This window comes from Streptomyces iconiensis (assembly GCF_028657195.3).
Taxonomy (GTDB): domain Bacteria; phylum Actinomycetota; class Actinomycetes; order Streptomycetales; family Streptomycetaceae; genus Streptomyces; species Streptomyces iconiensis.
Window position 1 is genome coordinate 1 of the sequence record NZ_JANCPR020000015.1, and the last position, 57,671, is coordinate 57,671.

Sequence of the window (57,671 nt, forward strand, 5' to 3'; positions counted from 1 at the left end):
CCCCTCTAGGACTCCCCCCGCCCGTATCGGGTGGGGCGCTTGTGGAGTGGGGCCGGGATGATGGGGTTATGCGTTTTGAGGTGTGGGCGCCTGGGGTGCGGCGGGTTGGGTTGTGGCATGAGGGTGGGGTGTATGGCATGGACCGCTCGCCCACCCATGAGGGGTGGTGGCAGGCGGAGGTGCGTACGTGGGACGGGGCGCGTTACGGGTTCTCGCTCGACGGTGGGGGCGTGTTGCCTGATCCGCGGTCGCGGCGTCAGCCGGACGGGCCCGAGGGGCTCAGTGCGGTGGTTGACCATGACGGTGATGGGTGGCGGCACGCGTGGAGGGGGCGGCCGTTGCCGGGGGCTGTTCTCTACGAGGTGCACATCGGGACGTTCACTCGTGAGGGGACGTTCGACGGGGCGCGGGAGCGGTTGGCGCATGTGGCGGGGCTGGGGGTCACGCATGTCGAGTTGATGCCGGTGTGCCCGTTCCCCGGTACTCATGGCTGGGGGTACGACGGGGTGGCGCCGTGGGCCGTGCACGAGCCGTACGGGGGACCCGTCGGGTTGAAGCGGTTCGTGGACGCGGCGCATGGGCAGGGGCTCGGGGTCGTTCTGGATGTGGTGCACAACCATCTGGGGCCTTCCGGGAACCATCTGCCCGCGTTCGGGCCCTACTTCACGGAGCGGCATCGGACGCCGTGGGGTGCGGCCGTCAATCTGGACGGGCCAGGTTCTGACGAGGTGCGGGGGTATCTCATCGGCAGTGCCCTGGCGTTCCTGCGGGACTACCAGCTCGACGGGCTGCGCCTGGACGCCGTGCACGCGCTCGCCGACACACGCGCGGAGCACTTCCTCGCCGAGTTGTCGGAGGCTGTGGACACGATGGCGGCGCGTACGGGCAGGCCGCTCTTCCTGATCGCCGAGTCGGACCTCAACGATCCCCGTACGACGGCGCCGCGCACGGTCAACGGGCACGGTGTGCACGCCCAGTGGAACGACGACTTCCACCATGCGCTGCATGTGGCGGTGACCGGGGAGTCGGATGGCTATTACGCCGACTTCGCACGCTCGGAGGATGGGCCGCTCGGTGCGTTGGCCAAGACGCTGACCGGTGCGTTCTTCCACGACGGCGGGTATTCGAGTTTCCGTGGGCGGCGGCACGGGCGTGCGGTGCGGCCCGAGACGGCCACTCCGGCGCACCGTTTTCTCGCGTACGCGCAGACGCACGACCAGGTCGGCAACCGCGCGCTGGGCGAACGGCTGTCCGCGCTGGCCCCGACCGGGCTGCTCGCGTGTGCGGCGGCGCTCGTTCTGCTGTCGCCGGGTACGCCGCTGCTGTTCATGGGCGAGGAGTGGGGCGCGGGCACACCCTGGCAGTACTTCACCGATCACCAGGACGCGGAGCTGGCAGAGGCCGTACGGCAGGGCAGGCGGCGGGAGTTCGCGGCGCACGGGTGGCCGGCCGAGCGGGTTCCCGATCCGCAGGACCCGGCCACGCGCGAGCGTTCCTGTCTCGACTGGAACGAGCCTGAACGTGCCCCGCACGCCGAACTCCTGGAGTGGTACCGCGCTTTGGCTTCGCTGCGGCACTCGCATCCGCTTCTCGCGCACACGCCGCTCGGTGACGCGCGGGTCACCCGTTCTCCGGCGGACTCGGAGGACCGCTGGCTGCTGCTGCGCAACGGGCCGCTCCACGTCGCGGTGAACCTCGCGGGCGACCGTACGGCACAGATCCCGCTGCCCACCTCGCACGCGGTACTCCTCACGGCGTGGGACCCGGGCACGCGGCTGGACGAGGGTGTGCTGTCGCTGCCGCCCGAGTCGGCGGCCGTACTGCACTGAGTGCCCGGCAGGCTCACTCAGCGGCGGGCGGTGCGACCGGGGCCGGGGAAGAACTGCCGCTGACGGGCCGCGTCCCCTGGCCGTCCGGGAGCACCCGCCCCCGCACCGGGTGCGCACCGGCGGGTGGCGGTGTGCCGTGCCCCGTCGAGGACGGCAGGAAGGCCGCGATCACCAGCCCGAGCAGGGCCGCTCCCGCTGCGATCAGGAAGGCGGTACGGAACCCGTCCAGGTTGGGCACCTCGGTGTTCCCGAGCGGGCTGGACATCCTGGCGAGCACGACGCCGACGACGGCGCTGGAGGTCGAGGTGCCGATCGAACGCATCAGCGTGTTCAGCCCGTTGGCCGCGCCGGACTCGGAGGGGTCGACGGCCCCGAGTATCAGTGCGGGCATCGCGGAGTAGGCGATGCCGATCCCCACGCCGACGAGGACGGCCAGCACCACGGTCTGCCAGACGGCGCCCACCAGCTGGGTGCCCAGGAGGTAGCCGGCGGCGAGGATCACGAGCCCGGTCATCAGCGACACCTTCGGCCCGCGTGCGGCGGACAGCCGGGCCGACAGGGAGGAGACCAGCATCATCGCGACCCCCATGGGCGCCACGCACAGCCCCGCGACGACCATGGACTGCCCCAGCCCGTACCCCGTCGAGGTGGGGAGCTGGAGCAGCTGCGGGAGCACGAGCGTGGCGGCGTAGAAGGCGAGCCCGACCATGATCGAGGCGAGGTTGGTGAGCAGCACCTGACGGCGTGCAGTGGTACGCAGGTCGACCAGCGGGTCCTTGATACGCAGTTCCAGCGTGCCCCACAGCACGAAGATCACCGCGGCGGCGGCGAACAGCCCGAGCACGGCCGGGCTGCCCCAGCCCCAGTCCCCGCCCTTGGAAACCGGCAGCAGCAGCGCCACCAGGCCGGCCGAGAGCCCGAACGTGCCCAGCACATCGAAGCGCCCCGGGGTACGCAGCGGGGACTCGGGCACGAGCAGGCGCACCAGCACCATGGCCAGCACCCCGATACCGGCCGAGCCGAAGAAGAGGACGTGCCAGTCGGTGTACTGCGCCACGTAGGCGGCCAGCGGCATGCCGAGCGCGCCGCCCACGCCGAGCGACGAACTCATGAACGCCATCGCGGAGCCCAGCCGCTCGGGCGGCAGTTCGTCCCGCATGATGCTGATGCCCAGCGGGATCGCCCCCATCGCAAACCCCTGCACCGCGCGCCCCACCACCATCGGCACCAGCTCCGAGGTGAACGCGCAGACCAGCGATCCGAGCACCATCAGCCCGAGGCTGAGCAGCACGAGCCTGCGCTTGCCGTACAGGTCACCGAGCCTGCCCATGATCGGGGTGGCGACGGCGCCGGAGAGGAGGGTGGAGGTGATCACCCAGGAGGCGTTGGACGTCGTGGTGTCCAGCAGCGTGGGCAGTTGCGCGATGATCGGCACGATCAGCGTCTGCATCACGGCGACGGAGATCCCCCCGAACGCCAGCACCGGCACGATCCACCGCGCCCCACGCCCGCCGCCTGTCCGAACCTGTCCGTCCACGGACTCCCCCACGCTCGCTCCCGCCCCAGGTGAGACCCGCCGTCCGGGCCATCCGCATGCAGCGTACAAACGAACGTCCGGCGGGCGTTCGCTATTTCGCCATGGGAGACGACCCGACCGGAGCCCCCCTCGACCGGGCCTCGCCCGTCCCGTGGTTCCCGCCCGTTCCCCGCTCATTGACCACCTGTCAATCCCAGGTCAAAGATCGCAACCCCGTCAACGCCGCCAACCCTCGGCCGACCGCCTGTGATTGGCCTGATCCGTGCGGGGGCGGGCAAGCTGATGCGCGGTGGGAATCCGGAGCATGTGCAGCGGCCCGGCAGGCTGCGTACAGCTGCCGGGCCGCTACGACCACGCCTACGGAAAGGGCCGTGTGCGAGGGGGAGTTCGCTGCTGTCCTGAACTCAGCCCTTCGGAGCCAGCTTCAGCGAGATCGAGTTGATGCAGTACCGCTGGTCCGTGGGCGTCGCGTAGCCCTCGCCCTCGAAGACGTGGCCCAGGTGTGAGCCGCAGCGTGCGCAGCGGACCTCGGTGCGGACCATGCCCATCGAGCGGTCGGTGATGAGTTCGACCGCGTCGGAGTCGGCGGGGTCGTAGAAGCTGGGCCATCCGCAGTGGGAGGCGAACTTCGTGTCCGAGCGGAACAGCTCGGCGCCGCAGGCGCGGCACTCGTAGACGCCGGTCGTCTCGGTGTCGGTGTACTCGCCCTTGAAGGCGGGCTCGGTGCCCGCCTCCCGCAGGACGCGGTACTCCTCGGGCGACAGTTCCTGCCGCCACTGCTCTTCCGGCTTGTCGATCTCGTAAGCCATGTCCGCTCCTCCGCGCTTCTCGGGCCGTCCGTCGTCCCCGCGACACGGGGTTGTCCTCGCGACACGGGGGCCGTCCCCGTGGGCGGGGCCCCGCGACACGGGGTTCATCCCGCCAGTGCGGCGAGGATCTTCGGGCCCAGCTCTGTTACGTCCCCCGCTCCCATGGTGAGAACGAGATCACCGGGCCGTGCCATTCCCGCGATCGCCGCCACGGCCTCGTCCGGCGTGGCGACGGGGTGCACGGACGCGTCGGCCACGCGTGCGGCGTCGGTGATGAGTGTGCTGGTCACGCCCGGGATCGGGTCCTCGCGCGCGGGGTAGATCGGCAGCACGACCGAGCCGTCGGCGAGCGCCAGGGCCTCCCCCATCTCCTTGCCCAGCTCCTGGGTACGGCTGAAGAGGTGCGGCTGGAAGAGCACCAGCACCCGGCCCTCGCCTGCGCCGCCCCTGATGGCCTCCAGGTCGGCGGTCATCTCGGTCGGGTGGTGCGCGTAGGAGTCGATGACCTGTACGTCGCGGGCCTGCCCCTTGAGCTGGAGGCGCCGCTTGACCCCTGTGTACGTGCCCAGGGCCACCGCCAGTTCCCGCGCGGGCACGCCCAGCGCGGCACCGGCCGTGAGCGCGGCCACGGCGTTGAGCGCGTAGTGCCGGCCGGGGACCGAGACGCCGAAGGTCAGTTCCTCGCCGTCCAACTCGACGGTCACCTCGCTGGTGAGCCCGCGCTGCGCGATCTTGAGTACGCGCACGTCGGCGCCGTCAGCCTCGCCGTACGTACGGACGGTGGGTGTCGTGGGCCCTGTGTCCGCCGTGCCCGCTGCCCCCGCGCGGACCCTGCGCGCCAGTTCGCACGCGCCGTCCTGGTCGGCGGAGATGACCAGGGTGCCGCCCTCGGTGATACGGCCCGCGAAGATCTCGAAGGACTCGTAGATCTCTTCCATGGACGCGTAGTTGGCGTGGTGGTCCAGCTCGACGTTGAGGACGACGGCGACCTCGGGCGCGTACTTGTGGAAGCTGCGGTCGCTTTCATCCGCCTCCGCCACGAAGATCTCGCCCGCGCCCTGATGGGCGTTGGAGCCCGGCCCGTCCAGGTCGCCGCCGATCGCGTACGAGGGGTCGAGGCCCATCGAGGCGAGGCTGACCGCGAGCATCGAGGTCGTGGTGGTCTTGCCGTGCGTACCGGCGACGGCGAGCGGCCTGAGCCCGTCCATCAGCGCGGCCAGCGCGTCCGAACGGTGCACGACGGGCAGACCACGTGAGGTGGCCTCCGCGACCTCGGGGTTGTCTTCCCTGATGGCGCTGGAGACCACGACGGCGGTGGCGTCGGGCGCGAGGTGCGCGGCGTCGTGGCCGAGGTGCACGGTGACGCCGAGGTCGCGCAGCGCGGTCGCGGTGGCCGACTCCCTCGCGTCACTCCCCGCGACCCGGGCACCACGCCGGGCGAGGATCTTGGCGAGGCCCGACATGCCGGCGCCGCCGATCCCGATGAAGTGCGGTCGTTCCAGTACGGAGGGAGGGGCGGCAGCGGTCATACGGGCATCTCCAGAGGGGCGCTGACGGAATCGCTCCAACCCTAATCCGTGTGCGCCCGGCGACTCCCCGGGGGACAACCCCGAACCCCCGGCCAAACCCACGGACCATTCCTGGCCGAACCCCCGCGCCCCCGGCCCGCCGGCTAGTCGGTGTGCGCGAACAGCTTCAGCACCGGGACGCCGACCTTGTGCCGGGCGCGGGAGGCCCAGTCGCGGTGGAAGAACTCCTCGACCAGGTGCGGCGCCGTCAGCACGATGACCTCGTCGGCGTGGGTCTGCTCGGCGATCGAGGTGAGCAGATCGAGCGGGTGTTCCTCAATGATCTGGCCGACAGCCTCGGACCCGGCTTCTCTGAGACGTTTCAACGAGGCTTCCAGTGCCCGCTCCGCCAGGGACAGCGCCTCTTCCCCCTCCGGCTCCTCGGCCTCGCGCACGGCATCGTCGAGTTCGCCGAGCGCCACGTCGTCCAGTGCACGCAGCAGCCGGTCCTGGTCGCCGCGCGGCTGCATGAGGACGATGAAGGAGACGCTCTCCTCGCCATGGAGCGTCGTCACCAGCTCGACGTCGGCGGACACCAGCGGCTTCTCGATCATCAAGACGGTCGTGATCACGACGGGTGCCCCTTCTTCCTTTTCCGCGGGGCTCGGGGGCCCCGAAAGAAACCATCCTGCCCCGTGTTCGCAAGGGGCCTGCGCTTGTCAGTCTGCCCAGTCACGAATAAGCGGAACGTGTCATTCCGCTGATTGTCGAATGCGACGGTATCGCGTGAAGAGGAAGCCCTCCTCCTCCAGCACTCCCTCAAGAACGAAGCCCTCGGGCTCCGCGAGCAACGGGCCCTTCATGATCCGCGGCGCCTCACCGATGGTGATCCGGGGCGCCACGGACAGACACAGCTCGTCGAGTACCCCGGCCTCCGCGAAAGCACCCAGCAATGTCGGCCCGCCCTCCGTCAGCTGCCGCCGCAGCCCGCGCTCAGCCAGCACGCCCGGCACTCTGGCCGGATCCACGCCCGCACCCTCGCCCGCGAGCACCACCTCGGCGCCCGCCTCCCTCGCCAGCGCTATGCGCTCGGCCGGTGCGTCCTCGCCCGTGACGACCAGGGTCGGCACCAGCGGTTCGGTGAACAGCGGCAGCGAGAAGTCCAGTTCCATGCTGGCGGTGACCACGGCGATGGCGGGCACGGGCGCCTGACCGCTCGCCGCCCTCCGCTCGGCGAAGACCTCGCGCCGCCTGGCCGGGCGGTATCCCTCCTGGCGTACCGTCTCGGCGCCCACGACGACGACGTCGGCGAGCGCCCGCAGCACACCGAAGATCCGCATGTCCGCCTGGCACGACAGCGGCTGTGACCTGCCGCCGTGGTGGATGGCGCCGTCCAGCGAGGCCACCATGTTGCCCCGCAGCCACGCGCCCTCCGTACGACCGGACACGTCCTCGGTACGACCGGCCACACCCTCCGTATGACCGGCCACGCCCGCCGTCCCGCCCGCGCCGCTCTTCCCGGGTGCGCCGCTTTCCCCGCCTGCGCCGCTCTTCCCGCCCGCGGCGTGCGCGGCGTCCGGATACGCGTATTCGTCGGCGATCTCTTGCAGGTTCCACTGCGGAGAGGGTGACGTGGCGGAGCTGGATAGGAACAGGCGTCGCATACGCCGCAGTGTGGCACGGAGCACGCCCGCGGGCCCGCTCACCTGGGGCCCCCGTTCTTCCGGGCCGACTAGCATGACAAATGTGTCAACCACCGAAGCGCGCATATCCGAGACCGGCACTCCCGGCGAGGGCCACGGGTGCCCGGCCGCGCTCAGCGAGCGCAGGCCGCACGTCCCCGCCGACCAGCTCGTGGCCGAGATGGTGCCGCCCCCGCGCTTCGACGGGGTGCGCTTCTCCACCTACATACCGGACCCGGCGCAGCCGAGCCAGACCGAGGCGGTACGGGTCCTGAGCAGCTTCGCCGAAGGGCTGAGCGGCGGCGCGCACGGCGAAGGCGGCAGAAGGAACGACGGCGGTGCGAAGGGCACGGGGCGTAAGCGCTGGTTCCGGCGCGAGGCCAGGCCCGCCGCGCCCGCGGGGCCTCGCGGTGTCTACCTCGACGGCGGCTACGGCGTCGGCAAGACCCACCTGCTCGCCTCCCTGTGGCACGCGGCGCCCGCCGCGCCCGAACGCAAGGCGTTCGGCACCTTCGTGGAGCTGACCAACCTCGTCGGAGCGCTCGGCTTCCAGCAGACCGTCGCGACGCTCAGCGGCCACCAGCTGCTGTGCATCGACGAGTTCGAACTGGACGACCCCGGTGACACGGTGCTCGTCTCCAGCCTGCTGGCGCGGCTGGTCGAGAACGGGGTCGCGCTGGCCGCCACCTCCAACACCCTGCCGGGCAAGCTGGGCGAAGGGCGGTTCGCCGCGGCCGACTTCCTGCGTGAGATCCAGGGCCTCTCGGCGCACTTCCGTACCCTCCGCATCGACGGGGACGACTACCGCCACCGGGGCCTGCCCGAGGCGCCCCCGCCGTACACCGAGGACGAGGTGACCCGCGCCGCCTACCGCACGCCCGGCGCCTCCCTCGACGCCTTCCCCACGCTGCTCGACCACCTCTCCCAGGTCCACCCGAGCCGGTACGGGGCGCTGGTCGGCGACATCGCGGCCGTCTGCCTGACCGAGGTGGCACCGGTCCCCGACCAGTCGACGGCGCTGCGCCTGGTCGTGCTGGCCGACCGGCTGTACGACCGCGAGGTGCCGGTGCTGGCCTCCGGGGTGCCCTTCGACGAGCTGTTCAGCGAGGAGATGCTGAACGGCGGCTACCGCAAGAAGTACTTCCGCGCGATCTCCCGGCTGACGGCACTGGCCCGCGACGCGAAGGAACTGGGCGCCGCGTAGCGCCGCCGGACTCGCGCCGGGCTCGCGGACGCACCGGGAACGGGCACGGGGCACGGGCACGGGCGAGGGACGTACGGGCGAGGCGGCTCACGGCGGACGTACGGGGCCGGGGGTTCCGGCGGGCGCGCGGCGCAACTGCTCCGCGCGTAGAACGAGTTGACGCACAGGCGATGTGCGCCCGCGCATGCGCGTGGTACACACACGGGGTCATCACCTGTCCGCCAACAGGGGAGAGTGCCCGATGCCCACGACACGACGTCAAGCGCTGGCGAGAACCGGCGCCGTTGGGGCGGCAGTCGCCTTCAGCGGCGCGCTCTCTGAACTGTTCGCGGGGACCGCCGAGGCCCAGGCCACCGGCGGGAAGGCGGGCTACGGCCCGCTCGTCCCCGACCCCGAAGGGCTGCTCGATCTGCCCAAGGGCTTCCACTACAAGGTGCTGTCGCGCGAGGGCGACCCGATGCGCTCCGGAGAGGGCAAGGTCCCCAGCAACCACGACGGCATGGCCGCCTTCCCCGCCTCCCGCTCACACGGGCACGGCAACGGCAAGGGACACGGCAACGGCAGCGGGCACGGCAAGGGCGTCACCTGGCTCGTGCGCAACCACGAGAACCGGATGAGCGGCCGGATAGCCGTACCCACGGTCAAGGGCCTCACCTACGACCCGGAGGCCAAGGGCGGCTGCACCGTCCTGGAGCTGGACCGGCACAACAACGTCCTCGACGAGCGCGTCGGTATCGCCGGCACCTCCACCAACTGCGCGGGCGGGCCCAGCCTCTGGGACACCTGGCTGACCTGCGAGGAGACCGAGTTCAAGGCCGGCGAGGAGGGCCATACCAAGGACCACGGCTACATATTCGAGGTCGGCTTCGACCGCAGACGGCCCACCTCCGTCGAACCGCTCAAGGCGATGGGCCGCTTCCAGCACGAGGCCGTCGCCTTCGATCCCCGTACCGGCGCGGTCTACGAGACCGAGGACGCGTTCGACAAGCCGTTCGGCCTCTTCTACCGCTTCCTGCCCAGGAAGCCCAAGGGCGGCTACGGTTCGCTGCACGCGGGCGGCCGGCTGGAGGCCATGCGGGTGCCCGGCGTACCCGACCTGTCAGCGGTCACCGAGACCGGAAAGAGCTTCGGCGGCATCGAATGGGTCGAGGTCCCCGACCCCGAGGCCAAGGAAACCCCCATACGTTTCCAGGACTTCGGCAAGGGCGGCATCACCCACGCCCAGAAGCTGGAGGGCTGCTACTGGGGCGGCTCCAGCGTCTACTTCGTCTCCAGCTTCGCGCACAGTTCCGAGGGCTCACAGGGTGACCACCTCGGCCAGGTCTGGCGCTACGACCCGCGCCGCAACCGCCTCACCCTCGTCATCGTCTTCGGGCCCGAAACGGACATCCAGCTCCCCGGCTCCGAACCCGACAACATCTGCCTCGCCCCCAGCGGCGGCCTGATGGTGTGCGAGGACGGCGGCGGGGCGCAGCACGTCTTCGGTGTCACCAAGCGCGGCAAGGTCTACGCCATGGCGCGCGGAGCCCAGAACATCGGTACTCCCGACAAGCCCGAATGGGGCGAGTTCGCGGGCGCCGCCTTCTCCCCCGACCACCGCACGATGTACCTCAACTGCTATACGCCCGGCACCACTTTCGCCATCACCGGGCCCTGGGAGCACTGAACCCGGCAGGTACGCGGCAGCCCGGAAGCGGCATGGGCACACGGGCGGTGGGACGGGGCGAGGCGGACACCCCGCCCCGTCCCACCGCGCCCCCACCTCATACGCCTCAGTGGGGAGCGCGGCCAGAGCCCGTGGGTCTCACCTGTCGGCTTCCGGCTCAGGCTGCCGGCCGTACGCGCGGGGTGCTCGCTGACCGTACGCACGTGCCACGGTGGCCGGGCCGTCAGCAGGGCGCGCAGGGTTTCGGCGAACTCGCCGGCTCCCAGCCGCTCCAGCCACGCGCGGCCCTCGCGTTCGGCGGCACGGGTGCGCAGGCCCCGTACGCGGCCGAGGTGGGTGAGGTAGCCGAGTGCGGTCAGCGGCAGCGCCGGGGGAAAACGTTCGGGTACGTAACCGCGTACGGACGGCCGTCCGCTGACGCGGCCCGCGCTGGGCGCCTCGATACCGGCGAGCATCCGCAGCAGGGTGGACTTGCCGCCTCCGTTGGGCCCCTCGATCCGCACGGCGGTCCCCGCGTGCACCTCCAGATCCAGCCCCCGCAGCACCCAGGGGCCCGCTGTGCCGTAGCGGCGCCCCACGCCCTCCAGCCTCATGGTCCAGCTCATGGCCAGACGCTAGCCGCTGGCAGACTGGTCAGGTGACCGATTCCCCTTCCCCCTCCGGCCTCTCCGCCCCGTCCGCACCCTCAGCGGCCTCGCCCGATCCCGCGCAGACGTCCGGCCCCGGACCGGACACACCGCGGGTGCCGGAGGCCGAGCCCTCCGCCGAGGAGGGCAGGTTCGTGCTGCCGCTCGTCGTGCGTATCGAACGCGCGGTGCCGCCGACCCGTACCGACGCGATGGAGACGGCGGCCCGCGCCGTCCTCACCTTCCTCGCCGATCCGCGTACGGACGAGGAGACCGGCGAGTGGCACAAGCGGGTGCGGCTGTGGGAGGAACGCGGCATCCGCAAGGTCGTACGCCGTGCGCGCGGTTCCGAGTGGCGCCGCACCGAGCCCCTGGAGGGGATCACGCTCGCCGCCCGTACGGCCGAGGTCCGGGTCTTCCCGCCCGTACCGCTCGACGGCTGGCCCAGGGAACTCTCCCGCCTCCAGGTCTCCGGCACCGACCTGGAGGACCCGGAACCCCCGCCTCCGCCGGAGGCCGGAGAGCCCGTGCTGTGGCTGAGCCCCGTACTGGAGATGACGGCGGGCAAGGCCATGGCACAGGCAGCGCACGCAGCGCAGCTCGCCTGGTGGGACCTGTCCGAGCCTGCCCGCGTTTCCTGGCGCGACGCCGCCTTCCCGCTCGCCGTCCGCGTGGCACGCGACGCGCGCCACTGGGAGTCGCTCACCACGAGCGGCCTGCCCGTCGTACGGGACGCGGGCTTCACCGAGATCGCCCCCGGCTCCTGCACGGTCGTCGCCGAACACCCGGCCCTGCGCCCGCCGTCCACACCGCGCGACTCCGGGTGAACCGAGCGGGGTGAGGATTCGTCCTCTCCTGTGGAGGCGTCGGCGCGCAGGAGACACGGCGGCGGGAAGAGCAGCGCACGGGGAGCGGGGGAGGGACGCGCATGGAACCCATGGAGCGGCTGGGGGTCGGTATCGGCTGGCGGCCGGAGATCGCGGACGCCATCGGGGACCCGGCGGCCCTGCCCGGCCTGGACTGGGTGGAGGTCGTGGCCGAGAACATCCACCCCGACCGGCTGCCCGAAGCGCTGCTGCGGCTGCGCGAGCGCGGCACCACGGTCGTACCGCACGGTGTCGCGCTCGGTCTCGGCGGCGCCGAACGCCCTGACCCCGCGCGGCTGCGCGCCCTGGCCGAGCGCGCTGAGGCACTGGACGCGCCGCTGGTCAGCGAGCACATCGCGTTCGTACGCGCCGGAGGGCCCGGCACGGGCGTGGCAGGGATGGAGGCGGGCCATCTGCTGCCCGTTCCGCGTACGGGGGACGCGCTGGACGTGCTGTGCGAGAACGTCCGCATCGCGCAGGACGCGCTCCCCGTACCGCTGGCCGTCGAGAACATCGCCGCGCTCGTCAACTGGCCCGACGAGGACATGACCGAGGGCGCCTTCCTCGCCGAGCTGGTGGAACGCACGGGCGTACGGCTGCTCATCGACGTGGCCAACCTGCACACCAACCACGTCAACCGCGGCGAGGACCCCGCAACGGCGCTCGCCGAACTCCCCCTGGAGGCCCTCGCGTACGTCCATGTCGCGGGCGGTGTCGAACGGGACGGCGTCTGGCACGACAGCCACGCACACCCTGTGACCCGGCCCGTCCTGGACGTGCTCGCCGAACTGTGCGCGCGCACGACACCGCCGGGCGTCCTGCTCGAACGCGACGAGGACTTCCCGCACCCCGCCGAACTGGCCGCCGAACTGGACACGATCCGCGCGACCCTGCGCGAGACGGCCCACCATGCCTGACGCCCCGCACCCCGCCGAGCCCGCACGCATACCCGGCGCAGCGAGCGCGCCCGAAGACCCCGGTACGCCGGACACGGCAGGCACGCCCCACCCCGCGCCCACACCTGACGCCCCGCACGCGACCGACGCCGCGCGCGAACGCCTGGCGCGGGCGCAGGCCGGGTTGCTGGCCGCGCTGGTCGCGGGGGCGCCGGTGCCCGCCGGGTTCGACGGGGAGCGTCTCGCCGTGCAGAGCAGGGCCCTGCTCGCCAAACGGGCCGGCGTCGTCGCGAAGGTCGCCCCCGAACTCCCCCGGCTGCTCGGCACCGCGCGCTACCACGAGGAGTTCCTCGCCTACGCCACCGACCGCCCCATGACCGCCGGTTACCGCCATGACGCGCTGGCCTTCGCCGCCCATGTCCTCGACCACGCTGACCTGTCCCCCAGGGTCCGGCACGCCCTCGGTACCTGGCACGCCGACAGGGCGGCGCCCGTTCCTCCCACGCGGTGGCAGCGCCTCCTGCGTTCCCTGCCCCCGCGCACTGTTCGCCGGATCGGGTGACCCGGGACGACACGGGATGACGACGCTTTACATCAACTGATAAGCCGCTGAGCATCCGGAACATCGTGCACGCGTCATGCGGGCAGTGGTCCGAGGAACGGAGACTCAGTGCGCAGAGCGGCAGTTCACTCCACGGTCGGTGCCCTGGCCCTCACTATCAGCGTCGCGGGAACGGCGGCCACGGCTGGACCGGCGGCCACGGCGGCCACGGCTGGACCGGCGGCCACGCCAGGTACGGGGGGAGCTGAGCCCGCCGTCCCCGGCGTCCCCGCCATCTCCGCCGGTCTTCCGGACGGCCCGGTGGAGGCGATGGGAGTGCGGAGCGCGGCGCGCGCCGCCGCTGCCACGGGGATCGGCTGGAAGAAGTGCCCCGAGGCCGAGGAGATGCCCCGCACCGTGGAGTGCGGCACGGTCTCGGTGCCGGTCGACTACGCGGAGCCGGGCGGCAAGCAGATCGCGCTCACCGTGAGCAGATCCCGCGCCACGGGCCCCAAGGCGGAGCGGCTGGGCCCGCTGGTCTACAACCCGGGCGGCCCCGGCGGCAACGGCATGAACTTCGCGCTCCACGGCAAGCTCGCCGGCGTATGGAAGCACCTCAACGCGCGCTACGACTTCGTCGGCTACGCACCGCGCGGTGTCGGCAGGTCGGGGCCGCTCTCGTGCCAGGACCCCAAGCGCTTCCTGCAGGGGCCGAACACCTCGCCGCTGCGCCCGACGAACGCCTACAAGCGGAAGATGAACGCGCGGGCAGCGGCCTACGCCGAGGGCTGCGCGAAGGCGCAGCCCGACAGGCTGCCGCACTACACGACGGTGAACAACGCCAGGGACCTCGATGTGCTGCGTGCGGCCCTCGGCCGGCGGAAGCTGAACTTCTTCGGCGTCTCGTACGGCACCTACATCGGCTCCGTCTACGCGACGCTCTTCCCCGGCCACGTGCGCCGCCTGGTGCTCGACAGCGTCGTCGACCCGTCGCAGGACAGCATCTGGTACCGGTCGAACCTGGGCCAGAACCACGCGTTCGAGACGCGCTGGAGCGACTGGAAGAAGTGGACGGCCAAGCACCACGCCACCTACGGACTGGGCCGTACACCGCGACAGGTGCAGGCGGCCTTCGACCGCGTACGAGCCGCCGCCGACCGCGAGCCGGTGGGCCGGAAGGTGGGGTCGAAGGAGCTGGTGGCCGCGTTCCTGGACACCGGCTACTCGGACTCGTCCTGGCCGAAGCACGCGCACGCGCTCTCCCGGTACCGGAAGGGCGACCCGAAGCCGCTCCTCAAGGAGGCGACGCCTGACCTGGCTTCGGCGAAGAAGGAGGAGAACAGCAACGCCGTCTACAACGCCGTGGAGTGCAACGACGCGCCCTGGCCCCGCGACTGGGCCACCTGGGACCGCGACAACACCGCCTCGGCAGCCGTCGCCCCGTTCAACACCTGGGACAACGCGTGGATGAACCTGCCCTGCGCCTACTGGAAGACCGTCCCCACACGCCCCCTGGAGGTGGGTACCGGGCCGGGCCGCCTCCCTCCGGTGCTGCTGCTCGCGGCGACCCGGGACGCGGCCACCCCGTACCACGGAGCGCTGGAGACCCGGCGCAGGCTGTCCGGCTCCTCCCTGGTGACGGAGAAGGGCGCGGGCACCCACGGCGTGACGGGCGGCAACAAGTGCGCCGACGCACACCTGGAGCGCTACTTGCTGGAGGGCAAGACACCGGGCGACCACGCGGAGTGCGCGGCACGCCCGGAGCCCGAACCCGGTACGAAGAAGAGCGCGCAGACCAAGGCCGCCGACCTGGCCGAACCGGCCCGCTGACCGGGCCGCGCCTACGCCGGCCGGCCACCTCGACATCCACGCACACGCACACGTCCACGTCCACGCACACGCTCATGTCCACGCACACGCACACGTCCACGTCCACACACACGTCCACACCCGCGTTCACGTCCACGCCCGCGAGGGTGCGCGGCCCGGTCCTTCGGACGCGCTTCAGCCGTCAGGCCAGTCCGGCGACCAGTTCGGCGACGGCCTTGCGGCGGCCGGTGTAGAAGGGGACCTCCTCGCGCACGTGCCGCCGCGCCTCGGAACCGCGCAGGTGCCGCATGAGGTCGACGATGCGGTGCAGCTCGTCGGCCTCGAACGCGAGGATCCACTCGTAGTCGCCCAGCGAGAAGGCGGGCACGGTGTTGGCGCGCACGTCGGCGAAACCGCGGGCCATCTTGCCGTGGTCGGCGAGCATCGTGCGGCGCTCGTCGTCGGGCAGCAGGTACCACTCGTAGGAGCGCACGAAGGGGTAGACGCTCACATAGGCGCGCGCTTCCTCGTCGGCGAGGAAGGCGGGGATGTGCGACTTGTTGAACTCGGCGGGGCGGTGCAGCGCCATGTTCGACCAGACGGGCTCCAGCGCGCGGCCCAGCTTGGTGCGGCGGAAGCGGTTGTACGCGTCCTGCAGCGCGTCGGAGTCCTCGGCGTGCCACCAGATCATCAGGTCGGCGTCGGCACGCAGCCCGGAGACGTCGTAGGTACCGCGGACGACGACGTCCTTCGCGGCGAGCTGGCCGAACAGCTCCTCGACCTCGTCCGCGTAACCGGAGCGGTCCTCGGGGAGCACGTCGCGCAGCCGGAAGACCGACCACAGGGTGTAGCGGATGACCTCGTTGAGGTCCTTGGCCTTCTTGCCCGCGTTGGCGGTCTTCTGCGGTGCCTCGGTCGTATCGCTCATGGCGTTATTCTCGCTCGCTCTTCTCCCCCGCCCGCGCGAGGGTCGTTCCTGTGGTTCCGGGCAGGACACGCCCGGCGGCTCGCCGCCCGCTCGCGACGCAGGCCGGGATGCCCACGCCTTCGAACGCGGCGCCCGCGAGGGCCAGCCCCGGCACGGCGCCGACGGCCGCCTCGATGCGCGCGACCCGGTCCAGGTGCCCGACGGGGTACTGCGGCAGGCCGCCGTACCAGCGCGTCACCAGGGAGTCGACGGGGCGCGCTGCCAGCCCGGTCGCGGCGTGCAGGTCGCGCAGGGACAGCTCGACCAGCTCCGCGTCGTCCCGCGCCAGCACGGCCTCCTCGCCGATCCGGCCGAGCGAGGTACGCAGCACGCACAGCGAGGGGTCCTGGGCAGCGACCCAGCCCCATTTGTGGGTGGAGAAGGTGGACGCCTTGATGGAGCGCCCCTCGACGGGCGGCACCAGGAACCCGCTGCCCGCGGGGAGTTCACCGGTCTCGGCCCTGCGGAAGGCGAGGGTGACCAGGGCCATGGAGGCGTACTCGATCCGCTCCAGCTCGCCCGCCGCCGCGGGCACCTCGGCGGTCAGCAGCCGCGCGGCCGACGGTGCGGGCAGGGCCAGGACGACGGCGTCGGCTGTGAGCGTCTCGTGGTCGGTGACGGCGGTCCACGCCGCATCAGGGCCGCGCCGCAGCTTCCGTACGGGGGTGCTGAGCCTGATGTCGGCGCCCGCTGCGGCGCACGCGGCGGCGACCGCCATCGGCAGCCGTCCGATGCCGCCCTCGATCCCCATGAACACCGGGCTCTGCGGGCTGCCGACCGCTTCCTGCGCCGCCGCCGCGCGCTCCTGGAGTGCCCGCACTCCCGCGAGCAGGGAGCGCTCGTCACGGGCCGCCTCGAAGAGCTGCGGCACGGCGGCGCGCATCGAGATCTGGTAGGCGTCGCCCGCGTACACGCCGCCGAGCAGCGGTTCGACGAGCCGGTCGACGACCTCGCGGCCGAGCCGTTCAGCGACGTAGGCGCCGACGGCGACATCGTCACCGACCTCGGTACGGGGCAGCCGCGCGTCCTCCGCGATGCGCGCGAGCCCGTCGGGCGAGAGCACCTCGCCCAGTGTCGCGGGGTCACCCGGCACGCCCATCACATGTCCCTTGGGCATCGGCCGCACCTGGCCCCTGGTCCAGAGCGCACCGCCGGCGACGGCGGGTGGCTGGAGCGCGTCACCGAGTCCGACGGCACGTGCGAGGCCGACCGCCTCCGGGCGCCTGGCCAGCATGGACTCGGCTCCCAGATCGACGGCGGCGGTTCCGGCGACGCTGCCTGCGTGCAGTTTGCCGCCGAGCCGCGTGTCCGCCTCCAGCACGGTCACCCGGGCGCCGTCCGCCAGGAGTTGGTGCGCGGCGGACAGGCCGGAGATGCCGCCTCCGATGACAAGTACGTGCATATGCGCAGTCTCGCAGAGCGGTACGCGCCCCCCTCGCCCGGCCCCGTCACGGCCGCTCCCCCGGCACACGCGGGCCGTCCCGACCACCTCCCGGCTGCCTCCCGGCACGGGCACGCATAGCGTGGGCCACGGCAGTTGGGCCGCGACAGCGCGGTCCGTACGGGCCAGACGGCGGCGGAACGGCCGGAACGACGGCGAAGGGAGCATCCGCGATGGCGGCTGCGGAGCGCATGGTGGTCATCGGGGGCGACGCGACAGGGATGTCGGCCGCCTCTCAGGCACGCAGGCTCAAAAAGCCGGAGGAGCTGGAGATCGTCGCCTTCGAACGCGGCCACTTCGCCTCCTTCTCGGCCTGCGGCATCCCGTACTGGGTGGGCGGCGACGTCACCGGCAGGGACAACCTGATCGCGCGCACACCCGAGGAGCACCGCGCGCGCTCCATCGACCTCCGCATGCACACGGAGGTGACCGAACTGGACGTGCCGGGTCAGCGGGTACGCGTGACCGAGCACGAGGACGGCGGACCGGGCACGCAGCGGTGGGTCGGCTACGACCAGCTCGTGCTGGCCACAGGCGCCCGCCCGGTCCGCCCGCCGCTGCCCGGCATCGAGGCACCAGGCGTCTACGGCGTGCAGACCCTGGACGACGGACAGGCGCTGATCGACGCGCTGGAGAAGAACGAGGACCTCGCGGGCGAAGGGGCTCCAGGGGGAGGCGACGGCGTACGCAGGGCCGTGGTCGTCGGCGCCGGTTACATCGGCGTGGAGATGGCCGAGGCGTTCGTCAACCGCGGCTACCAGGTCACCGTCATCGACCGCGGGCAGCAGCCGATGTCCACGCTCGACCCCGACATGGGCGCGCTGGTGTACGACGCGATGTGCGCCATGGGCATCGAGACCGTACGGAACGCGTCCGTCACCCGGATCCTCACCGACGCGCGGGGCCGGGCCGCCGGGGTGGCGACCGACGACGGGGAGTACCCGGCCGACGTGGTGGTGCTGGGCCTCGGCGTACGGCCCGAGACGGAGCTGGCCGCAGCCGCCGGGCTGCCGCTGGGCGAGTCGGGCGGGCTGCTGACGGACCTGGCGATGCGGGTGCGCGACCACGGGAACATCTGGTCGGGCGGCGACTGCGTCGAGGTGCTCAACCTCGTCTCGGGCCGCCCGCAGCACGTACCGCTGGGCACGCACGCCAACAAGCACGGGCAGATCATCGGCGCGAACATCGGCGGCGACTACGCCACGTTCCCCGGCATCGTCGGTACCGCGGTCAGCAAGGTGTGCGACCTGGAGATCGCCCGTACGGGGCTGCTGGAGCGTCAGGCCGCCGCCGTCGGCCTCCAGTTCGAGACCGTCGTGATCGAGTCCACCAGCCGCGCCGGCTACTACCCCGGCACGAAGCCGATGCACGTCAAGATGATCGCCGAGCGCCGCTCGGGGCGGGTGCTCGGCGTGCAGATCGTCGGCAGGGAGAACGCGGGCAAGCGCGTCGACATCGCCGCCGTTGCCCTGCACGCGGGAATGACGGCGGAGCAGATGACAGGGCTCGACCTGGGCTACGCGCCGCCGTTCTCGCCCGTCTGGGACCCGGTCCTGGTGGCGGCGCGCAAGGCGTCGGCCGCCGTACGCGCCGCACGCCCGAACTGACCGCGCGTACCCGCCGCCACCCCGACCGGCTCGCAGGGCAGCCCTTAGCGGGCCGACTGCTCGTGCACGTACGAGACGAGGTCCGTGAGGGCCTGCGGGTCGGTGTCGGGGAGGACGCCGTGGCCGAGGTTGAAGATGTGGCCCTCCAGCCCGCGTGCCGACTCCAGGATGCGGGCCGCCTGCCGCTCGACGGCCTCGCGGGGCGCGAAGAGCACGGCGGGGTCGAGGTTGCCCTGGACCGCCTTGCCCGGGCCCACGCGCCGCGCGGCCTCGTCCACCGGTACGCGCCAGTCGGCGCCGACGACCTCGGGCCCGGCCTCGCCGAGCAGCCCGAGGAGTTCGCCCGTGCCCACGCCGAAGTGGATACGGGGCACGCCGTAGGAGGCCACGGCGTCGAAGACCTTGGCGGAAGCGGGCAGTACGGAGGCGCGGTAGTCCTCGGGGGCCAGCGCGCCGGCCCACGAGTCGAAGAGCTGCACGGCGCTCGCGCCCGCCTCGATCTGCACCTGCAAGAAGGTGGCCGTGATCCCGGCGAGCCGGTCGAGCAGTTCGGCCCACAGTTCGGGGTCGCCGTACATGAGCGCCTTGGTGTGCTCATGGTTCTTGGAGGGCCCGCCCTCGACGAGGTAGCTGGCCAGCGTGAACGGGGCGCCGGCGAAGCCGATCAGCGGCGTGCTGCCCAGCTCGCGCGTGAGGATGCCGACGGCCTCGGTGACGTAACCGACGTCCTCGGGGTCAAGGGGCCGCAGCCGCTCCAGGTCGGCGCGGGTGCGGATCGGCTTCTCGACGACAGGTCCGACGCCGGGCTTGATGTCGAGGTCGACACCGATGGCCTTGAGCGGAACGACGATGTCGCTGAAGTAGATGGCCGCGTCAACTCCGTGCCTGCGCACGGGTTGCAATGTGATCTCGGCGACGAGATCGGGGCGCATGCACGAGTCCAGCATGGCGATGCCCTCGCGCAACTTCCGGTACTCGGGCAGCGACCGCCCCGCCTGCCGCATGAACCACACCGGCGTATGCGGCACGGTTTCGCGGCGGCACGCACGGAGAAAAGCGGAATCCTGAACGCCGCCAGGGGCGTCCTGTGTCTGCTGGGGCTGGCCCGAGGGGCGGTCTTTTCCACTCACGCCCCGAAGTCTCCCACGGCCGAACGGGGTGTCCCTACCGCCCTGAAGCACGGCCTCCGCCTACTCTTCCGCCCATGACAGCGGCTCGGACATCGATGGCGGGGGGCTCCGGCGGAGTGGAAGGCACGGACGGTACGGACGGCGACGGCGGCGGCAGCGACTCCTCTCTTCCCACGCCCTTCCGGCAGGCCGTCACGGCACTGAGCGAGGCAAGGCCGCGCGGCGAGGTGCGCATCTCACCGCTGCCCGCGCCGCGGCGCCTGGCCCCGTACGCGTTCGCGGTGGAGGCCGCCGTCACCGACCCCGAGGACCCGGCCCAGGAACTGGCCGACGGACGCTTCGTGCTGCTGCACGACCCGGAGGGCCAGGACTCCTGGCAGGGCACTTTCCGCGTGGTGACGCTCGGCAGGGCCGAACTGGAGGCGGAGATCGCGGCAGACCCGCTGCTGCCCGAGGTGACCTGGACCTGGCTGACCGGCGCGCTGGAAGCCCGGGGTGCGGGTTACGCGGAGCCGAGTGGAACGGTCACGCGGTCGAGTTCCGCATTTTTCGGCGGACTCTCCGAGCGCGCGGCCGAAGAGTTGCTGGAGATCCGCGCGAGCTGGACGCCGGAGGGCGCGACACCTGACGCCGCCGCACATCTCGCGGCCTGGTGCGAACTGCTCTGCCAGTGTGCGGGGTTGCCGCCGGAGTCCGGTGACCCCGGCGGTGTCGTCCAGCTTCCGCAGCGGCGGGGTCCGCACTAGCGCCCTCGCGGGGTGCCTTTCGCAAGAGAGTGCCCCCTTGCGTGCTTCGCGGGCCGACTGTCCGCCGTGGCTTGTCGCGCGGTTCCCCGCGCCCCTGACGGGGCTCGGCTCCTCGCGCCCCGGCGGGGCTCCTTGCCACTCCTGCCATGCGGGCGGAAAAGAATGCGGGCGCGCATTCCCGCACGGTCACGGTGACGGAACTTTGTAGACAAAGGAATCTTTCTGCCCCACTGAATACGGCGGGAAACAGGGAACGGGGAAATCCGGGTCATCAATTCGTGATCTTTCTCTAAAGGCGGACGGAAGAGGTGCCGAAGGAGTCTGTGACCCTTCCACACGGAATAACCGACTCGCTCGGATCCGTCCCTCAGCCACTCCCGCAGGAGGCCCGGTGTCTGTTCTCCTTGAGCACCCCACAAGCCTGGTCGCCTACCGCCCGAACAAGCCGACGGCCATGGTGGTCGTGGCCGACCCCCGCGTCCGTTCGACCGTGACCCGCCACCTGTGGGCTCTCGGCGTACGGGACGTGATCGAGGCGTCGTCGATCGCGGAGGCCCGTCCCCGAGTCGGTAACCCACGCGATATCTGCGTGGCCGATGTGCACCTCCCCGACGGTTCGGGGCTCAGCCTGTTGTCGGAGACCAGGGCGGCGGGCTGGCCCAACGGCCTCGCGCTGTCGGCCGCCGACGACATCGGCGCCGTACGCAACGCCCTCGCGGGCGGCGTCAAGGGCTACGTCGTCACCGGAACGCGCACGAACCTCGGCGGCCCCATGCCCACGCGGCACGGAGCGGCACCCATCGGAGCGGCGGCGGCACGCATGCACCGCAGGCCGGGCGGCGGTCCCGGCGGTCCAGGACACCCCGGCGGCTACCGCGAGCTGTCGGGCCGCGAGGTCGAGGTGCTGCGCCTCGTGGCCGAGGGCCAGTCCAACAAGGCGATCGGCGTCTCGATGGGCCTGTCGGCGCTGACCGTCAAGAGCCATCTCGCGCGCATCGCGCGCAAGCTGGGAACGGGCGACCGCGCGGGGATGGTCGCCGTGGCCCTGCGGACCGGCATCATCCACTGACCCTCCCCTCGCGCTCCCGCCGAGCCCTCCACCCCATTCCCGGAAGCGCCCGTCGACGTAACGTTCCGTCGGCGGGCGCTTCGCAGTGCGTGCACACGGATACCCTTGACTGGTGACCGACGCCCAAGAGACCGCATCAGCAAACGCAGCTCAGGCCCCTCTCCAGGACCCCGGTCCGGCGCCGGTCCCTCTCCTGGAGCCGCGTGAGGGCATTCCACCCGTGATCGTCACGGACGATGAGCTGGCCCGGGTCACCTCGGCCTTCGCTGAGGCGACGGGCCCGGTGGCCGTCGATGCCGAGCGCGCCTCCGGTTACCGCTACGGCCAGCGTGCCTATCTGGTGCAGCTGCGGCGGCAGGGCGCGGGCACCGCGCTGGTGGACCCCGTCGCCTGTCCCGATCTCTCGGGGCTCGACGCGGCGATCGCGGACACCGAGTGGGTGCTGCACGCCGCCACGCAGGACCTGCCGTGTCTGCGTGAGATAGGTATGCGGCCCACGCGGCTGTTCGACACGGAGCTGGCCGGGCGGCTGGCCGGCTTCGCGCGGGTGGGGCTGGGCGCGATGGTCGAGAACGTGCTCGGCTACGCGCTGGAGAAGGGGCACTCCGCCGTCGACTGGTCCACCCGGCCGCTCCCCGAGCCCTGGCTGCGGTACGCGGCGCTGGACGTGGAGCTGCTGGTCGACCTGCGGGACGCGCTGGAGGAGGAGCTGGAGCAGCAGGGCAAACTGGAGTGGGCGCGCGAGGAGTTCGCCGCGATCGCCTCGGCGCCGGCCCCGCCGCCGCGCAAGGACCCGTGGCGGCGCACGTCGGGCATGCACAAGGTGCGCAGGCGCCGGCAGATGGCCGTCGTACGGGAGCTGTGGCTGGCGCGGGACGCGGTGGCCCAGCGGCGGGACGTGTCGCCCGGCAAGGTGCTCACCGACGCGGCGATCGTGGAGGCCGCGCTCGCGATGCCTCCGCACGCGCGTGCGCTGTCGGCGCTGCCGGGCTACGGGCAGCGGATGGGCCGTAAGCAGCTGGACCAGTGGCAGGCGGCCGTCGAGCGCGCGAAGGAGCTGCCCGAAGCTGAGCTGCCGCAGCAGAGCCAGGTGCCCAACGGTCCGCCGCCGCCCCGCTCCTGGGCCGAGAAGGACCCGGCCGCCGCCGCGCGGCTGACCGCCGCGCGTGCGGCTGTCACGGAGCGCGCCGAGGAGCTGAACCTGCCGCAGGAGAACCTGCTGAGTCCCGACTCGGTGCGGCGGCTGTGCTGGGAGCCCCCGGGCGGCGGCGACGGCCCCTCGGAGGAGACGGTCGGCGAGGCGCTGCGGGGTCTGGGCGCGCGCGAGTGGCAGATCGGACAGACGGTGGAACTGCTGACCGTGGCGCTGTCAGCGACGGAGTGAGCCGGGCGGTACCGCTCAGCCGTTGAGCGTTTTCCTGGGCGGGAGGCGCGTTCGGTGATGTGACGTGTGCCCTTCCGCCAGGGCGGGCCTTGCCAGGTGGTTACCCACAAGTAGCATGGAGGTCGACCGACCCCCGGCCGCACCTGGAGGAGAGCCAACGTGCCTCGTACCGCTAGGGATGTCGTCTTTGTCGACGGCGTCCGCACACCGTTCGGCAAGGCGGGCCCCAAGGGCATCTATCACGAGACGCGCGCCGACGACCTGGTCGTCAAGTGCATCCGTGAGCTGCTGCGCCGCAACCCGGACCTGCCTCCGGAGCGCATCGACGAGGTCGCGCTCGCCGCGACCACGCAGATCGGCGACCAGGGCCTGACCCTCGGCCGCACCGCCGGGATCCTCGCGGGACTGCCGCAGAGCGTGCCCGGATACTCCATCGACCGGATGTGCGCGGGCGCGATGACGGCCGTGACGACGACCGCGGGCTCGATCGCCTTCGGCGCGTACGACATCGTCGTCGCCGGTGGCGTCGAGCACATGGGGCGGCACCCCATGGGTGAGGGCGTCGACCCCAACCCGCGCTTCGTCTCCGAGAAGCTGGTCGACCAGTCCGCGCTGTTCATGGGCATGACGGCCGAGAACCTGCACGACCGCTACCCGCACCTGACCAAGGAGCGCGCCGACGCGTTCGCCGTCGGCAGCCAGGAGAAGGCGGCCAAGGCGTACGCCAACGGGCAGGTACAGGCCGACCTGGTGCCGGTGTCGATCCGGCGCACCTCGCCCGAGGGCGGGGAGACCGGCTGGGGGCTGGCCACGGCCGACGAGCCGATGCGGCCCGGCACCACGATGGAGAACCTCGCCGGACTGAAGACGCCCTTCCGCGCGCACGGCAGGGTCACGCCCGGCAACGCGGCGGGGCTCAACGACGGCGCGACCGCCTCCCTGATCGCCGCCGAGGACGTGGCACAGGAGATGGGCCTGCCGGTCAAGATGCGGCTGGTCTCCTACGCCTTCGCCGGTGTCGAGCCCGAGGTGATGGGCGTGGGACCGATCCCGGCCACCGAGAAGGCCCTCGCCAAGGCGGGTCTCTCGATCGACGAGATCGGCCTGTTCGAGATCAACGAGGCGTTCGCCGTGCAGGTGCTCTCGCTGCTCGACCACTACGGCATCGCCGACGACGACCCGCGCGTCAACCAGTACGGCGGCGCCATCGCCTACGGGCACCCGCTGGCCTCCTCCGGTGTGCGGCTGATGACCCAGCTCGCCAGGCAGTTCGAGGAGCAGCCGCACGTCCGCTACGGCATCACCACCATGTGCGTCGGCTTCGGCATGGGCGGGACCGTCATCTGGGAGAACCCCCACTGGGAGGGCAACAAGTGAGTAGCAAAACCGAGCTGCTGAAGGGCGCGGCAGAGCTGTTCCCCGACGAGGTCGTCACACAGGCGCATGTGCGCCACCTCGATCTGCCCTACGGCGCGGGGAAGTTCGCCCTCATCACGCTGGACAACGGCCTGGACCACACCAAGCCGACCACCTTCGGGCCGCAGTCGCTGGCCAACCTCGACGTGGCGATCGACCAGGTCGAGAAGGAGGCGGCGGAAGGGCGGATCAAGGGCGTCGGGATCACGGGCAAGCCGTTCATCTTCGCCGTCGGCGCCGACCTCAAGGGCGTCGAGCTGCTGCGCAAGCACGAAGAGGCCGTCGCCATCGGCAAGGGCGGCCACGACGTCTTCAAGCGCCTCGCCTCGCTGGCCGTTCCCACGTTCGCGTACTACAACGGCGCCGCCATGGGCGGCGGTGTCGAGGTCGGGCTGCACTGCACCTACCGCACCGTCTCGGCCGCGCTGCCCGCCTTCTCGCTGCCCGAGGTCTTCCTCGGCCTCGTACCGGGCTGGGGCGGCTGCGCGCTGCTGCCGAACCTCATCGGCGCCGACCGCGCGGTCAGCGTCATCATCGAGAACTCGCTCAACCAGAACCGGCAGCTCAAGGGCAAGCAGGTCTACGAACTCGGCATCGCCGACGCGCTGTTCGAGGGTGCCGACTTCCTGGAGGAGTCGCTGCGCTGGACCGCCTCCGTGCTCAAGGGCGAGATCGAGGTCGTACGGGCCGAGATCGACCGCGGTGAGGCGTGGGACGCGGCCGTCGAGCGCGGCAAGGAGATCGCCGACAGCAAGGTGCACGGCGCGGCGCCCGCGGCCTACCGCGCGCTGGACATCATCGCCGGGGCCAAGAGCGGCGATCTGCGGCAGGGCTTCGACGCCGAGACGCAGGCTCTCGCCGACCTCATCATGGGCGGCGAACTGCGCAGCGGCATCTACGCGTTCAACCTCGTGCAGAAGCGGGCCAAGCGGCCGGCGGGCGCCCCGTCCAAGGACCTGGCGCGGCCGGTCACCAAGGTCGGTGTCGTCGGTGCCGGGCTGATGGCCTCACAGCTCGGCCTGCTGTTCGCACGCCGCCTTGAGGTGCCGGTCGTGCTGACCGACATCGACCAGGAGCGCGTCGACAAGGGCGTGGCCTACTGCCACGAGGAGATCGACAAGCTGCTGCTCAAGGGCCGCGTCAACCAGGACAAGGCCAACCGCCTCAAGGCCCTGGTGACCGGTTCGCTCGACAAGGCAGCCGCCTTCTCCGACGCCGACTTCGTCATCGAGGCGGTCTTCGAGGAAATGGGCGTCAAGCAGAAGGTGTTCGCCGAGGTCGAGGCGGTCGTGCCGGAGCACGCCATCCTCGCCACCAACACCTCCTCGCTGTCCGTCTCGGAGATGGCCTCGCAGCTCAAGCACCCCGAGCGGGTCGTGGGCTTCCACTTCTTCAACCCCGTCGCGATCCTGCCGCTCCTGGAGATCGTGCGCGGTGAGCGGACCGACGACGCCTCGCTGGCCACGGCCTTCGGCGTCGCGAAGAAGCTGAAGAAGACCGCGGTGCTGGTGAAGGACGCCCCGGCGTTCGTCGTCAACCGCGTACTGACCCGGTTCCTCGGCGAGGTGCTGCGCTCCATCGACGAGGGCACCCCCGTGGAGGTCGCCGACCGCGCGCTCGCTCCGCTCGGGCTGCCGATGTCGCCCATCGTGCTGTTGGAGCTGGTCGGCCCCGCCGTCGCACACCATGTCGCGGGCACGCTGCACGCGGCGTTCCCCGACCGGTTCGCCGTCTCGGAGAACCTCGGGCGTGTGGTCGAGGCCGGCAAGCGCAACCTGTATGTGCCGGGTACGCAGCAGCTGGACCCGGAGGTCGCCGCGCTCTTCCAGACCGGGAACGAGGTCCTCAGCGAGGAGCAGGTGCGCGACCGCGCCCTGAACGCCATCGCGGAGGAAGTCCGGCTGATGCTGGACGAGGGCGTCGTCGCCGAGGCCCAGGACATCGACCTGTGCCTGATCACCGGCGCCGGCTGGCCCTTCCACCTGGGCGGCGTCACGCCGTACCTGGACCGTGAGGGCGTCAGCGAGCGGGTTGCCGGGCGGCGCTTCCTGGAGCCGGGAGGCGCCAGCGTGCCGGCTTGAGCCTCGCGTGAACCTCGCGTGGGGTGAGCGTTCGCGGGCTGTTGGGGGTGGCGGGGGACGCGGGCGGCTGCGGGTAGGTCGTGGCTGGTCGTGCTCACGCGGCGGAGCCGCACATGGATACAGTCCCGCGCCCCTGCGGGGCGCCCCCTCGGGGCGCCCCTCCCGGGACGGCCTCCCTCAGGGGAGTTCCATGACCTCCACTCCGAACGGGGCGAGGGTGACCTCGGGCAAGGGCGCACCGTCGGCTACGGGGCGTACCGTGCGGGTCTCCTCGGACTGGCTGATGAGCCAGGCGAAGCGGCGGCCGTCCTCGTGGACGAGGGTGTCGGCGTGCACCAGCGGGTCGGGGACCGTCACCGGCCGCGCGACGCCCGCGAGTTCGGCGAGCGCCGCGTACAGGCGCGGGGTGTCGTCGGGGTTGGCGCGCGGCGTCCCGGCGGCGAGGACCTCCAGCGGGTAGGTGCACAGCACCGTCTCGCCCGCGCCGATCCGGTGCCGCAGCACGGCGGCGCGTCCGTGCGCGTCCGTGGCGACGACGCGGGCCCCGTCGGCCTCGACGGGGAGGAAAGCGAGGCTGTCGTCGGCGCCACGGTAGCCGCCCGTGGGGAAGCGCAGCACGTCGCCGGCGCGCAGGCTGCCGAAGTCCTCCCTGAAGGTGATCTCGACGGTCTCGTCGGTGACCGGCTCTGCGAGCCCGTACGAGAGCTGGAGCCGGACCCCGAACAGCCCGTTCAGGTCCTGGAACCAGGGGCCGCGCGTCGTGCCCTGGTCGCCGGAGAGGTACGAGAGGTAGACGGTGGCGCCGCCGCGCGCCAGCTCTTCGAGGTGGACGCGGGTGGGTGCGAGGAGCAGCCGGGTGGAGGGCAGCAGATAGAGCTTGCCGTCCTCGGGGAGGCCGTCACGCTCCCGGGCGAGGGCGAGCGGGAGGTCGGCGAGGCGGGCCGTGGTGTAGCTCTGGCGCAGCGCCTCGAAGATGACGGGGCGGTCGAGGCCGTAGCCGAAGGGGTAGCCGCGCTCCAGGAACGTGGGGACGACCAGCGCCGCGTCCGTGTCGGCGCGGCGGCAGCGCGCGAAGTCGACACGTTCCAGCACCTCGGCGAAAGCGGCGAGTTCGCGCAGCGGCGGCTTGGGGCCGCCCGCGCTGTCGGTGATGCCGAAGTGCATCTCGAAGCCGTGGTGGTCGTAAGGCGACTGTTCGAGCAGGTGGTCGTAGTCTGTGTTGTTCCACGCGAGCCAGCCCGTGCTGCCCGCCAGCAGGGAGTTGTGCAGGGTCTGGCGGTAGTACGTGGCGGCGTTCTCGTCGGAGACGAAGTCGGTGGAGAGCCCGAACTCCTCCAGGATCACCGGCTTTCCGGCGACGGCCGCCAGCTCGCACTCGAACGCCGCACGGTGGTGCTGGCGTATGCGGTCGTTCTCCATGCGGTAGACGTGCGGGCCGGCGAAGTCGATGATCCCGGCGGTGTCACGCAGCGAGAAGCCGTTCTCCTTGCCGGAGACCTCCAGGCCCCAGGCGCCGTCGCCCAGCGAGACGGGCTGGGTGGCGCCGGCTGCGCGTACGGCGTTGACCATGGCCTCGGCCCAGGAGGTGACGTGCTCGCGGGGCGCGGCCTCTTCGCCCCTGATACGGCCGTAGATGGGCATCTCGTTGCTGATGAGCCAGGCGGTGACGGCCGGGTGGTCCTTGTAGCGTGACGCCATCTCCCTGGCGAACCACGCCTGCCGCGAGACCATCCACACGTCCGCGTACAGGTCGCGCCCTTCGCGCCAGGACGGGTCCCAGTTCTCGCCGGACATGTGGCCCACGATGAAGGTCGGGATGGTCGTCATCCCGGTCTCGCTGTGCGCTTCGAGGAAGTCCGCGTAGTGCGCGCACAGTTCCTCGTCGACCGTGTACGGGGTGGGCATGAAGTCGGGCCAGTAGAAGAACGAGCGCGTGCAGTTGAGGCCGTGCTCACGCAGGACCCGCAGCTCCTCGCGTACGACGCCGGGATCGTACGAGCGCCACATGAGCGGGCCACCGGTCCTGGACCAGAAGTTGGCGCCGAGCCAGGGGAGGGTTGCCGGGTCGTGGCTGAGCTGGGCACTGAATCGCTGCATGGGTAACTCCTGTAGTGCGGTGACAACGTGCGCCCCGAAGGGGTGCGGGACTGAGGTGAGAGCACACGGCTCTCCCGCGGACCAGAGCGGAGCGTCACATCTTGACCGCGCCCGTGATCAGCGCGGACTGCATCCGCCGCTGAAGCACCGTGTAGACGACATACACGGGCAGCAGCGTGAGAACGGTGGCCGCCGTGAGCACGCCGTAGTCGGTTCCGGACGTGGAGACGAGGGTGGGCAGCGCGAGCTGTGTCGTGCGCTGGTCGGGGTCGGGGCCGATGATGATGAGCGAGTAGAGGTACTCGTTCCAGAAGTTGAGGAAGTTGAGCAGTACGACGGCGGCGATGCCGGGCATGCTGATCGGCGCGTAGATGTGCCGCAGCACGGCGAGCGTGCCGGCGCCGTCCATCCGCGCCGCCTCCTCCAGTTCGGGCGGCACCGTCCGCATGAACTGCGTGAGCAGCACGACCGAGAGCGGCATCGCGGTGGCGGGCAGCAGCAGCACCATGAACGTACGGGTGTGGAAGAGGCCGGTCGCGGCGGCGAGCAGGAAGGTCGGGAAGAGCGCGGCGAACGTCGGGACGAGGAAGCCCAGTGAGAACGCGCGCTCCATCATCTTCGCAGCGCGCCCTGTGCTGCGTGCCAGCGCGAAGGAAGCGGGGAGCGCGAGGAACAGCGTGACGGCGAGCCCGCCGACGGTGACCAGCGCCGAGTTGGCGACGGCCTTCCCGAGCCCGCCGAGTTCGAAGGCGCGGGTGAAGTTGCCGGGTGACAGCGAGGTGGGCAGCGCGAGGGGGCTGGAGAAGATCGCGCCGTTGTCCTTGAAGGCCGAGGCGAGGAAGTAGTAGAGCGGAACGAGCAGCAGCGCCGCGTAGCCCCAGGCCAGCACGTGCGCGGGCAGCCACGAGAGGCGTATGCGCTTCATGACGGACGACCTCCGGTCAGTGGTTCTGGCGGAACGCGCGGCGGATGAGGAGCATCCCCACGAGCCCGAGGACGAAGAGGAAGACACCGACGGCCTGGCTGTAGCCGAGGTCGGCCTGGAGGAAGGCGCGTTGGTAGACGAGGAAGGACAGCGTGGAGGACGCGTTGCCGGGGCCGCCCTGGGTGAGCAGCAGCACATGCTGGGCCGAGCCGAAGAGCGTCCACAGGAACTGGAGCATCGTCGCGACGCCGAAGTAGTCGCGGATGATGGGGAAGTGGATGCTCCACATCGTGCGCCAGTGCCCCGCGCCGTCGAGCTGCGCCGCCTCCCCGATCTCCTCGCTGACGCTGCCGAGCCGGGCGGCGATGAGGACGGCGGTGAAGCCGATGCCCGCCCAGATGTCCAGGGCGATGATCGCGTAGAGGGCCGTACCCGAGTCGGCGAGCCAGACCTTCGCGAGGGAGCCGAGCCCGAGGTCGCGCAGGACGCCGTTGACGAGCCCGTCGGGTGACAGAGCTGCGTAGAAGAACATCGCCTTGGCCGGGGTGGAGATGAGCCCGGGGATGAAGAGGAGGTAGCGCAGTACGCGGTGGCCCGGCGGCCGTTGGGCGACGTAGTACGCGAGCATGTACGCGCAGACCATCATCACCGGCAGCGCGATCGCGAGCTGGGTGAGGGTGTTGCGGAACGCCTGCCAGAAGACGGGATCGTCCAGCACGGTGCGGTAGTTGTCGAGGCCGGCGAAGCTGCGGGGCTGGAGCATGCCAGGCCAGTGGAGCGAGGCGATCACGAAGATGGCGAGCACCGGGCCCACCATGAAGACCACGTACCAGACGAGCGCGGGCACGGCGAGCCATGTGCCGCCCTGCGCGCGTCGGCTGCCCCGCCGGCTGCCCCGCCCCCTGTCGGCGCGGGCGCCGCGGGCCGCCGGGGGTGACGGGTCAGCGGGCTGGGATGCGGTGCCGAGCACGGGCGCCGTCGACATGCGTCCTCCAACGGTGGGCTGTGGTGCGGGGGTTCGGGCGACAGGGTTCGCATCCGGGTCCGTGAGGCTGGGGACCCGGCCCGGGCTGACGCCGCGCGGTCGCGGCGTGCCGTTCAGGCGCCCGCGCTGCGGTACGCCTTCTCCAGCGCGGTACGTACCTTCCGCGCGTCGCTGCGGGGTGAGAAGGCGACGCCGGTGGCCTGGATGAGGGGCTGGGTGGCGGCGGCCGGTACGTAGATGTCCGGGGTGACCGCCTCGCTGACGTCGTTGTCGGTGAGCTTCTGCCCCGCAGCGACGAGGGGGTACTCGGTGCTGAACTGGTCGGTGCGCAGCGCCATGTCGCGGCCTCCGTGCACGAACCGGGAGACGGTCTCCTCGCTGTACATGAAGCGGATGAAGCGCTCGACGCGGTCGATCTTCTGCTCGCCGTTGGGGCTGATCCACATGCCCAGCGAGGCGTTGGCGCGCATGATCGTCGGCTTCTCGTGGACGGCGTCGTCGGGGATCGGCCATCCACCGACGGTGATGTGCTCGGCGGCGCTGCGGGGCACCTTGCCCATCGCGGACGAGAGCATCGAGGCGATGGCGGCCTTCTGGGTGCTGATCTGCGTCGTCATCAGGTCGGATGTGAGGCCCTGCGCGCTGTCGGCGAAGACGCCGCCCCTGCGCAGCTCGACGAAGAGTTCGATGCCGCGCCGGGCGCCGCGCGAGCCGCTGAAGTCGCCGGTGCGCATGACCTCCTTGGCCTCGGCAGGGCGCAGATACGTCTGCATGATCTGGAGCAGCAGCTTCTGGCCGCTCCAGTCGTTGCCGCCGATGGTGACGGGCGTGATGCCCTTACGGCGCAGCTTCTTGGCGGCCGACAGCAGCGCGTCGACGGTCGTCGGTATACCGTCCACGCCCGCCCGCTCCAGCAGGGTGGTGTTGAAGGCCACAGGCCAGTTGGTGCGCAGATACGGGAAGCCGCGCAGCCGTCCCTCGCCGTCGGTCCACTCCCGCAGCGGGCCCTGGAGCACCCTGTCGCGCAGTCCCCAGCGCTTCATATGGGCGTTGACGGGGACGGTGGCGCCGACCTCGGTCCAGGCGAGGGACTTGTCGTAGAGGTTGACGAGCACGATGTCGGCCTCTTTGCCCGCCAACTTGGAGGTCTCGTAGACCTGTTGGAGATCGTCGGCGTTGCTGAGCACCTTCACCGGGGTGCCGGGGTGGCGCTCGCGGAAGGTGTCGACGGCGGCGGCGAAGGCCGGTGCACCGGGGGTGCTGCCGCCCAGCTGGGAGTGGAGGACCAGGCCGTCCGGCTCGTATCCGCCGGTGAGCGAGCCGCACCCGGCGAGTGCCGGGGCCATCAGTCCACCGGCGGCCGTGGCCAGGAACCGGCGGCGGTTCAGGGCAGGGCACTGCTGGGAGACCCGACGCACGTCCGACACCTCCTCGTTGAGGGAGAGAGCAACTTCGGGGCCCAGTACAACCAGTTGCTGACAACGTTGTCTACAGTTCGTCGGAGACGAATACCAGCCGTTACCCTCCGGTGACCTCAGCCCCTCCGAGGCAGCCGGACGCGAGGGCCGCGGTGGTGGTCACGGCGGCGGGCGCGGCCGACGCCTGGGGCGCCCGGCCCCGTCGGCCGCGGTGGCCGGCCGCACAGGAGGAGGCGTAAAGCCGCAGGTGGGAGCGGGCAGCCCAACGGGAGGGCCGGGGGCAGGGGCTGCTCGCCCAGGCCCTGCCCCAGCCGTCGGGCCGCGGTGCCGGCCGCGTGCGGGACCGCGCCGTCCGCCTGCCCCGGTGGGCTCAGCCCTCCGCCGACTCCAGCCGCCGCAGCGCCATTTCGGCCAGCACGGCGGCGCCCACCGGCAGCGCACCGTCGTCGAAGACGGCGAGCCCCGAGTGGTTGAACGGGGCCTCCTCCGGCGGCACATCGGGCGGGCACGCGCTCAGTTGGAACTGGACGCCGGGTACGGCCTCCAGGACCCGGGAGAAGTCCTCGGAGACCATCAGCGGATCGCGCGAGAGCCGGAAGGAGCCTGGCCCGTACATGTCCGTGACGACCTCACGGGTGAGCGCGACCGCCTCCTCCGCGTGCACCATCGCGGGGTACTGCTCCTCGGCCCGTACGTCGGCGCGTACGCCGTGTGCCGCTGCGACCCCCTCGCACAGCGCCGTCGCACGCCGCAGGTAGTCGCGGAGCCCCTCGGTGGACGTACAGCGCACCGTGGCGCCGAAGTAGGCGTCCTCGGGGATGATGTTGGGCTTCGTGCCCGCGCTGACGTGGCCGACCGTGAGCACGAGGGGTTCGAAGGCCGGGACGGTCCGGGTGACCAGCGTCTGGAGCGCCGTGATCATCTCGGCCATGGCAGGGACCGGGTCGGCCGCCTGGTGGGGCGTGGAACCGTGTCCTCCCTTGCCCCTGACGGTGACGTGCAGTTCGCCGTTGGCGACCGTCTGGGTGCCGACACGGGTGTGGACGCCGCCGAGCGGATCGACGCCGTTCCCGTTGGAGGACACGTGCAGCGCGTAGGCGCCCACGAGCGGTGCGTCGGCGCCCGCCGCACCGAGGACGCCCTCCGCGATCATGGCGCCCGCGCCGTCGTACCCCTCCTCGCCCGGCTGGAACATGAAGACCACCGAGCCCGCCAGCTCCCCGCGCCGCGCGCACAACAGCTTCGCGGCGCCGACGAGCCCCGCCACGTGCAGGTCGTGGCCGCAGGCGTGCATGACGCCGTCCGTACGGGACACGTACGGGACGTCGGCCTCCTCGCGCAGCGGCAGCGCGTCCATGTCGCCGCGCAGCAGAACGGCGGGTCCCGGGCGGGCGCCGCGCAGCACGGCGGTGACGGAGCCGAGGGAGTCGCCCGTGGTGATCTCCAGCGGAAGTCCGTCGAGGGCGCGGAGCACCTTGGCCTGGGTGAGCGGGAGTTCGAGCCCCAGCTCGGGCTCGGCGTGCAGCGCGTGGCGCAGGGCGCTCAGTTCAGCGGCGAGCGCCTCGGCGTCCTGGCGCAGCCGCGCGTGCCGGGGAAGGGAGGTGGTCAGCTGGGTCATCAGTGCTTCTCCTCAACGGTGTTGCCGCCGCGCGCCACGAACAGTGCCAGCACGGCCGCGAGGACGCCGGCGCCGGCGCAGCAGCCCCATACGACGTGGTAGGCGGAGGCGGCGGGGATGTCGGTGCCCGCGAGCACCATGTTGCCGAGCACCACAGCGAAGACGCCGCCCGCGAGGCCGCCGGCGAGGGTGCGCACGGTGTTGTAGAGCCCGGCGGCGATGCCGGTCTGGTCCTCGGGCGCGTTCTCGGCGACGAGCGAGGGCAGTCCGCCCGAGAGCAGCCCGTTGCCGAACCCGCCCACGGCGATGGCCAGCACGAAGAAGGCGAGGCTGCCGTCGTGGACGACGACGGCGCCGTAACCCAGCGCCAGGATCACGGCGCCGAGCGCGACGGAGCCGCGCAGCCCGAGCCTGCGGGCGATACGCGTGTGCAGTTGGGCGCCCACGACGGCGGTCAGGGTCTGCGGCAGGGTGGCCCAGGCGATGCCGGAGGCCGACAGCGCGAAGCCGTATCCGTGCTCGTCGCTGGTGCCCAGGAACGTGGAGTTGGGCGACTGGGAGCCGAACAGCGCGATGGCGTACATCATCGAGGCGAGCATCACCGGCCACATCCGCAGCGTGCCCATCGCGCGCAGGTCGATGGCGGGTTCGTCGGTGCGCAGCTCCCACCAGGACCACACGGCCAGCACCAGCACGGCGCCCAGCAGCGGCAGCCACACCTCGGTCGCCGTCCAGCCGACGGAGGCGACCCGCGAGAGCGCGAACTGGAGCAGCAGCAGGCCCAGCGCGAGCCCCACGAACCCCGGTGCGTCGATGCGGCGCGCGGCCCGTACGACGGACTCGGGTATCAGCCGCAGCGCCGCGACGAGGCAGACGAGGGTGAGCACGGCGGGCACCAGCAGCGTCACCCGTACGTCCCCGGTCATGCCCTGCACCCAGCCGGAGAGGACGCTGCCGACGGCGAAGCCGGCGAGCATGCAGCCGATCAGCAGGCCGATGGCCCTGCGCGCGCCCTCGCCGCTGATGCGGTCGTGGACGATGGCTATCTCCAGCGGCAGCCAGGCGGACAGCGGGCCCATCAGGAAGCGACCGAGCAGCACCATCGGCATGGACGGCGCGAGCGCGACGAGCACGGCGCCGACGAGTGTCGCCGCGACAGCGACGCGCAGCAGCCTGCGGTGCCCGTACATGTCGCCGAGCTTGGTGAGGACGGGCACGCTGACGGCGGCCGACAGGAGCTGCATGCTGACGACCCAGCCGAGCGCGCCGGGCGAGGTGCCGTGCAGCGCGCCGAGCGCGGGCAGCAGAGGAGGCAGAAAGCCCTGGTGGATGCCGCTGATCAGCTCGACGAATGCCATGAAGCCGACGGCTCCGTAGGCACCGCGCAGCGGCGTGCGGGTCTGGCTCTGTGGTGGTGGCGCGGTCGCTGAACCGGCGGGTGCGGCGGGGACGCTCATGGTGACGGTGTGCTCCTGGGTCCGGTCCTGGCCCCCAGGGGGCGGCCGGACGAACGGGGAATCCGTGAAGTGCGCGGCATACGCGACGTGGGGGCGGGTGGGGACACATGGGACTTACGGGCGTAAAGGCATGCGGGCGTAAGGGCGTATCGGCGTACGACCGCAAGGGCATGCGGGGGTGCGTGACGGAGGGGGCGTTCGGGCGTGCGTGACGACGGAGAGGGCATACGGCCGTAAGGGCATACGGCCGTGCTGAGGTACGGGCAGGGCGCAGGGGCGGGCACCCACCGCGCCGTTGAGGAGGGTGCCCGGGCAAGAATGCGCGGGGCACCGCTGTCTACGCGCGGAACATGTCACGATCCGTCGCGGCGTAGGGTGCCATTGATGGAATCCGTCGGCCTCTCCGAACTCGACCTGCGGCTGCTGCACGCACTCCAGATCCATCCGCGCGCCCCGTGGACGGTCGTCGGGGACGTGCTCGGCGTCAGCGCACCCACCGTGGCCCGCCGCTGGACCCGTATCCACGAGGCCGGGCTCGCCTGGGTGACCGCGTACCACCCGCAGCTGCTGGGCGGCGTGGGCGATCCGGTCAGCGCCTACGTCGCCGCCGAGTGCGCCCCCGGTACGGCCGCCGCCGCTGCCGAGGCGCTGGCGGCGCACCCCGAGACGCTGTCCGTCGAGCTGACGGCGGGCGCGTGCGAGCTGTTCGTGACGGTGGGAGCCGCCGACCGCACCGCGCTGGCCGACTATCTCCTCGGCCCCTTCGGACAGGTGCCGGGGCTCCTGCGGACCCGCACCTCCTGGGTGACGCGGCTGTGGCTGGAGGGCAGCAGATGGCGGCTGCGCACCCTGGACCGCGCCAGCGCCCGCGCGCTGCGTGACGCGGCAGGCGGCGTCCAGCGCACCCGTACGGCCACTCCCCCGGCCCGTGACCCGGTGGACGAACAGCTGATCGCGCTGCTCGCCGAGGACGGCCGCACCCCGTACGCGCGGCTCGCGCAGGAGTGCGGGATCGGTGAGGCGACGGCCAGGCGGCGGCTCGCCGCGCTGCTGCGCTCTGGCCGGCTGGCACTGCGCTGCGACGTGGCGTGGGAGGCGGCGGGCTGGCCGGTGACCGCGACACTGTGGGCACGCGTACCGGCGGACCGGCTGGAGGAGACGGCACGCGCGCTGACGACGCTGCCGGAGGCGCGGCTGGTGGCGACCTGTGTCGGCGAGGCCGATCTCGTCCTCGGCCTGTGGCTCCCCGCGCTCGCCGAGGTGCACCGCGTGGCCGCACACCTCAACAGGCGCTTCCCCGGGCTCGAACCCGTGCGCTGGCTCACCGGACTGCGCGGCATCAAACGGGTCGGCCGGCTCCTGGACGCCGACGGCCGCGCGACGGGCTGGGTACCGCGCGCCGACTGATACGGCGAGCCCGCCGTGCGGTCGGCGCCGTGACGGCCGTCGGGGGCGGGGCAGTCAGCGGGGGCGCCGGCGGGTCAGTGTGCGCGTGCGCGCGGGAACGGGCGGCGAACGCGTGGGACGGGGCGGGCGGCGGGGCCGGTCAGCGGGCGCGGGAGCCCGTGGCGAGGACGTAGAAGTCGGTGCCGTCGATGGTCGCGACCTTCTCGTAGCGGCGCTCGATCTGCGCACGCAGGGTGGGCATGCGCTCGACGCCGTACTTCTTGTCGCGGGAGTCGTCGACGATCAGTTCGGGAGGCCGCCGGCTCAGCTCCCGCACGAAGTACGGCCAGGCGCCGTCCATCCCGTACCGCTCCCCCACCCTCGCCTCGCCGCGCCCGCCGCTGAAGTTGGTGAGGAAGCCCGCCGTCAGATAGCGGGAGGCCGGGGAGCGCCCGGCCAGCCAGTAGCCCTCGGGGTGCATGCCCCACAGCAGTACGGGGTCCCTGGGGTCGGTGTACGCGCGGATGGTGTCGGCGACGCGGTGCGCGTGGTCCAGTTCGCCACGCTGCGCCGCGAGCCCCCAGCCGACGAACCCGGAGGCCAGCAGCGCGGTCAGTGCCACGGCGAGCGTCGCGACGCGCGGGCGCAGCTCGTGCAGCGCGGCGGCGCCGAGCAGGGCGAGGGCAGGAACGAGCTGGAGGAAGTAGTGCCCGAAGAATTGGAAGCCGACCACCGTCGCCGCCAGCGAGGCGGCCAGCCACACCCACAGGTCGGCGGCCTCCCTCAGTCTGCGGTGCGCGGAGAAGACGACGGCGCAGAGCGCCACCAGGAGCGGCAGGAAAGCCAGCGTCAGCAGCCCCAGACCGCCGAGCGCACGCAGCAGCGGCCGGAACCCGGCCCCGTCGGCCGACAGATACGAACCGGAACCCGTCGCGACCCAGTAGACGAACTTCCACGGGCCGAAGAGGAAAGCGCAGAACCCGACAGGAAGCACAGCGCCCGCACCCAGCCGCAGCACCGCCGGCCACCCCGCGCGGGACTGCCACAGCAGGAACAGCGCGGGCAGCAGCACCGCGCCCCCGGTCTGCTTCGCCAGCACGGCACCCGCGACGGCGAGCCCTGCCCCCAGCCAACGCGCCCGCTCGGCGCACCAGATGGCGGCGACCGTCCACGGCAGCATGAACACCTCGAACGTGGCCGCCTGTGTGTCCTCCGGGTTGAGCCCCACCGACAGCAGGACGTAGCCGACGGACGCCGTCCACGCGGCGCGCACACCCCAGCGGCGCAGCGCGATCGAGGCGATCAGCCCGGCACCCACCAGAACGGCCAGCACCGCCAGGACCCGTACCGGCCACAGCGAACCGTCGCCGAACACGGCGAAGGCGCCCTGGTAGAGCCAGGGCACGAGCGGAGGCTTACGGTCCACGACGGTGTCGTAGAGCACGCCCCCGTCCGCGAGTTGACGGGACTGGGTGGCGAGGAAGCCCTCGTCCGGGTTCCAGAGCGTCCGCGCGAAGGAGGGCACACGCGTGAGGACCGCCAGCACGGCGAGCGTGGGCAACAGCCGCAGCCAGAGCCCCGGCGCCCGTCCCCCGCCCCGCTCACACTGCGGGGGGACCCGGACGCCCTTGGTGCCCGGTACATAACACTCGGAGGAGGACTGCGGCATACGCCCCAACCTAGCGGAGCGCCCTCCCCGCCCACGGGGCCCCTGCCGTTGCGCGGCGCCGGGCTGGTTCCAGCCCGTCCGGCGCTTGAGGACGAGCGCGAGCGAGGCAGGAACGGAAGGACCGCGTCCGGCGCCGGGCGCACAACCGGGCCGGGCCGGAGAACGCCTCGTCCAAGCCGTCACATACGACGGGCGCTGCGTCCACGTCCCACACATACGTGTGCCTGTACGCACGCGGACACGCATGCGTACAGGCACAGCGCGGGCGAGGGGCTGCCCCCTCAAGTGCGCCTAGTCGCGGGCCACTTCGGCCCGCTCCGCGTCGTAGCGGCCATCGAGCTTGGCGACGAGCCCGGTGACCTGCCGCGCGATGTCGGGGGCCGTCAGGCCGATCTCCGCCATGATCTCCTTACGGGTCGCATGGTCGAGGAACCGCTCCGGGATACCGAAGTCACGCAGCGGCACATCGACGCCAGCGTCCCGCAGCGCCTGCGCGACGGCGGAACCGACGCCACCGGCACGGCTGTTGTCCTCGACGGTGACGACGACGCGGTGCCGCTCGGCGAGCGGCGGCAGCGACTCGTCGACGGGCTTGACCCAGCGCGGGTCGACGACGGTGGCCGCGATCCCCTGCTTGTCGAGGAGGTCGGCGACCTCAAGGCACATCGGTGCCAGCGCGCCGACGGAGACGAGGAGCACGTCAGGATTGCGCACCTCGGGCGCCGGTTCCCGCAGTACGTCCATGCCGCCGATCCGCGCCACGGCGGGAACCGCGGGTCCTACGGCGCCCTTCGAGTACCGGACCACCGTGGGTGCGTCGTCCACCTCGACCGCCTCGCGCAGCTGGGCGCGTACCTGGTCGGCGTCGCGGGGTGCGGCCAGCCGCAGTCCCGGCACGCACTGGAGGATGGACATGTCCCACATGCCGTTGTGCGAGGCACCGTCGGAGCCGGTGATCCCCGCGCGGTCCAGCACGAAGGTGACGCCGCACTTGTGCAGCGCGACATCCATGAGGAGCTGGTCGAAGGCGCGGTTGAGGAAGGTGGCGTAGACGGCGAAGACGGGGTGCACGCCACCCGTCGCCAGACCGGCGGCCGACACGGCCCCGTGCTGCTCGGCGATGCCCACGTCGTAGACCCTGTCGGGGAACTCCTGCGCGAAGGCGTGCAGTCCGACGGGGCGCATCATCGCGGCCGTGATGGCGACGATGTCGTCGCGCTCGCGCCCGAGCTTGACCATCTCCTCGCCGAAGACCGAAGTCCAGTCGGCGCCCGAGGACTTGACCGGCAGTCCGGTGTCGGGGTGGATGACGGGAACGGCGTGGAACTGGTCGGCCTCGTCCTGCCGTGCCGGCTGGTAGCCCCGGCCCTTCTCGGTGAGGCAGTGCACCAGCACCGGGCCGCCGAAGCGCTTGGCCCGCTGGAGCGCGGACTCGACGGCGGCGATGTCGTGCCCGTCGATGGGGCCCACGTACTTCAGACCCAGGTCCTCGAACATGCCCTGCGGCGCGATGAAGTCCTTGAGGCCCTTCTTGGCGCCGTGCAGCGTCTCGTAGAGGGGCTTGCCGACAACGGGCGTGCGGTTGAGCACGTCCTTGCCGCGCGCGAGGAAGCGCTCGTAGCCGTCCGTCGTCCGCAGGGTCGCCAGGTGGTTGGCGAGGCCGCCGATGGTGGGCGAGTAGGAGCGCTCGTTGTCGTTGACCACGATGACGAGCGGGCGGTCCTTGGCCGCCGCGATGTTGTTCAGCGCCTCCCAGGCCATACCACCGGTGAGCGCGCCGTCACCGATGACGGCGACGACGGCCCGGTCCGCGTGCTCGCCGCCGCGCACCTCGTTGGCCTTGGCCAGGCCGTCGGCCCAGCCCAGAACGGTGGAGGCGTGCGAGTTCTCGATGATGTCGTGGTCGGACTCGGCGCGCGAGGGATAGCCGGAGAGGCCGCCCTTGGCACGCAGCCCGGAGAAGTCGTGGCGGCCGGTGAGCAGCTTGTGCACGTAGGACTGGTGTCCCGTGTCGAAGAGGATCTTGTCCTGGGGGGATTCGAAGACGCGGTGCAGGGCGATGGTCAGTTCGACCACGCCGAGGTTCGGGCCCAGATGGCCGCCGGTCTTGGAGACCGCCTCGACCAGGAAGGTGCGGATCTCTGCTGCGAGCGTCTCAAGCTGCTCCGGGCCGAGCTGGTCCAGATCGCGTGGTCCCCTGATGCGGGTCAGCAACGCCACCCGTACCTCCTTGCTTCGAGCGTGATCGAGCGTGATCGAGCGGTTGTGATCGAGCAGTGCCGATTCCGTCGAGTCTAATGTTCCGCCGGAGCGCTGCCTCATCGACCGGTGCTATCTCAGTCACACGAACGCGTTACCGGTCCCCGCGCCCCGTCACCCACCAGCGCCCCACCCCCGCCGAACGCCCCGCTCACCCATGCGAACCCCGCACCGATGGCTGCGCACGAGCCCGACGCACAGGAGAGAGAGCGCCCCGTAAGGGGCGCGGGGAACTGCGCGACAAGCCACAACCCACCCGCACCCCCGGACGCACGGTCAGGGGCACCCCGGAAGGCACACCACGCGGGGCACGCCCTACGCGCGGCCCACCATCACGCGCGGCCCACCATCACGCGCGGCCCACCATCACGCGCGGCCCGCAGTCTTCTGCGTACGGCGCGAAACAGAGTCGATCACGACTGCGGCGAGAAGCACGGCGCCAGTGATCATGTCGCGCACGGCCGAGCCGGTGCCCAGGAGTGCCATGCCGGAGTTGATGGACTGGATGACCAGCGCGCCCAGCAGCGCCGACCAGGTCTTTCCGCGTCCGCCGAAGAGGCTGGTGCCGCCGATGACGGCTGCGGCGATGCAGTTCATCAGGAGGCTGCCTGCACCGGAGGACTGGTTGGCCGCGTTGATCTGGGAGGCGAAGAACATGCCGCCGACGGCCGCCATGGTTCCGGCGATGGCGTAGACCGTGATGCGGATCATGGGCACGTTGATGCCGGCACGCCCGGCGGCCTCGCTGCTGCCGCCGACGGCGAAGACCTTGCGGCCGTACGTGGTGCGCCGCAGCACGAAGTCCGAGAGGAGCACCACACCGAGGAAGATCACCACGGCGAGCGGCAGGCCCTTGTAGGAGTTGAAGACGGCAGCCGCCGCGAAGGCGGGCACGGCGACCACCACCGTGCGCAGGATGATCTCGCTGAGCGGGCGGCTGGGGACGCCGGCGGCCTTGCGGCGGCGCGCGTCCAGCAGGGAGAAGCCCAGGAAGGCGAGGGAGCAGACGGTGGCGAGGCCCGTCGCGGCGATCTTGTCGCTGAAGTAGTGGTTGGTGAGCTGGGCCACCACGCCGTCGTCGTCGAGGTTGATGGTGCCGGTGGGGCCCAGGATCTGGAGCATCAGGCCGTTCCAGCCCAGCAGGCCGGCCAGGGTGACCACGAAGGCCGGCACGCCGATCTTCGCGAAGAAGAAGCCGTGGAGGGCGCCCGCTGCCGTACCCGTGAGGATGGCCAGAATCAGTGCCAGGACCTCGTTCATGCCCTGGTTGACGTTGAAGACGGCGAGCACGGCCGCTGACATGCCGCTGACCGAGCCGACGGACAGGTCGATCTCGCCGAGTATCAGGACGAAGACGATGCCGACGGCGATGAGCCCGGTGCCGGCGCTCTGGATGAACAGGTCGCTGAGGTTGTTCGCACTCAGGAACGCCGAGTCCTGGAGCTGGAAGACGGCGGCGATGATGAGCAGGCCGACGACGACGGGGACGGAGCCCAGCTCTCCCGTGCGCAGCCTGCGCCCGAGGTCGCCCGCGTAGCCCTTGAAGCCCTCCTGCCGTACCAGCAGGCGGGGGTCCAGGGCCGTACTGGCGCCCTTGGCCGCGCCGTCGGTCTCTTCCGTGGGGGTTCCGGTGGTCACTGGTCCACCTCCGGGGTGCGCGCCTCGCGGCGGGTGACGACGTTGTCGGTGGCGCCTGTGATGGCGGAAACGATCTGTTCCTGACTGGTCTCGCTGACCTGGAACGTGCCGTTGTTGCGGCCGAGCCGCAGGACGGCGACGCGGTCGCAGACCTCTCTGACCTCGGCCATGTTGTGGCTGATGAGCAGCACGCCGAGGCCGCGTTCGCGCAGCCGCTCCACGAGGTCGAGGACCTGTGCCGTCTGTTCGACACCGAGCGCTGCCGTGGGCTCGTCGAGGATGACGACCTTGGGCTCGCCCAGCAGGGAGCGGGCGATGGCGACGGTCTGGCGCTGCCCGCCGGAGAGCGAGGCGACCGGGATACGGACGCTGGGGATACGGATGGAGAGGGTGGCGAGCAGCTCGCGGGCGCGGCGCTCCATCTCGACCTCGTCGAGGATGCCGCGTGCGCGCAGTTCGTTGCCGAGGAAGAGGTTGCCGACGACATCGAGGTTGTCGCAGAGCGCGAGGTCCTGGTAGACGGTCGCGATGCCGAGGTCCTGGGCGTCGTGCGGCCGGTTGATCTCGGCGGGGCTGCCCTCCCATTCGAGGGTGCCCTCGTCGGCGGGGCCGACGCCCGCGATCGCCTTGACGAGGGTGGACTTGCCCGCACCGTTGTCGCCGACGAGCGCGACGACCTCGTGGGGGTGGATCTCCAGCTCGACGTCCGTGAGCGCCTGTACGGCGCCGAACCGCTTGGAGATCCCGCGCAACGCCAGGACAGGCGTAGCGGACACGTGAATCATCTCCTTCACCGCCTGACCGGCGGAACGTGCGTACCGGCGCTCCGCCCCCGGCGGGGTAGGAGGGGGCGGAGCGCCGGACGGCCTGGGTGGCGGGTTACTTGATGCCCGCCTTGTCGCACGCGTCCTTGAACTTGGCGGTGCAGATCTCCTTGGCCGTGAAGAAACCGGCCTTGCCGACGTACTGCTTGACCTCGTCCTGGGTGAGCGGCAGCGGCTTGACGATGATCGTCGGCACGCCCTTCTCGGACTCGCTGTCGGTCTTGGACGTCGCGATGTCGTCGAGCTTCTCGCCCTTGGCCAGTGCGACGGCGAACTTGGCGGCTGCCTCGGTCTCGGGCACGTACGGCTTGTAGACGCTCATGAACTGTTCGCCCGTCAGGATGCGCTGGACGGCGTTGAGTTCGGCGTCCTGGCCGGTGACCGGAGGCATCTCGTCCTTGGCGAACCCGGCGCCCTTGAGCGCGGTGATGACGCCGCCCGCCATGCCGTCGTTGGCGGAGTAGACGCCGACGATCTTCTTCTTGCCGAGGGAGGAGAGAGCGCCCTTCATGTTCTCGTTGGCGTTCTCCGGCTTCCACTCCTTGGTGTCGTACTCCTTGCCGACCTTCACCTTGCCGTCGAGGACGGAGTGCGCGCCCTCCTTGTACATCTTGGCGTTGGGGTCGGTGACCGAGCCGTTCATCATGACGATCTGGCCCTTGTCGGCCTTGTCGCCCAGCTCCTTGAGGAGCGAGGTGGCCTGGATCTTGCCGACCCGGGGGTTGTCGACGGAGGTGTACGCCTTGATGGGGCCTTCGGCGAGGCGGTCGTAGGCGACGACGGGGATGTCACGGTCGTCGGCCTTCTTGACGGAGCTGGAGACCGACTTGGCGTCCACGGCGTCGAGGATCAGCGCGTCGACGTTCTTGGTGATCATCGTGTCGACCTGCTGCTGCTGCAGGTTGGCGTCCTGCTTGGCGTTGGAGTAAAGGATCTTGGTGTCCTCGCCCGCCAACTCCTTGATCTTCTTCTCCATCAGCGGCTTGTCGAAGCGCTCGTAGCGCGCCGTCTGGTTCTCCGGCAGAAGGAGCCCGATGGTGAGCGGCCCCTTCTTGTCCTTCTTGCTGTCCGCGTTGTCGCCGGCCTCGTCGGCACTGCCGCAGGCGGCCGTGGTGAGGGCGAGCGAGAGGGCGACCGTACCGAACACGATGCCGCGCACTGCTGCGTGCATTGGGGCTACCTCCCTGACGGGGCCGCGGCGTTGCGACCGAGGTAGCCGGAAGTCAACTCGTCGGCGCTTCTGCGGTCAATAAGTAAATCCTTAACGAGATGGCAACGATGCCATTCGTTACCCAAGTGAAGGCAGCCAGGTGGGCATTCGGAGATCATTCATGCCCGTACGGGCAGAAACGGGCAGCGCTCAGGCGGCGAAGGACGCGGCGGCGTCCAGCAGGGTGGCCTCGCCCATCTCGTTCAGCACCAGCGCGAGCGCGCCCAGGACCTCGGCGCGGCTGCCCAGTTCGCCGGGCGAGACCCGCAACTGCCGTGCCGCGCTGGGGATGGAGTAGCGCGCGACCGAGTCCCTGACCGGGTCGAGCACGAGGTCGCCCGCCTCGGCCAGGTCGCCACCGAGCACCACACGCGAGGGGTTGAGGAGGTTGCAGAGGCTGGCGACCCCGCTGCCGATGTGGCGGCCGATGTCGGCGATCACCCGGCGGCACCCCGGGTCGCCCTCGCCCGCGAGCCGTACGACCCTGGCCATGGTCAGACCGGTGCCGTGGCTGGAGTGCAGCAGGGGCAGCACATAGCGCGCCGCCGTGAAGGTCTCCAGGCAGCCGCGGTTGCCGCAGCGGCACACGGGACCCGACTCGTCGAGGGTGATGTGGCCGATCTCCCCCGCCGTGCCGCCGGGACCGCGGTAGATCTGGCCGTTGATGACCAGCCCGGCGCCGACGCCGCTGGCGACCTTGATGTACGCGAGGTCGTCGGCGCCCTGGCCCGCGCCCCAGACCCGCTCGCCGAGCGCGCCCAGGTTGGCGTCGTTGTCGACGTAGACGGGCACCCCCGTCCTCGCGGCCATCTCGTCGCGCGGATGGGCGCCGGCCCAGCCCGGCAGTATGGCGGTCGAGCCCAGCACGCCCGTTCCGATGTCGATGGGTCCCGGGACGCCGAGGCCGATGCCGATGATCTTGCCGGGGCTGATCCCGCTCTCGCTCACCAGCCGGCGCACCAGGCGCTCGGCGCGGTCGAAGCCCTCGGCCGACGAGGCGTCGACGTCGATGGGTTCGGCGTCCTCGGCCAGCACCTTGTGCGCGAGGTTGCCGACGGCGACGCGCAGGTGGGAGTGGCCGAAGTCGACGCCGACGACGATCCCGGCGTCGGCGCTGAGCGCGACGGCGCGCGCCCTGCGTCCGCCGGCCGAGGTCGGGGTGACCTCGACGGTCCCGCCTTCCTTCAGCTCTCGCACGATGTTGGAGACGGTCGCGGCGGAGAGCCCCGTGGTCCTGGCGATCTCCGCCTGAGTGAGCGAGCCCGCCATGCGCACGGCACGGATGACTCGTTCAAGGTTCGCCCGGTGCAGCGAAGACTGCGACCCCGGAGTCTCGACCACTGTTCACTCCCCGTTGTGTCTCCAACATATGAACTCTAAGCAGAGCCCGAGCCGTTCCGTCCGTCAAGTCCTTGAGCACGGCTGGGCGCGGTGGGGCTCATCTGTGCCGCCGATTCTACGAAGAGTGAGCGCCGCGCACGCAGGGGTCCCCGACCGCGGCCGGGGACCCCTGGGACCCGCCTCCCGTGCGCCGGTGCGCGGGAGGCGGGTGCACTGCACGGGCTGGTCCGTCACGCGACGGACGGGCCTTCACTTCACTGACGTACCCCGCACTCCGGCGTACCCCTCACTTCACGGACCCGGCCGTCAGACCGGAGACGACGTGCTTCTCGATGACCGCGAAGAGGATGATGACGGGAACGATGGCGACGACCGAGGCGGCGAACAAGTAGTTCCACTGCACGGTGTAGTTGCCGATGAAGTTGTTGATGCCGACCGTCAGCGGCTGCTTGTCGGGCTCCGTGGTGAGCGTCAGGCCCATCACGAACTCGTTCCACGAGGTGATGAAGGTGAAGATCACCGCGGTGACGACGCCCGGCAGCGCCAGCGGGAGCGTCACCTTCACCATCGCCCCGAAGCGGCTGGTGCCGTCGACCATCGCGGCCTCCTCCAGCTCCTTCGGGATCGAGCTGATGTAGGCGGTCAGGATCCACACGGCGAAGGCCAGGTTGAACGCGGAGTTGCAAATGATCAGCGTCCAGACCGAGTTGAGCATGTCCAGCTGGTGGAACTCGCGGTAGAGGCCGACCAGCAGCGCCGTGGGCTGGAACATCTGCGTGACCAGGACGAGCAGCAGGAAGAACTTCCTGCCCCGGTAGCGCACCCGTGCCGTGTAGTAGGCGGCGGGCAGCGAGACCAGCAGCACCACCAGGGTGGCACCGCCCGCGACCATCAGCGTCACCTGGAGATTGTTGCCGAGGTCGGACTCCTTCCACACGTCGACGAAGTTCGCCCAGTCCAGGTTCTGGGGCAGATACGTCCTGTCCCGCAGCTCCTCCTTGGGACGGAGCGCGGTGATGATCATCTCCAGATACGGCGCCAGGAAGATCGCGGCCAGCGCCCAGGCGCTTACCGCGATGACCAGGGTTCGTGGCCGGAAGGTGCGTTTCGGCGCCTTGGGAGGCCCGGCCTTGGGCACCTGCGTGCCGGCGGCGGTCGCAGTGGCCATCAGTCCTCCTCGTTCCACCGGCTGACCTTCAAGAAGATCAGCACCAGCACCACGACCATCGCGAAGTTGACCACCGACATGGCGGCCGACTCACCGATGTCGGTCTCCTTCAGCTTGTACATGAACACCATCGACGTGGACGTGTCGTAGCCGGGACCGCCCTGCGTCATGGCCCAGATGATCGGGAACGAGTTGAAGACGTTGATGAGGTTGATGACCACACCGACGAGGAAAGCGGGCCGCAGCATCGGCAGCGTGATCCCCGTGTACGTCTGCCAGGACCCGGCCCCGTCGATCGTCGCCGCCTCGTAGACGTCGTGCGGGATCGTCTGGAGCCCGGCCAGCAGCGTGTACGTGGTGAAGGGCAGCGACACGAAGATCGCCACGGCCATCATCCACGGCCACGCGGTGCCGGGAGAGCCCAGCCAGTCACGGGACTTGTCGATGATGCCGAGGTCCAGCATCACCGTGTTGAGGACGCCGGCCGTCTGGTTGAGCATCCATTTGAAGCCGATCGCGGTCATCAGCACGGAGGCGGCCCACGGGGCGATGAGCGCCCAGCGGGTGATCCGGCGGCCCGGGAAGCGCTGGTTGAACAGCTGTGCCAGGGCGAGCGAGAGCAGCATCGTGACGCTCACGACGACGACCGTCCACAGCACCGTCCAGAGCAGGACGGAGGCGAAGTCGGTCTCCTCGAAGAGCTTTTTGTACTTGTCCGACCCTGCGTTGCCGCGCACGATCCCGGCGATGCTGATGTTCAGGAAGGACGTGCGGATCAGCTCGATGACCGGCCATACGACGACGGCGAGGATCAGCAGGATGACGGGGGCGATCCAGGGGAGCGGGCCCAGCCGGGCCAGACCGCTGCGGCGGCTCGTCGGCCGCCGGGGGCCGCCCCCGGCGCGTCCCCGGCCTGGGGCCGGGGACGGCGGGGCCTTCAGTGACACAAGGTCTCCTTGAAGTACGGGATCTAGGGAGTGGCCTTGCGGCTACTTGCTCTTGGCTGCTTCCTCAGCCTTCTTCTGCAGGTCGCCGAGCACCTTCTTCGGGTCCTCCGTCGCGGCCTTGCCCCCGGTCTTCTTCATCTCGGCCGAGACGACGTCCCACGCCGGGTCGCCCAGCGGGTAGAACTTCGCGTTCGGCAGCTCCTTGAAGAGCGGCTCCAGGTCCTTGTGCTTCCCGTTGCCCTGCATCTCTTCGAGGGTGTCCTGGGTGACGGGCATCAGGTTGTACATCTCGTCGAACTTGAGCATCTTCTTGGAGTACGTGAAGTCCAGGAACTTCTTCACGCCCTCCTTGTCGGCGCCGCCGTCCTTGAACGCCATCATCCAGTCGGCCACGCCGAGGGTGGACTTGAGCGGTCCGTCCTTGCCGGGGATGGTGGTGACGCCGTAGTCGACCTTGCCGTCCTTGGCCATCTGGATGAGGCTCGGGTGCCCGTTGAGCATGCCGACCTTGCCGGCCGCGAAGTCGGCGAAGGCGGTCTTGCGGTCGGTCGAGGCCGGGTTGGAGTAGGTCAGGCCGGGCTTGACCAGGTTCTTCTTGAGCCACTCGAAGGTCTCGACGTTCTGCTTGCTGTCGAGCGTGTACTTGCCGCCGTCGTCGGTGTAACCGCCGCCGTTGCCCAGCTCCCACATCATCGTCTCGCCCTGGGTCTCCTCGGGGCCGAGCGGCAGGGCGTAGGGAGTGTCGGCCGCCTTCGAGGACTTGATCTTCTTCGCCGCTTCGGCGAGTTCGTCCCAGGTCTTCGGCGGGCTCTTGATCCCCGCCTTCTCGTAGACCTTCTTGTTGTAGAAGAGCACGCGGCTGGAGGAGACCCACGGAATGCCGTACTGGGTGCCGTCGACCTCTCCGGCCTCGGCGAAGGACGGAATGAGGTTCTTCCGCGTCTTGGCGGACAGCACGTCGTCGGCCTTGTAGAGCAGATCGTCCGCGACCTTGTCGGCATAGCCGCCGGTCTGCAGCAGGTCGGGCTGGTTGCCGGCCTGGATCATGTTCTTGACGGACTTGTCGATCTCGTTCCAGTTGATGACCTGGACGTCGACCTTGTAGCCCTTGTTGCTCTTCTCGAAGTCCTTGGCGACGTCCTTCCAGTAGATCTTGGAAGCGTTGGAAGCCTTGTCGCCGTAGTCGGCGGCCACGAGTTTGATCGTTTTGCTGTCGCCGCCCCCGCTGTCACCGCCACAGGCCGTAACTCCCAGTGCCATGGCGAGCGTTGCGGCCCCAACCGCGACTGCTCTTCTGTTCATTTTGCTCAACCCTTCGACATCCGTGTCGACTTGCCCGGTGATCCAGGTGGCGCTCTGGCGCCGAGACTACTCACGGCGCTTTCCGGCACAACAGGTCTAGGCCACTTTCGTAGCCAAGCTGAAATCAGCAGCCGGACAGGGGCAGTTGACCACCCGCGCGAGGCGGCCGTTCCCCCGTGGCCGCCGTACGCGAACCCCTCGCGACGACCGGCCGTACCCCGGGCCGCCGATCTTGCGGAGCCCCGCGGCCGTTCCCCTGAAGCCCCGCGGCCGATCTCCCGGCGCGGGGCGCAAGAGGCAGCGTGGAACGCGTGGGGCGAGGCGCACAAGGCGGCGGACAGGCGACGATCCGGAGCCCGTACTTCCGCTCGCATGCGCCTCCGGTCACACCTCCCCCGCTGGTGTAAAGCATGGGCGATTCCGGGTTTCTGACGAACCGGTATGACACCAATAGAACGATTGTCAAAACCAGCGGAAGATCGAAAAAGGGAGCACTATGGACACTCAATCCCGGGGCCCCATATCGTGAGCGCCATCCCCTGAACGGCCACCGCCAGCTCTCGGACGGAGGAGTCGTGGACGAACCCACCCACCCTCGTAAACCCCCCGGCAGTTCCCCAGGTCATCGGGCGCCCGAACAGGCCGAGGGAGAAGAGGAAAAAGCGAGGGAGCCGGAGTATGTCTTCCGCGTATTAGGCCCCTTGAAATCGCCACTGCGCAACCAGGGAACGCCCAAGTTACGTGCCCTGCTCGGCACATTGCTCCTCAATGCGAACCGCACCGTTTCCGTCGGCAGTCTGGTGGAGACACTATGGGCAGGATCTCCACCCCCCTCGGCGGCTGCCAATATCCAGACATATGTCTCAGGAATACGGAAGTCGCTCGACCTGCACACCGAGAACGGAAGCCGACGGCTGCTCACCCGCACTCCGGGATATGTACTGAGAGTGCGCCCGGGTGAACTCGACCTGCCGCATTTCACCGAACTGTCCGCCATGGGCAGGGCGGCGCTCGCACGTAACGAGGCGACGCGCGCAGCCGCGCTGTTCGAGCGCGCGGCGAAGCTGTGGAGGGGCCGCCCCCTTGAGGACATCGAAAGGCTCTCCACATCCTTCGAGGCCCAGGTCAACGCCCTGGAAGAGCAGCATCTCTCGGTCCTGAACGACTGGACGGCCGCGCGTCTGGAACTCGGCCAGAACGACGAACTGATCCTGGAACTGCGCATGATGGTCCACGACTGGCCGCTCTCGGAACGCACCTGGTACCACCTCATGCTGGCGCTGTGCAGGTCCGGCCGGGTATCGGCGGCGCTGGCCGCGTACCGACAGGCACGGGAGACCATCGTCGGGGAGACCGGAATCGAGCCTTCAGAAACCCTTCGCGCCCTCCATGAGGCGATCCTGACCGGAAGCACCCCGCGCCTCACGGAAATGGGAAAGGTCATCGCATTCCACCACAGCTCAGTCGCCGGATGATCCTACGGAAGGCCGGCTCGCAGGGCGGGGCCAGGACTCGTGAAAGCTTTCACGGGCCGCCGCTGACGCCGTTTCACAGCCTTCCTTGTACGCGGTCTTGTCTGCGGTCTTGTACGCCGTCGTGCGTGCGGTCTCCTCCGTGGTCTCACGCATGGCCTCGTAAGCGGACTCACGGTGTGAAAGGCTCGCGACGCGGAACCCATGTTCCAAGTAGGCGGTACCGCCTGCCTCGTATTCCTTCCAGCATTCCGTGACCCGGCGCACCACATGCGGGAAGAGCAGCGTATGCAGTTCACTCGCCATGACGAAACGGTGCTCCGAGAGTTCCTCGGGAGGAAGCCGGATGTCGTTCGGCGCCTCCTCCCCCAACCGGCCGCCGAACACAAAGACCTGGGAGGCATCCCTGCCTTCACGCGGTGGTATCCAGTCGAGACCTATCAGCCCGCTCAGGGAGACGGGAACTCCGATTTCCTCGCCGATCTCGCGCCGGCAGGCCGCCAGCGGGGACTCACCCGACTCGATCACTCCGCCCGGCAGCAGCCAGCCTGGCCGGTAGGTCGGCCGCACCAGCAGGGCACACCCGTGCCCGTCGAGGAGCAGCGCGCAGGCGGCCCCCCGGGTGCGCGGCAACCCGGCGAGATAGGCACGCGCCGCCTCCTTCTCTTCGTGCTCTTCATGCTCGCCGTGCTCCTCGTGCTCTTCGTGCTTCTCGTGCTTCTCGTGCTTCTCGTGCTCCGCCGTCACCTCCGTCAGCTCCCCGCTGCTCCGAGTGCGCCGCCGTCGGGCGCCGGGAGCCCGCCGAGCAGCACGTCCGGTTCGATCCCCGCGATACCGCCGTGCAGGATCGCCTGGAAGAGCGCCGTGCGCGCGGTGCACTCGATGTTGTGGAGCGAGGCCACGGCAGCGGTGAGGTTGTTCGCGAGGATGAAGACGCCGTGCCTGTAGGCGACGAAGCCCACCCCGTGCGCCTTCAACTCCCCCGCGCGCGGGCCGATCTGTTCGAGCATATGAGGGATCAGGCCCAGCTCGTAGCCCGCGATCGACTCCGGGCGCGAGCGCATGCAGTCGGGCACGCGTACCTCGGCGCGGCCCGTCGCCACGTCCTCGCGTGCAGCGGCCTCGTCGAAGGTGAAGCACGGCACCTCGCCGAGCAGGTCGGAGCGGGTGGTCACGGTCGGCACCCCGAGCCCGAGCGAGGCGAAGGCCAGGCTGTACGGGGCGTGAGCGTGGACGAGCGCGTGGCAGTGCTCGAACTCCCGGTAGGCGGCGAGGTGCAGGGGCGTGTCGACGGGTGCGTGACCGGTGATCCGTTCCACGACACCGCCCTCGGCGTCGTAGACGATGGTGTCCCGCGTGGAGATGTCCCAGTGGTTGAGCGGGCCACCCGCGGTCGTGGACACGATGTCACCGGAGTCGGTACGGACGCTGATCGCGCCTCCGTTCGGGTCCAGCGAGCCCCAGCGGGTCAGTTGGGAGACCGCGCGGACGACGTGCTCGCGCTGGGCGGTGTAACGCATGCTGTGCTCCTCGGCGTTCGGCGGGCGGCGGGCGGCGGGGGCGGAATTCGGTGCTGCGGCACTCAGGCCGGGGAGAGCGCGGGCTCTGTCGTCGGGGGTCCAGGCGGGACGGCGGTCGCAGCCGCACCGCGGCACAGTTCCCGCGCGAGGCTCGTATAGGCGGCGACGTACCGCGCGTGCGAGAACGAACGGGCGTGGATGTGCGCGCGTCTCCCCAGCGCCTCCAGGCGCTCGTGGGGCCAGGCGGCGGCTTCCGCGAGGGCCCGTTGCAGCGCTGCGTCATCGGCGCGGCCGGCGCGGGCTCCGTCGTCCTGGTCTCCGTCGTCCGCGCGGCCTCCGTCGTCCGCGTGATCTGTGCTGCTCACGGGGTCGGTGTGCCGGTAGCGCAGGCCCGTGGCGCCCTGGAGGACGAGTTCGGAACTGCCGCCGCAGTCGGGCACGATCTGCGGGATCATGGCAGCCGCCGCCTCGACCACGCTCCTGCCGAACCCCTCGATGCTTGAGGCGGACACCAGGACATCGGTCTCCTCGACCCAGCGGTCGGGCACATGGCCGTGAAAGACGATCTCGCCGTCAGGGCGCAGGGCGCCCGCGAGCTGCCGCAGCGAGGTGAGGGCACTGCCCTCACCGAAGATGTTGAGCCGCGTACGGCAGGTGACGGCGGTCGGCAGCGATGCGTAAGCGGTGATGATCCGGTCGATGCGCTTCCAGGGCTCGATACGGGAGACGACCGAGAACCGCCGTACGGGACGGGGCACGAACACGGGCGGTCCCGCCGGGATCGGCACCCCGTTGTGGATGGTGCGGGCGCGGATGTGCGGGGGCCCGTGTTCGATCACGCTGCCGGTCGCCGCCCTGCTCACGCCCACCCAGCAGTCGGCCTGCGCGAGCACGTCCCAGTCCAGTTCGTGCGGGGCCCAGGAGGTCAGCCGCCCGCTGTCGGGGGCAGCGGTACGCAGCCGGTGCCCGGCGACGAAGATGCCGCGCAGCACCGGCGCGACGGGGCAGCCCCATCTCCTGGCGCGCGGCACGTCGAGCAGGGCCGTACGGTGCGTGCCGATCAGCACGGTTCCGGCGGGGTCGGCGGCCAGCTCCTCGTCCAGCGCGCCCAGGTAGGAGCCGGCGTCCGTCACACGCCGGACCCGTACACCTGGCGCTGCCGGGACTCCTGCCACTCCCGGCCCTCCCGGCACTCCCGGCAGCGGCGCGGGTGCGGGTGAGGCGCCGTCGTAGTTCCACCACAGCACCACCACGTCGATCCCCATGACCTTCTTGAGGCCGCGTGCCAGTTCCATGGTCGAGCGTTCAGCGCCGCCCTCGGCCGTGGTCAGCCAGGTGAGCACGATGCGGCGGACGGCGCCGTGGTGCCAGGTGCCGGCGCCCGGATACCGTCCGGAAACTGCCGTACGAGGGGGCAGCGCCGTGGCACGCCAAGGGGAAAGGGATACCGGTGGCTCCGGTAAGCGGGAAACGGCTGGCCCGGTCACGCGAAATCCCCCTCAAGTCGGCTTCCTGTACCGGCGGCGAGCGTAGCCGCACCGGCCACAAGCTCTCTACAATTCACCTACGAGCGCGGTCGGTTGAAGAGAGAGCATGCCCTTCCTTTGGATTCTGGATTAGCCTTCCGGCATGCCCAGCATCGAGATCCCTGAGCATCTCAAGCCCGCCGACGGCCGATTCGGGTGCGGCCCTTCGAAGATCCGCACTCAGCAGCTGACCGCACTCACTGACAATCGCGCTGCGAGTTCCCGCACCACGCGGGAAGAACGGAGCGTGCCCGCTTTGACGGGCCGGATACGCGAGGGGCTGCGGGAGCTGTTCGCACTCCCCGCGGGACACGAGGTGGTGCTCGGCGCCGGCGGCACCTCGGCGTTCTGGCAGGTCGCCGCCTACGGCCTGGTCCGGCGCAGGTCCCAGCATCTCGTCTTCGGCCTGTTCTCCTCGATGTTCGCCGACATCACCGGCGCCGCGCCCTGGCTCCGGGCTCCTTCGGTGCGCGAGGCGCCTCCCGGCACCCACGCCTGCCCCGCGCCGGAAGCCGGGATCGACACCTACGCGCTGACGCACTGCGAGACCTCGACCGGGGTCGCGATGCCCGTGGAGCGGGTCGGCGGCGGCGCGGAGAAGGCGCTCACGGTGGTCGACGCCACCAGCGCTGCCGGGGCGCTCGCCGTCGCACCCGACGCCTACGACGTCTACTACTTCGGCCCGCAGAAATGCTTCGGCGCCGAAGGAAGCACATGGGTCGCCCTGTTGTCGCCCGCCGCTCTGGAACGTATGGAAGAGATCGCGGCGAGCGACCGCTACATTCCGGAGTTCTTCAGCCTGCTTACGGCCGTGGAATCGTCACGGCGCGACACGTTCCCCGAAGAGCCGTCGACCACAGGGCTCTTCTTCTTCGCCGAACAACTCGACTGGATTCTGCGGCAGGGCGGACTGGCCTGGTGCACGGCACGCACAGCTGAATCGTCGAGGCGCCTTTACGAATGGGCCGAGAAATCCTCCTACGCCACGCCTTTCGTCAGGGAACCGGCACAGCGTGCGCCCGTCGCGGGCACCATCGACCTCGACGAGGCGGTGGAAGCCCCCGCGGTGATCCGCACATTGCGCGCCAACGGCATCGTGGACCTGGAAGCCAACCGCAAGTGGGGCCCGAACCAGATACGGGTCGGTATGTACCCCGCGGTCGAACCGGACGACGTCGAGGCGCTGACCCACTGCATCGACCACGTGGTCGAGCGCTTGGGCTGACGCGTCGACCGGTTGGACTCTGACACGTCGGGCGGTTGGGCTCCGAGACGTCGGGCTGTCGGGGCACTCGTCGCGGCGCCGCTCCGGCCGGTACCGCGTCACCAGGGCGGGCGGTCAGCGGCGGACGACGTGCCGATCGACGGACTCGTTGCCGCGCCGGTCCAGCGGCCGTGTCACGTCCCTGGACCGGTGAAGCTCCGCGAGGTGCGGCACGGCCACCCGGCGTCTGCGGACGCCTCACCGGTCTTGCTAGGGACAGGACTTCGGGAATAGCTTTCGCGCTGTCGCCGTGGTGACGCGTCCGTCCTCAGCCGACGTGCGCGCCGCAGCCCCCCACAGGCTGGAGTCACCCATGACCGTCTCCTCCCCGCGCGCCTCGGAAACGCCTGTACTGGTCGGAAGGACCGGAGAGTTGCGCTCCCTGGCGGACGCGGTGACGCACCCGCCGTCGGTGGCCCTGGTCGAGGGGGAGGCCGGGATCGGCAAGACCCGGCTGATCCACGAGGCCCTGCGCCGTCCCTCCGTACAGCGCCGTCGCCTCCTTCTGGGAAATTGCCGGCCGCTGCGCGAACCCTTCCCGTACGGGCCGGTCTTCGACCTGTTGCGCCACCTGGCCGGCGGCGTGCCCGCCGTACTCAGCCCCGTCTGCGGTGCGCTGCGCCCGTACCTGCCGGAACTCGCGGACCGGCTGCCGCCGGCCTGCGAGCCGCTGCACGACCCGATGGCCGACCGGCACCGGCTGTTCCGTGCCGTGCGGGCGCTGCTCGACGCGCTGGGCGGGACCGTGATGGCCGTCGAGGATCTGCACTGGGCGGACGACGGCACCCGTGACCTGCTGCGGTTCCTCGTGGACGACCTTCCGGAGGCGCTGTCGGTGGTGCTCAGCTACCGCCGCGAGGAACTGCCGGGCACCGGGCTGCCGTTCGCGCGTGCCTACCGCCACCCGCCAGGGGCCACCGCGGTGATCATCCCGCTCCGGCCCCTGGACGTACCCGCCGTACGCGCCATGTTCGCGGCGCTCGCCGGGGTCGAGGAGCCCTCCCCCGCGCTCGCGGCCGAGCTGCACCGGCGGACCGCCGGCATCCCGTTCGTGGTGGAGGAGGTCGTCCGCGCTCTGCCCAGGGACACATGGCGCGCACAGCGGGCCGAGTGCGAGGCACTGGAGGCGATGCCGGTGCCCACGCTGCTGCGGGAGGCGATCGCCGACCGCATGAGCGTGCTCTCGCCCATGGCGGCGGCGGCCGTGCACGCCGCCTGCGTGCTCCGCGTCCCCTCCCCCGAGGCCCTCATCACCGGCGTCATGCGCGGCACGGCGGGACAGCCGGCCGGGGCGGAGGACTCGGCGGCCGTGCGGGAGGCGCTGCTGGCCGGTGTGCTGCATGAGTGGGGCGACGACCGGTACGGATTGCGGCACGCCCTCGCCCAGCGTGCCGTCTACGCGAGCCTGCCAGGACCCGACCGGCACCGGCTGCACCGGCAGGCGATGTGCTCCCTGGCGGCAGAAGACCCGCAGCCGCTGGTGCAGCTCGCGTACCACGCCCGCCAGGCGGGTGAGCGCACGCGATGGCAGAGGTACGGCGAAGCGGCGGCTTCCGCCGCCCGTGAGGCGGGCGACCTGGCGCTCGCGGTGGGGCTGCTGGAGGAGTTGCTGTCCGAAGGGCGCCTCGGCCGGCTGGAGCGCGCCCGCGTCGCGGTCGAGCTGAGCCGGGACGCGGTGGCCGGGCTCACCCACCGCCGGAGCGCCGAACTGCTGCGCGGCATCGTGCAGGACGGGCGCATACCCGACGGTATACGCGGCGAGATCCGGCTCAATCTGGGCCTGCTGCTCTACAACCAGGCCGGCCGCTACGAGGAGGGCCGGGGCCACACCGAACTGGCCGTCGAGGAACTGCGCGACCGCCCGGCGCTCGCGGCCCGCGGCATGGCGGCCCTGGCCATGCCGGCCTGGGGCGACCACCCTTGCCGCGCCTACGAGCACTGGATCGGGCAGGCCGAGAAGCTGGCGGCCCAGGACCCCGACCCCTCGGTACGCACCGCTGTGCGGGCCAACCACCTGGCGCTGAGGATGAGTTCCGGCGACCCGGCGGTCTGGACGCAGGCGGAAATGCTCATCGAAGGGGCGGGGCCTGACACCGACCGCCGCCAGGTCGCCCGTGCCTGCGGCAACTTCGCCGAGGCAGCCGCCTGCCTCGGCCACTACCGGGCGGCGCACCGGTTCCGCAGGGAGGGGCGGCGACTGGCCGCCGCGTGCGGAGCCGCGTTCTTCGAGGGCATCCTGGAGGGCACCGCGCTGCGCCTGGACTGGTACGAGGGCCGCTGGCAGGGCCTCGCGGCACGGGCCCGGCACGTCCTGGACATGGTGCAGGGCGTCTCGGGCATCGCGGCGGACGCCCACCTCGTTCTGGGGCTGCTCGCCTCCGCGCTCGGCGAGTGGGACGAGGCCGCAGCGGAACTGCGGGCAGCCGGCCTCGCCGACCCGGGAAACGCACCGGCGCCGATACTGGCCACCGCCTCCGGCGCCATGGCGCGGCTGCTCCAGGCCAGGGGCGAGCCGGCCGCGGCCCGGGTCGAGGCCGAGCACGGCATCGCCAGGATCCGCCGCAAGGCCATCTGGCCGTGGGCCGGCGACCTGGCACCGATGGCGGTGGCTGTGCTGGTGCGCGGCGACCACCTGCCGGAAGCTGAGCGGGTCACCGCCGAACTGGCCGAGGGCATCGCGGCGCGTGACGCTCCGCTGGCCTCGGCGGCGCTGGCGGCCTGTCGCGGCATCCTCACGGCCGGCCACGGGCGTTCCGAGGAGGCTGCCGCGCTCTTCGACACGGCCGGCGCCGCGTACGCCGTTCTGCCGCAGCCCTACTCCGCGGCGCGTG

The 57,671-nt window shown here is 71.0% G+C and carries 41 protein-coding genes and 2 pseudogenes (1 of these 43 running past the window's edge); 16 read left to right on the top strand and 27 right to left on the bottom strand.

From position 1 onward, the window contains the following. Nucleotides 1-68: 68 nt before the first annotated feature. Nucleotides 69-1,829 carry a malto-oligosyltrehalose trehalohydrolase gene (gene treZ, locus NMN56_RS16720; protein ID WP_274045417.1) on the top strand — a complete coding sequence of 587 codons (1,761 nt, stop codon included), beginning with the start codon at nucleotides 69-71 and terminating at the stop codon, nucleotides 1,827-1,829. A 13-nt stretch (nucleotides 1,830-1,842) separates the two neighbouring features. Here treZ and NMN56_RS16725 read toward each other — a convergent pair whose 3' ends face one another. The 5 genes from NMN56_RS16725 to NMN56_RS16745 all read right to left on the bottom strand — a co-directional run bounded on the left by NMN56_RS16725 (nucleotide 1,843) and on the right by NMN56_RS16745 (nucleotide 7,347). Beyond that, entirely contained in the window at nucleotides 1,843-3,378 is a 1,536-nt protein-coding gene (locus NMN56_RS16725) for an MFS transporter (protein WP_274045416.1), read from the bottom strand. A gap of 392 nt (nucleotides 3,379-3,770) precedes the next feature. Further along, nucleotides 3,771-4,175, bottom strand: coding sequence for a peptide-methionine (R)-S-oxide reductase MsrB (gene msrB, locus NMN56_RS16730; RefSeq protein ID WP_274045415.1), 405 nt, complete (start codon nucleotides 4,173-4,175; stop codon nucleotides 3,771-3,773). Between the two features lie 104 nt (nucleotides 4,176-4,279). Then, complete coding sequence (murC, locus tag NMN56_RS16735; RefSeq protein WP_274045414.1) at nucleotides 4,280-5,704, bottom strand: UDP-N-acetylmuramate--L-alanine ligase; 1,425 nt, start codon at nucleotides 5,702-5,704, stop codon at nucleotides 4,280-4,282. A gap of 143 nt (nucleotides 5,705-5,847) precedes the next feature. Further along, a complete protein-coding gene (locus tag NMN56_RS16740) occupies nucleotides 5,848-6,315 on the bottom strand; it encodes an indole-3-glycerol phosphate synthase (RefSeq protein ID WP_274045413.1) in 468 nt (155 codons plus the stop codon). Between the two features lie 120 nt (nucleotides 6,316-6,435). Further along, nucleotides 6,436-7,347: a pyrimidine reductase family protein gene (locus NMN56_RS16745; protein WP_274045412.1), complete on the bottom strand. Its 912-nt coding sequence runs from the start codon at nucleotides 7,345-7,347 to the stop codon at nucleotides 6,436-6,438. Nucleotides 7,348-7,420: 73 nt separating this feature from the next. On the opposite strand from NMN56_RS16745, the gene zapE reads away from it, so the two are divergent. Continuing rightward, complete coding sequence (gene zapE / locus NMN56_RS16750; protein ID WP_274045411.1) at nucleotides 7,421-8,569, top strand: cell division protein ZapE; 1,149 nt, start codon at nucleotides 7,421-7,423, stop codon at nucleotides 8,567-8,569. Between the two features lie 241 nt (nucleotides 8,570-8,810). Continuing rightward, on the top strand, nucleotides 8,811-10,235 hold the full coding sequence (locus tag NMN56_RS16755; RefSeq protein ID WP_274045409.1) for an alkaline phosphatase PhoX: 1,425 nt from the start codon (nucleotides 8,811-8,813) through the stop codon (nucleotides 10,233-10,235). A gap of 239 nt (nucleotides 10,236-10,474) precedes the next feature. On the opposite strand, the pseudogene NMN56_RS16760 reads toward NMN56_RS16755, so the two are convergent. Next, nucleotides 10,475-10,828: pseudogene (locus tag NMN56_RS16760) on the bottom strand (ATP-binding cassette domain-containing protein); the annotation flags it as partial. A 44-nt stretch (nucleotides 10,829-10,872) separates the two neighbouring features. On the opposite strand from NMN56_RS16760, the gene NMN56_RS16765 reads away from it, so the two are divergent. From NMN56_RS16765 to NMN56_RS16775, 3 genes and pseudogenes are all read left to right on the top strand, one after another. Beyond that, a complete protein-coding gene (locus tag NMN56_RS16765; protein ID WP_430542605.1) occupies nucleotides 10,873-11,688 on the top strand; it encodes a peptidyl-tRNA hydrolase in 816 nt (271 codons plus the stop codon). Between the two features lie 110 nt (nucleotides 11,689-11,798). Further along, nucleotides 11,799-13,185: pseudogene (locus tag NMN56_RS16770) on the top strand (MbnB/TglH/ChrH family RiPP precursor modification enzyme). A gap of 108 nt (nucleotides 13,186-13,293) precedes the next feature. Continuing rightward, nucleotides 13,294-14,994: an alpha/beta hydrolase gene (locus tag NMN56_RS16775; RefSeq protein ID WP_274045408.1), complete on the top strand. Its 1,701-nt coding sequence runs from the start codon at nucleotides 13,294-13,296 to the stop codon at nucleotides 14,992-14,994. A gap of 181 nt (nucleotides 14,995-15,175) precedes the next feature. Here NMN56_RS16775 and hemQ read toward each other — a convergent pair whose 3' ends face one another. Then, nucleotides 15,176-15,901 carry a hydrogen peroxide-dependent heme synthase gene (gene hemQ, locus NMN56_RS16780; protein ID WP_274045407.1) on the bottom strand — a complete coding sequence of 242 codons (726 nt, stop codon included), beginning with the start codon at nucleotides 15,899-15,901 and terminating at the stop codon, nucleotides 15,176-15,178. A 4-nt stretch (nucleotides 15,902-15,905) separates the two neighbouring features. After that, complete coding sequence (gene hemG, locus NMN56_RS16785; RefSeq protein WP_274045406.1) at nucleotides 15,906-17,342, bottom strand: protoporphyrinogen oxidase; 1,437 nt, start codon at nucleotides 17,340-17,342, stop codon at nucleotides 15,906-15,908. A gap of 212 nt (nucleotides 17,343-17,554) precedes the next feature. On the opposite strand from hemG, the gene NMN56_RS16790 reads away from it, so the two are divergent. Continuing rightward, a complete protein-coding gene (locus NMN56_RS16790; protein ID WP_274045405.1) occupies nucleotides 17,555-18,988 on the top strand; it encodes an FAD-dependent oxidoreductase in 1,434 nt (477 codons plus the stop codon). 44 nt (nucleotides 18,989-19,032) lie between these two features. Here NMN56_RS16790 and hemE read toward each other — a convergent pair whose 3' ends face one another. After that, complete coding sequence (gene hemE, locus NMN56_RS16795; protein WP_274045404.1) at nucleotides 19,033-20,118, bottom strand: uroporphyrinogen decarboxylase; 1,086 nt, start codon at nucleotides 20,116-20,118, stop codon at nucleotides 19,033-19,035. A 74-nt stretch (nucleotides 20,119-20,192) separates the two neighbouring features. Here hemE and NMN56_RS16800 point away from each other — a divergent pair, with 74 nt between their 5' ends. The 5 genes from NMN56_RS16800 to NMN56_RS16820 all read left to right on the top strand — a co-directional run bounded on the left by NMN56_RS16800 (nucleotide 20,193) and on the right by NMN56_RS16820 (nucleotide 26,814). Continuing rightward, nucleotides 20,193-20,864 (top strand): DUF3000 domain-containing protein, encoded by a 672-nt coding sequence (locus NMN56_RS16800; RefSeq protein ID WP_274045403.1) that lies wholly within the window; start codon nucleotides 20,193-20,195, stop codon nucleotides 20,862-20,864. Nucleotides 20,865-21,255: 391 nt separating this feature from the next. Continuing rightward, entirely contained in the window at nucleotides 21,256-21,933 is a 678-nt protein-coding gene (locus NMN56_RS16805) for a LuxR C-terminal-related transcriptional regulator (RefSeq protein WP_274045401.1), read from the top strand. Nucleotides 21,934-22,045: 112 nt separating this feature from the next. Next, complete coding sequence (locus tag NMN56_RS16810; RefSeq protein WP_274045400.1) at nucleotides 22,046-23,317, top strand: ribonuclease D; 1,272 nt, start codon at nucleotides 22,046-22,048, stop codon at nucleotides 23,315-23,317. 159 nt (nucleotides 23,318-23,476) lie between these two features. After that, nucleotides 23,477-24,694, top strand: coding sequence for a thiolase family protein (locus NMN56_RS16815; protein WP_274045399.1), 1,218 nt, complete (start codon nucleotides 23,477-23,479; stop codon nucleotides 24,692-24,694). After that, the gene (locus tag NMN56_RS16820; RefSeq protein ID WP_274045398.1) at nucleotides 24,691-26,814 is read left to right on the top strand and encodes a 3-hydroxyacyl-CoA dehydrogenase NAD-binding domain-containing protein; all 2,124 of its coding nucleotides are present in this window, start codon (nucleotides 24,691-24,693) and stop codon (nucleotides 26,812-26,814) included. Before NMN56_RS16815 ends, NMN56_RS16820 begins: the two co-directional genes overlap by 4 nt. A gap of 177 nt (nucleotides 26,815-26,991) precedes the next feature. On the opposite strand, the gene NMN56_RS16825 is transcribed toward NMN56_RS16820, so the two are convergent. From NMN56_RS16825 to NMN56_RS16850, 6 genes are all read right to left on the bottom strand, one after another. After that, nucleotides 26,992-28,911, bottom strand: a complete 1,920-nt coding sequence (locus tag NMN56_RS16825) for a cellulase family glycosylhydrolase (protein ID WP_274045396.1) — start codon at nucleotides 28,909-28,911, stop codon at nucleotides 26,992-26,994. Between the two features lie 94 nt (nucleotides 28,912-29,005). After that, nucleotides 29,006-29,836, bottom strand: a complete 831-nt coding sequence (locus NMN56_RS16830) for a carbohydrate ABC transporter permease (RefSeq protein ID WP_274045395.1) — start codon at nucleotides 29,834-29,836, stop codon at nucleotides 29,006-29,008. 16 nt (nucleotides 29,837-29,852) lie between these two features. Then, on the bottom strand, nucleotides 29,853-30,821 hold the full coding sequence (locus NMN56_RS16835; protein WP_274045393.1) for a carbohydrate ABC transporter permease: 969 nt from the start codon (nucleotides 30,819-30,821) through the stop codon (nucleotides 29,853-29,855). Nucleotides 30,822-30,934: 113 nt separating this feature from the next. Further along, entirely contained in the window at nucleotides 30,935-32,167 is a 1,233-nt protein-coding gene (locus tag NMN56_RS16840) for an ABC transporter substrate-binding protein (protein WP_274045469.1), read from the bottom strand. Between the two features lie 442 nt (nucleotides 32,168-32,609). Further along, on the bottom strand, nucleotides 32,610-33,857 hold the full coding sequence (locus tag NMN56_RS16845; protein WP_274045392.1) for a M20 metallopeptidase family protein: 1,248 nt from the start codon (nucleotides 33,855-33,857) through the stop codon (nucleotides 32,610-32,612). Beyond that, the gene (locus NMN56_RS16850) at nucleotides 33,857-35,314 is read right to left on the bottom strand and encodes an MFS transporter (RefSeq protein ID WP_274045391.1); all 1,458 of its coding nucleotides are present in this window, start codon (nucleotides 35,312-35,314) and stop codon (nucleotides 33,857-33,859) included. Before NMN56_RS16850 ends, NMN56_RS16845 begins: the two co-directional genes overlap by 1 nt. A gap of 384 nt (nucleotides 35,315-35,698) precedes the next feature. On the opposite strand from NMN56_RS16850, the gene NMN56_RS16855 reads away from it, so the two are divergent. Next, a complete protein-coding gene (locus NMN56_RS16855) occupies nucleotides 35,699-36,721 on the top strand; it encodes an Lrp/AsnC family transcriptional regulator (protein WP_274045390.1) in 1,023 nt (340 codons plus the stop codon). Nucleotides 36,722-36,860: 139 nt separating this feature from the next. Here the strand turns inward: NMN56_RS16855 and NMN56_RS16860 are convergent, their stop codons facing one another. The 9 genes from NMN56_RS16860 to NMN56_RS16900 form a co-directional block, all read right to left on the bottom strand. Then, complete coding sequence (locus tag NMN56_RS16860; protein WP_274045389.1) at nucleotides 36,861-38,369, bottom strand: ArnT family glycosyltransferase; 1,509 nt, start codon at nucleotides 38,367-38,369, stop codon at nucleotides 36,861-36,863. 291 nt (nucleotides 38,370-38,660) lie between these two features. After that, entirely contained in the window at nucleotides 38,661-40,589 is a 1,929-nt protein-coding gene (gene dxs, locus NMN56_RS16865) for a 1-deoxy-D-xylulose-5-phosphate synthase (protein WP_274045468.1), read from the bottom strand. Between the two features lie 405 nt (nucleotides 40,590-40,994). After that, on the bottom strand, nucleotides 40,995-42,266 hold the full coding sequence (locus NMN56_RS16870; RefSeq protein WP_274045388.1) for a sugar ABC transporter permease: 1,272 nt from the start codon (nucleotides 42,264-42,266) through the stop codon (nucleotides 40,995-40,997). Beyond that, nucleotides 42,263-43,051, bottom strand: a complete 789-nt coding sequence (locus tag NMN56_RS16875; RefSeq protein ID WP_274045387.1) for an ATP-binding cassette domain-containing protein — start codon at nucleotides 43,049-43,051, stop codon at nucleotides 42,263-42,265. Before NMN56_RS16875 ends, NMN56_RS16870 begins: the two co-directional genes overlap by 4 nt. Before the next feature lie 94 nt (nucleotides 43,052-43,145). After that, nucleotides 43,146-44,261: a substrate-binding domain-containing protein gene (locus tag NMN56_RS16880; protein WP_274045385.1), complete on the bottom strand. Its 1,116-nt coding sequence runs from the start codon at nucleotides 44,259-44,261 to the stop codon at nucleotides 43,146-43,148. A gap of 189 nt (nucleotides 44,262-44,450) precedes the next feature. Continuing rightward, the gene (locus NMN56_RS16885) at nucleotides 44,451-45,641 is read right to left on the bottom strand and encodes an ROK family transcriptional regulator (RefSeq protein ID WP_274045384.1); all 1,191 of its coding nucleotides are present in this window, start codon (nucleotides 45,639-45,641) and stop codon (nucleotides 44,451-44,453) included. Between the two features lie 286 nt (nucleotides 45,642-45,927). Continuing rightward, entirely contained in the window at nucleotides 45,928-46,809 is an 882-nt protein-coding gene (locus tag NMN56_RS16890; protein WP_274045383.1) for a carbohydrate ABC transporter permease, read from the bottom strand. Continuing rightward, nucleotides 46,809-47,756 (bottom strand): carbohydrate ABC transporter permease, encoded by a 948-nt coding sequence (locus NMN56_RS16895; protein WP_274045382.1) that lies wholly within the window; start codon nucleotides 47,754-47,756, stop codon nucleotides 46,809-46,811. The genes NMN56_RS16890 and NMN56_RS16895 overlap by 1 nt, the downstream gene beginning before the upstream one ends. 42 nt (nucleotides 47,757-47,798) lie before the next feature. Beyond that, nucleotides 47,799-49,058: an extracellular solute-binding protein gene (locus NMN56_RS16900; protein WP_274045380.1), complete on the bottom strand. Its 1,260-nt coding sequence runs from the start codon at nucleotides 49,056-49,058 to the stop codon at nucleotides 47,799-47,801. Nucleotides 49,059-49,633: 575 nt separating this feature from the next. Between NMN56_RS16900 and NMN56_RS16905 the strand changes: the two genes are divergently transcribed. Then, the gene (locus NMN56_RS16905) at nucleotides 49,634-50,533 is read left to right on the top strand and encodes an AfsR/SARP family transcriptional regulator (protein WP_274045379.1); all 900 of its coding nucleotides are present in this window, start codon (nucleotides 49,634-49,636) and stop codon (nucleotides 50,531-50,533) included. Here the strand turns inward: NMN56_RS16905 and NMN56_RS16910 are convergent. The 3 genes from NMN56_RS16910 to NMN56_RS16920 all read right to left on the bottom strand — a co-directional run bounded on the left by NMN56_RS16910 (nucleotide 50,519) and on the right by NMN56_RS16920 (nucleotide 53,393). After that, a complete protein-coding gene (locus NMN56_RS16910) occupies nucleotides 50,519-51,277 on the bottom strand; it encodes an NUDIX domain-containing protein (RefSeq protein WP_274045378.1) in 759 nt (252 codons plus the stop codon). The genes NMN56_RS16905 and NMN56_RS16910 overlap by 15 nt on opposite strands. A 5-nt stretch (nucleotides 51,278-51,282) precedes the next feature. Beyond that, the gene (locus tag NMN56_RS16915; protein ID WP_274045377.1) at nucleotides 51,283-52,050 is read right to left on the bottom strand and encodes a class II aldolase/adducin family protein; all 768 of its coding nucleotides are present in this window, start codon (nucleotides 52,048-52,050) and stop codon (nucleotides 51,283-51,285) included. A gap of 62 nt (nucleotides 52,051-52,112) precedes the next feature. Then, nucleotides 52,113-53,393 carry a glycosyltransferase gene (locus NMN56_RS16920; protein ID WP_274045376.1) on the bottom strand — a complete coding sequence of 427 codons (1,281 nt, stop codon included), beginning with the start codon at nucleotides 53,391-53,393 and terminating at the stop codon, nucleotides 52,113-52,115. A 286-nt stretch (nucleotides 53,394-53,679) separates the two neighbouring features. Here NMN56_RS16920 and serC point away from each other — a divergent pair, with 286 nt between their 5' ends. After that, complete coding sequence (serC, locus tag NMN56_RS16925) at nucleotides 53,680-54,801, top strand: phosphoserine transaminase (RefSeq protein WP_274045375.1); 1,122 nt, start codon at nucleotides 53,680-53,682, stop codon at nucleotides 54,799-54,801. Nucleotides 54,802-55,153: 352 nt separating this feature from the next. Next, a protein-coding gene (locus tag NMN56_RS16930) for an ATP-binding protein (protein WP_274045374.1) crosses the window boundary here: on the top strand, nucleotides 55,154-57,671 show its 5' portion. It continues 353 nt past the right edge of the window; the window shows 2,518 of its 2,871 coding nt (coding positions 1-2,518); it begins with the start codon at nucleotides 55,154-55,156; its stop codon lies off the right edge, out of view.

Excerpts from the sequence above, each read along its gene's own strand:
- NMN56_RS16890 (WP_274045383.1), bottom strand. The coding sequence starts at position 46,809 with ATGGCCACTGCGACCGCCGCCGGCACGCAGGTGCCCAAGGCCGGGCCT.
- murC (WP_274045414.1), bottom strand. The coding sequence starts at position 5,704 with ATGACCGCTGCCGCCCCTCCCTCCGTACTGGAACGACCGCACTTCATC.
- NMN56_RS16830 (WP_274045395.1), bottom strand. The coding sequence starts at position 29,836 with ATGAAGCGCATACGCCTCTCGTGGCTGCCCGCGCACGTGCTGGCCTGG.
- serC (WP_274045375.1), top strand. The coding sequence starts at position 53,680 with ATGCCCAGCATCGAGATCCCTGAGCATCTCAAGCCCGCCGACGGCCGA.
- NMN56_RS16850 (WP_274045391.1), bottom strand. The coding sequence starts at position 35,314 with ATGAGCGTCCCCGCCGCACCCGCCGGTTCAGCGACCGCGCCACCACCA.
- msrB (WP_274045415.1), bottom strand. The coding sequence starts at position 4,175 with ATGGCTTACGAGATCGACAAGCCGGAAGAGCAGTGGCGGCAGGAACTG.
- NMN56_RS16845 (WP_274045392.1), bottom strand. The coding sequence starts at position 33,857 with ATGACCCAGCTGACCACCTCCCTTCCCCGGCACGCGCGGCTGCGCCAG.
- NMN56_RS16745 (WP_274045412.1), bottom strand. The coding sequence starts at position 7,347 with ATGCGACGCCTGTTCCTATCCAGCTCCGCCACGTCACCCTCTCCGCAG.
- NMN56_RS16800 (WP_274045403.1), top strand. The coding sequence starts at position 20,193 with ATGACAGCGGCTCGGACATCGATGGCGGGGGGCTCCGGCGGAGTGGAA.
- zapE (WP_274045411.1), top strand. The coding sequence starts at position 7,421 with ATGACAAATGTGTCAACCACCGAAGCGCGCATATCCGAGACCGGCACT.
- NMN56_RS16855 (WP_274045390.1), top strand. The coding sequence starts at position 35,699 with ATGGAATCCGTCGGCCTCTCCGAACTCGACCTGCGGCTGCTGCACGCA.
- NMN56_RS16825 (WP_274045396.1), bottom strand. The coding sequence starts at position 28,911 with ATGCAGCGATTCAGTGCCCAGCTCAGCCACGACCCGGCAACCCTCCCC.
- hemG (WP_274045406.1), bottom strand. The coding sequence starts at position 17,342 with ATGCACGTACTTGTCATCGGAGGCGGCATCTCCGGCCTGTCCGCCGCG.
- NMN56_RS16790 (WP_274045405.1), top strand. The coding sequence starts at position 17,555 with ATGGCGGCTGCGGAGCGCATGGTGGTCATCGGGGGCGACGCGACAGGG.
- hemQ (WP_274045407.1), bottom strand. The coding sequence starts at position 15,901 with ATGAGCGATACGACCGAGGCACCGCAGAAGACCGCCAACGCGGGCAAG.
- NMN56_RS16915 (WP_274045377.1), bottom strand. The coding sequence starts at position 52,050 with ATGCGTTACACCGCCCAGCGCGAGCACGTCGTCCGCGCGGTCTCCCAA.
- NMN56_RS16835 (WP_274045393.1), bottom strand. The coding sequence starts at position 30,821 with ATGTCGACGGCGCCCGTGCTCGGCACCGCATCCCAGCCCGCTGACCCG.
- NMN56_RS16860 (WP_274045389.1), bottom strand. The coding sequence starts at position 38,369 with ATGCCGCAGTCCTCCTCCGAGTGTTATGTACCGGGCACCAAGGGCGTC.
- NMN56_RS16755 (WP_274045409.1), top strand. The coding sequence starts at position 8,811 with ATGCCCACGACACGACGTCAAGCGCTGGCGAGAACCGGCGCCGTTGGG.
- NMN56_RS16875 (WP_274045387.1), bottom strand. The coding sequence starts at position 43,051 with ATGATTCACGTGTCCGCTACGCCTGTCCTGGCGTTGCGCGGGATCTCC.
- treZ (WP_274045417.1), top strand. The coding sequence starts at position 69 with ATGCGTTTTGAGGTGTGGGCGCCTGGGGTGCGGCGGGTTGGGTTGTGG.
- NMN56_RS16900 (WP_274045380.1), bottom strand. The coding sequence starts at position 49,058 with ATGAACAGAAGAGCAGTCGCGGTTGGGGCCGCAACGCTCGCCATGGCA.
- NMN56_RS16880 (WP_274045385.1), bottom strand. The coding sequence starts at position 44,261 with ATGCACGCAGCAGTGCGCGGCATCGTGTTCGGTACGGTCGCCCTCTCG.
- NMN56_RS16840 (WP_274045469.1), bottom strand. The coding sequence starts at position 32,167 with ATGGCCCCGGCACTCGCCGGGTGCGGCTCGCTCACCGGCGGATACGAG.